The organism is Nocardia otitidiscaviarum NBRC 14405, assembly GCF_000308635.1.
Classification (GTDB): Bacteria; Actinomycetota; Actinomycetes; order Mycobacteriales; family Mycobacteriaceae; genus Nocardia; species Nocardia otitidiscaviarum.
Genome location: NZ_BAGD01000068.1, coordinates 1 through 56,802, shown reverse-complemented (window position 1 = coordinate 56,802; position 56,802 = coordinate 1). Strand labels below are relative to the sequence as shown.

At 68.5% G+C, this 56,802-nt stretch carries 58 protein-coding genes, 2 pseudogenes and 1 riboswitch (1 of these 61 only partly in view); of the genes and pseudogenes, 38 read left to right on the top strand and 22 right to left on the bottom strand.

Annotated elements, in window-relative coordinates:
* Together ON31_RS13595 and ON31_RS13590 are read right to left on the bottom strand one after the other, a co-directional pair.
* Positions 1-1,022, bottom strand: the 5' portion of a protein-coding gene (locus tag ON31_RS13595) for a phthiocerol/phthiodiolone dimycocerosyl transferase family protein (RefSeq protein WP_039813632.1). Its footprint begins 298 nt before the window's first position; 1,022 of the gene's 1,320 nt are visible here — the first part of the coding sequence; its start codon is at positions 1,020-1,022; the stop codon falls past the left edge of the window.
* 187 nt (positions 1,023-1,209) lie between these two features.
* On the bottom strand, positions 1,210-1,896 hold the full coding sequence (locus tag ON31_RS13590) for a MerR family transcriptional regulator (protein WP_039813629.1): 687 nt from the start codon (positions 1,894-1,896) through the stop codon (positions 1,210-1,212).
* Between the two features lie 93 nt (positions 1,897-1,989).
* On the opposite strand from ON31_RS13590, the gene ON31_RS13585 reads away from it, so the two are divergent.
* Entirely contained in the window at positions 1,990-3,723 is a 1,734-nt protein-coding gene (locus ON31_RS13585) for a GMC oxidoreductase (RefSeq protein WP_039813627.1), read from the top strand.
* An 81-nt stretch (positions 3,724-3,804) separates the two neighbouring features.
* Here ON31_RS13585 and ON31_RS13580 read toward each other — a convergent pair whose 3' ends face one another.
* Positions 3,805-4,248, bottom strand: coding sequence for an HAD family hydrolase (locus ON31_RS13580; RefSeq protein WP_081592426.1), 444 nt, complete (start codon positions 4,246-4,248; stop codon positions 3,805-3,807).
* Between the two features lie 252 nt (positions 4,249-4,500).
* Between ON31_RS13580 and ON31_RS13575 the strand changes: the two genes are divergently transcribed.
* From ON31_RS13575 to ON31_RS13555, 5 genes are all read left to right on the top strand, one after another.
* The gene (locus ON31_RS13575) at positions 4,501-5,028 is read left to right on the top strand and encodes a DUF2599 domain-containing protein (RefSeq protein ID WP_039813625.1); all 528 of its coding nucleotides are present in this window, start codon (positions 4,501-4,503) and stop codon (positions 5,026-5,028) included.
* Positions 5,029-5,158: 130 nt separating this feature from the next.
* Positions 5,159-6,463 carry an aminotransferase class V-fold PLP-dependent enzyme gene (locus ON31_RS13570; RefSeq protein WP_255222089.1) on the top strand — a complete coding sequence of 435 codons (1,305 nt, stop codon included), beginning with the start codon at positions 5,159-5,161 and terminating at the stop codon, positions 6,461-6,463.
* Positions 6,460-7,722 (top strand): heavy-metal-associated domain-containing protein, encoded by a 1,263-nt coding sequence (locus ON31_RS13565; RefSeq protein ID WP_039813623.1) that lies wholly within the window; start codon positions 6,460-6,462, stop codon positions 7,720-7,722. The genes ON31_RS13570 and ON31_RS13565 overlap by 4 nt, the downstream gene beginning before the upstream one ends.
* Positions 7,719-9,167 (top strand): type III PLP-dependent enzyme domain-containing protein, encoded by a 1,449-nt coding sequence (locus ON31_RS13560; RefSeq protein ID WP_039813620.1) that lies wholly within the window; start codon positions 7,719-7,721, stop codon positions 9,165-9,167. Before ON31_RS13565 ends, ON31_RS13560 begins: the two co-directional genes overlap by 4 nt.
* Positions 9,167-10,498 (top strand): pyridoxal-phosphate dependent enzyme, encoded by a 1,332-nt coding sequence (locus tag ON31_RS13555; protein WP_039813617.1) that lies wholly within the window; start codon positions 9,167-9,169, stop codon positions 10,496-10,498. Before ON31_RS13560 ends, ON31_RS13555 begins: the two co-directional genes overlap by 1 nt.
* Before the next feature lie 210 nt (positions 10,499-10,708).
* On the opposite strand, the gene ON31_RS13550 is transcribed toward ON31_RS13555, so the two are convergent.
* Positions 10,709-10,906, bottom strand: coding sequence for a hypothetical protein (locus ON31_RS13550; RefSeq protein WP_115061662.1), 198 nt, complete (start codon positions 10,904-10,906; stop codon positions 10,709-10,711).
* Positions 10,903-11,817 (bottom strand): hypothetical protein, encoded by a 915-nt coding sequence (locus ON31_RS36640; RefSeq protein WP_147287210.1) that lies wholly within the window; start codon positions 11,815-11,817, stop codon positions 10,903-10,905. The genes ON31_RS13550 and ON31_RS36640 overlap by 4 nt, the downstream gene beginning before the upstream one ends.
* A gap of 530 nt (positions 11,818-12,347) precedes the next feature.
* Here ON31_RS36640 and ON31_RS13545 point away from each other — a divergent pair.
* The 9 genes from ON31_RS13545 to ON31_RS13505 all read left to right on the top strand — a co-directional run bounded on the left by ON31_RS13545 (position 12,348) and on the right by ON31_RS13505 (position 21,136).
* On the top strand, positions 12,348-14,219 hold the full coding sequence (locus ON31_RS13545; protein ID WP_039813611.1) for a Na+/H+ antiporter: 1,872 nt from the start codon (positions 12,348-12,350) through the stop codon (positions 14,217-14,219).
* 142 nt (positions 14,220-14,361) lie between these two features.
* Positions 14,362-14,988, top strand: a complete 627-nt coding sequence (locus ON31_RS13540) for a TetR/AcrR family transcriptional regulator (RefSeq protein WP_039813608.1) — start codon at positions 14,362-14,364, stop codon at positions 14,986-14,988.
* A 41-nt stretch (positions 14,989-15,029) separates the two neighbouring features.
* Positions 15,030-15,437 (top strand): YybH family protein, encoded by a 408-nt coding sequence (locus ON31_RS13535; RefSeq protein ID WP_051037199.1) that lies wholly within the window; start codon positions 15,030-15,032, stop codon positions 15,435-15,437.
* 353 nt (positions 15,438-15,790) lie between these two features.
* Entirely contained in the window at positions 15,791-16,756 is a 966-nt protein-coding gene (locus ON31_RS13530; protein ID WP_039813604.1) for a hypothetical protein, read from the top strand.
* Positions 16,757-17,029: 273 nt separating this feature from the next.
* Positions 17,030-17,198, top strand: a riboswitch (M-box (ykoK) riboswitch).
* 143 nt (positions 17,199-17,341) lie between these two features.
* A complete protein-coding gene (locus ON31_RS13525) occupies positions 17,342-18,046 on the top strand; it encodes an MgtC/SapB family protein (protein ID WP_039813602.1) in 705 nt (234 codons plus the stop codon).
* On the top strand, positions 18,043-18,381 hold the full coding sequence (locus tag ON31_RS13520; protein ID WP_039813599.1) for a hypothetical protein: 339 nt from the start codon (positions 18,043-18,045) through the stop codon (positions 18,379-18,381). The genes ON31_RS13525 and ON31_RS13520 overlap by 4 nt, the downstream gene beginning before the upstream one ends.
* Positions 18,382-18,452: 71 nt before the next feature.
* The gene (locus tag ON31_RS13515; protein ID WP_029928527.1) at positions 18,453-18,854 is read left to right on the top strand and encodes a cold-shock protein; all 402 of its coding nucleotides are present in this window, start codon (positions 18,453-18,455) and stop codon (positions 18,852-18,854) included.
* A 123-nt stretch (positions 18,855-18,977) separates the two neighbouring features.
* Positions 18,978-20,078: an ATP-dependent DNA ligase gene (locus ON31_RS13510; RefSeq protein WP_186000832.1), complete on the top strand. Its 1,101-nt coding sequence runs from the start codon at positions 18,978-18,980 to the stop codon at positions 20,076-20,078.
* On the top strand, positions 20,075-21,136 hold the full coding sequence (locus ON31_RS13505) for a DNA polymerase domain-containing protein (RefSeq protein ID WP_039813596.1): 1,062 nt from the start codon (positions 20,075-20,077) through the stop codon (positions 21,134-21,136). The genes ON31_RS13510 and ON31_RS13505 overlap by 4 nt, the downstream gene beginning before the upstream one ends.
* 5 nt (positions 21,137-21,141) lie before the next feature.
* On the opposite strand, the gene ON31_RS13500 is transcribed toward ON31_RS13505, so the two are convergent.
* Entirely contained in the window at positions 21,142-21,510 is a 369-nt protein-coding gene (locus ON31_RS13500; RefSeq protein WP_039813595.1) for a DUF4345 family protein, read from the bottom strand.
* Positions 21,511-21,556: 46 nt separating this feature from the next.
* Here ON31_RS13500 and ON31_RS13495 point away from each other — a divergent pair, with 46 nt between their 5' ends.
* Entirely contained in the window at positions 21,557-22,327 is a 771-nt protein-coding gene (locus tag ON31_RS13495) for an AraC family transcriptional regulator (RefSeq protein WP_081592425.1), read from the top strand.
* A gap of 8 nt (positions 22,328-22,335) precedes the next feature.
* Here ON31_RS13495 and ON31_RS13490 read toward each other — a convergent pair whose 3' ends face one another.
* The gene (locus tag ON31_RS13490; protein ID WP_147286958.1) at positions 22,336-23,238 is read right to left on the bottom strand and encodes a hypothetical protein; all 903 of its coding nucleotides are present in this window, start codon (positions 23,236-23,238) and stop codon (positions 22,336-22,338) included.
* Positions 23,239-23,418: 180 nt separating this feature from the next.
* On the opposite strand from ON31_RS13490, the gene ON31_RS13485 reads away from it, so the two are divergent.
* Positions 23,419-25,176 (top strand): penicillin-binding transpeptidase domain-containing protein, encoded by a 1,758-nt coding sequence (locus ON31_RS13485; RefSeq protein WP_370450301.1) that lies wholly within the window; start codon positions 23,419-23,421, stop codon positions 25,174-25,176.
* A gap of 177 nt (positions 25,177-25,353) precedes the next feature.
* Here the strand turns inward: ON31_RS13485 and ON31_RS13480 are convergent, their stop codons facing one another.
* Positions 25,354-25,794 carry a DUF4267 domain-containing protein gene (locus ON31_RS13480; RefSeq protein ID WP_039813590.1) on the bottom strand — a complete coding sequence of 147 codons (441 nt, stop codon included), beginning with the start codon at positions 25,792-25,794 and terminating at the stop codon, positions 25,354-25,356.
* 23 nt (positions 25,795-25,817) lie between these two features.
* Positions 25,818-26,459, bottom strand: coding sequence for a hemerythrin domain-containing protein (locus ON31_RS13475; protein ID WP_039813588.1), 642 nt, complete (start codon positions 26,457-26,459; stop codon positions 25,818-25,820).
* A 117-nt stretch (positions 26,460-26,576) separates the two neighbouring features.
* Here ON31_RS13475 and ON31_RS13470 point away from each other — a divergent pair, with 117 nt between their 5' ends.
* Together ON31_RS13470 and ON31_RS13465 are read left to right on the top strand one after the other, a co-directional pair.
* A complete protein-coding gene (locus ON31_RS13470) occupies positions 26,577-29,873 on the top strand; it encodes an ATP-binding protein (protein ID WP_039813586.1) in 3,297 nt (1,098 codons plus the stop codon).
* Between the two features lie 201 nt (positions 29,874-30,074).
* Positions 30,075-30,749: a methyltransferase domain-containing protein gene (locus ON31_RS13465; protein WP_255222088.1), complete on the top strand. Its 675-nt coding sequence runs from the start codon at positions 30,075-30,077 to the stop codon at positions 30,747-30,749.
* Positions 30,750-30,891: 142 nt separating this feature from the next.
* Here the strand turns inward: ON31_RS13465 and ON31_RS13460 are convergent, their stop codons facing one another.
* The 3 genes from ON31_RS13460 to ON31_RS13450 form a co-directional block, all read right to left on the bottom strand.
* Positions 30,892-31,533 carry a TetR/AcrR family transcriptional regulator gene (locus tag ON31_RS13460; protein WP_039813584.1) on the bottom strand — a complete coding sequence of 214 codons (642 nt, stop codon included), beginning with the start codon at positions 31,531-31,533 and terminating at the stop codon, positions 30,892-30,894.
* Positions 31,534-31,630: 97 nt separating this feature from the next.
* Entirely contained in the window at positions 31,631-32,776 is a 1,146-nt protein-coding gene (locus tag ON31_RS13455; RefSeq protein WP_029928549.1) for an acyl-CoA dehydrogenase family protein, read from the bottom strand.
* Positions 32,777-32,882: 106 nt separating this feature from the next.
* A complete protein-coding gene (locus ON31_RS13450; RefSeq protein WP_039813582.1) occupies positions 32,883-33,581 on the bottom strand; it encodes a TetR/AcrR family transcriptional regulator in 699 nt (232 codons plus the stop codon).
* 244 nt (positions 33,582-33,825) lie between these two features.
* On the opposite strand from ON31_RS13450, the gene ON31_RS13445 reads away from it, so the two are divergent.
* Together ON31_RS13445 and ON31_RS13440 are read left to right on the top strand one after the other, a co-directional pair.
* Positions 33,826-34,041 carry a hypothetical protein gene (locus ON31_RS13445; RefSeq protein ID WP_039813580.1) on the top strand — a complete coding sequence of 72 codons (216 nt, stop codon included), beginning with the start codon at positions 33,826-33,828 and terminating at the stop codon, positions 34,039-34,041.
* Positions 34,038-35,570, top strand: coding sequence for a hypothetical protein (locus ON31_RS13440; RefSeq protein ID WP_039813579.1), 1,533 nt, complete (start codon positions 34,038-34,040; stop codon positions 35,568-35,570). The genes ON31_RS13445 and ON31_RS13440 overlap by 4 nt, the downstream gene beginning before the upstream one ends.
* Before the next feature lie 3 nt (positions 35,571-35,573).
* Here the strand turns inward: ON31_RS13440 and ON31_RS13435 are convergent, their stop codons facing one another.
* Positions 35,574-35,864, bottom strand: coding sequence for a putative quinol monooxygenase (locus ON31_RS13435; RefSeq protein ID WP_039813577.1), 291 nt, complete (start codon positions 35,862-35,864; stop codon positions 35,574-35,576).
* 72 nt (positions 35,865-35,936) lie between these two features.
* Positions 35,937-36,344, bottom strand: a complete 408-nt coding sequence (locus ON31_RS13430) for a DUF3224 domain-containing protein (RefSeq protein ID WP_039813678.1) — start codon at positions 36,342-36,344, stop codon at positions 35,937-35,939.
* Positions 36,345-36,464: 120 nt separating this feature from the next.
* Here ON31_RS13430 and ON31_RS13425 point away from each other — a divergent pair, with 120 nt between their 5' ends.
* From ON31_RS13425 to ON31_RS13420, 3 genes are all read left to right on the top strand, one after another.
* Positions 36,465-37,010 (top strand): hypothetical protein, encoded by a 546-nt coding sequence (locus ON31_RS13425; protein ID WP_039813574.1) that lies wholly within the window; start codon positions 36,465-36,467, stop codon positions 37,008-37,010.
* 224 nt (positions 37,011-37,234) lie between these two features.
* Positions 37,235-37,381 carry an Imm8 family immunity protein gene (locus ON31_RS38550; RefSeq protein WP_115061397.1) on the top strand — a complete coding sequence of 49 codons (147 nt, stop codon included), beginning with the start codon at positions 37,235-37,237 and terminating at the stop codon, positions 37,379-37,381.
* Between the two features lie 6 nt (positions 37,382-37,387).
* Positions 37,388-37,819, top strand: coding sequence for a maleylpyruvate isomerase family mycothiol-dependent enzyme (locus tag ON31_RS13420; protein WP_306306416.1), 432 nt, complete (start codon positions 37,388-37,390; stop codon positions 37,817-37,819).
* On the opposite strand, the gene ON31_RS13415 is transcribed toward ON31_RS13420, so the two are convergent.
* The gene (locus tag ON31_RS13415) at positions 37,792-38,568 is read right to left on the bottom strand and encodes an MmyB family transcriptional regulator (protein ID WP_039813571.1); all 777 of its coding nucleotides are present in this window, start codon (positions 38,566-38,568) and stop codon (positions 37,792-37,794) included. The genes ON31_RS13420 and ON31_RS13415 overlap by 28 nt on opposite strands.
* Before the next feature lie 143 nt (positions 38,569-38,711).
* Between ON31_RS13415 and ON31_RS35580 the strand changes: the two are divergent.
* Both ON31_RS35580 and ON31_RS13405 read left to right on the top strand, forming a co-directional pair.
* Positions 38,712-39,035: pseudogene (locus ON31_RS35580) on the top strand (nuclear transport factor 2 family protein); the annotation flags it as partial.
* Positions 39,036-39,165: 130 nt separating this feature from the next.
* Complete coding sequence (locus ON31_RS13405) at positions 39,166-40,623, top strand: SDR family NAD(P)-dependent oxidoreductase (protein ID WP_029928566.1); 1,458 nt, start codon at positions 39,166-39,168, stop codon at positions 40,621-40,623.
* 357 nt (positions 40,624-40,980) lie between these two features.
* Here ON31_RS13405 and ON31_RS13400 read toward each other — a convergent pair whose 3' ends face one another.
* Positions 40,981-41,937: a quinone oxidoreductase family protein gene (locus ON31_RS13400; RefSeq protein WP_039813568.1), complete on the bottom strand. Its 957-nt coding sequence runs from the start codon at positions 41,935-41,937 to the stop codon at positions 40,981-40,983.
* A gap of 85 nt (positions 41,938-42,022) precedes the next feature.
* Between ON31_RS13400 and ON31_RS13395 the strand changes: the two genes are divergently transcribed.
* Entirely contained in the window at positions 42,023-42,691 is a 669-nt protein-coding gene (locus ON31_RS13395) for a TetR/AcrR family transcriptional regulator (RefSeq protein WP_039813566.1), read from the top strand.
* Here the strand turns inward: ON31_RS13395 and ON31_RS13390 are convergent.
* Complete coding sequence (locus ON31_RS13390; protein ID WP_143981096.1) at positions 42,688-42,930, bottom strand: hypothetical protein; 243 nt, start codon at positions 42,928-42,930, stop codon at positions 42,688-42,690. The genes ON31_RS13395 and ON31_RS13390 overlap by 4 nt on opposite strands.
* Positions 42,931-43,364: 434 nt before the next feature.
* Between ON31_RS13390 and ON31_RS13380 the strand changes: the two genes are divergently transcribed.
* The 3 genes from ON31_RS13380 to ON31_RS13370 are packed head-to-tail and all read left to right on the top strand — an operon-like array spanning position 43,365 to position 45,392.
* Complete coding sequence (locus ON31_RS13380; protein WP_039813560.1) at positions 43,365-44,255, top strand: helix-turn-helix domain-containing protein; 891 nt, start codon at positions 43,365-43,367, stop codon at positions 44,253-44,255.
* Entirely contained in the window at positions 44,252-44,443 is a 192-nt protein-coding gene (locus tag ON31_RS13375; RefSeq protein WP_039813557.1) for a DUF397 domain-containing protein, read from the top strand. The genes ON31_RS13380 and ON31_RS13375 overlap by 4 nt, the downstream gene beginning before the upstream one ends.
* Positions 44,444-44,450: 7 nt before the next feature.
* The gene (locus ON31_RS13370; protein WP_081592423.1) at positions 44,451-45,392 is read left to right on the top strand and encodes a YdcF family protein; all 942 of its coding nucleotides are present in this window, start codon (positions 44,451-44,453) and stop codon (positions 45,390-45,392) included.
* A 91-nt stretch (positions 45,393-45,483) separates the two neighbouring features.
* Here ON31_RS13370 and ON31_RS13365 read toward each other — a convergent pair whose 3' ends face one another.
* Positions 45,484-46,242: a thioesterase II family protein gene (locus ON31_RS13365; protein WP_255222087.1), complete on the bottom strand. Its 759-nt coding sequence runs from the start codon at positions 46,240-46,242 to the stop codon at positions 45,484-45,486.
* Between the two features lie 36 nt (positions 46,243-46,278).
* Between ON31_RS13365 and ON31_RS13360 the strand changes: the two genes are divergently transcribed.
* Positions 46,279-47,652, top strand: coding sequence for a CoA transferase (locus ON31_RS13360; protein WP_039813551.1), 1,374 nt, complete (start codon positions 46,279-46,281; stop codon positions 47,650-47,652).
* Between the two features lie 313 nt (positions 47,653-47,965).
* Positions 47,966-49,492 carry an MFS transporter gene (locus ON31_RS13355; protein ID WP_039813548.1) on the top strand — a complete coding sequence of 509 codons (1,527 nt, stop codon included), beginning with the start codon at positions 47,966-47,968 and terminating at the stop codon, positions 49,490-49,492.
* A 4-nt stretch (positions 49,493-49,496) separates the two neighbouring features.
* Here ON31_RS13355 and ON31_RS13350 read toward each other — a convergent pair whose 3' ends face one another.
* The gene (locus ON31_RS13350; RefSeq protein ID WP_039813545.1) at positions 49,497-50,069 is read right to left on the bottom strand and encodes a TetR family transcriptional regulator; all 573 of its coding nucleotides are present in this window, start codon (positions 50,067-50,069) and stop codon (positions 49,497-49,499) included.
* Between the two features lie 102 nt (positions 50,070-50,171).
* Here ON31_RS13350 and ON31_RS13345 point away from each other — a divergent pair, with 102 nt between their 5' ends.
* From ON31_RS13345 to ON31_RS13320, 6 genes are all read left to right on the top strand, one after another.
* A complete protein-coding gene (locus ON31_RS13345; RefSeq protein ID WP_039813542.1) occupies positions 50,172-51,380 on the top strand; it encodes an FAD-dependent monooxygenase in 1,209 nt (402 codons plus the stop codon).
* Positions 51,381-51,417: 37 nt separating this feature from the next.
* Positions 51,418-52,452 carry a nucleoside hydrolase gene (locus ON31_RS13340; protein ID WP_039813670.1) on the top strand — a complete coding sequence of 345 codons (1,035 nt, stop codon included), beginning with the start codon at positions 51,418-51,420 and terminating at the stop codon, positions 52,450-52,452.
* A complete protein-coding gene (locus ON31_RS13335) occupies positions 52,449-53,318 on the top strand; it encodes an amidohydrolase family protein (protein ID WP_039813538.1) in 870 nt (289 codons plus the stop codon). The genes ON31_RS13340 and ON31_RS13335 overlap by 4 nt, the downstream gene beginning before the upstream one ends.
* Positions 53,319-53,423: 105 nt before the next feature.
* Positions 53,424-54,131 carry an SRPBCC family protein gene (locus ON31_RS13330; protein WP_174385105.1) on the top strand — a complete coding sequence of 236 codons (708 nt, stop codon included), beginning with the start codon at positions 53,424-53,426 and terminating at the stop codon, positions 54,129-54,131.
* Positions 54,128-55,123 (top strand): Acg family FMN-binding oxidoreductase, encoded by a 996-nt coding sequence (locus tag ON31_RS13325; RefSeq protein WP_051037195.1) that lies wholly within the window; start codon positions 54,128-54,130, stop codon positions 55,121-55,123. The genes ON31_RS13330 and ON31_RS13325 overlap by 4 nt, the downstream gene beginning before the upstream one ends.
* Positions 55,124-55,266: 143 nt before the next feature.
* Positions 55,267-55,740 carry a pyridoxamine 5'-phosphate oxidase family protein gene (locus ON31_RS13320; protein ID WP_051037194.1) on the top strand — a complete coding sequence of 158 codons (474 nt, stop codon included), beginning with the start codon at positions 55,267-55,269 and terminating at the stop codon, positions 55,738-55,740.
* Positions 55,741-55,770: 30 nt separating this feature from the next.
* Here the strand turns inward: ON31_RS13320 and ON31_RS37275 are convergent, their stop codons facing one another.
* The 3 genes and pseudogenes from ON31_RS37275 to ON31_RS35575 all read right to left on the bottom strand — a co-directional run.
* A complete protein-coding gene (locus tag ON31_RS37275; RefSeq protein WP_158453155.1) occupies positions 55,771-55,947 on the bottom strand; it encodes a hypothetical protein in 177 nt (58 codons plus the stop codon).
* Positions 55,938-56,599 (bottom strand): annotated as a pseudogene (locus ON31_RS13315) (phosphoketolase); the annotation flags it as partial. The gene ON31_RS37275 and the pseudogene ON31_RS13315, both read right to left, overlap by 10 nt.
* Positions 56,583-56,802, bottom strand: a 220-nt coding sequence (locus ON31_RS35575) for a zinc ribbon domain-containing protein (protein ID WP_157533664.1), incomplete at its 5' end; no start/stop codon positions are given. The gene ON31_RS35575 and the pseudogene ON31_RS13315, both read right to left, overlap by 17 nt.

Here is a 56,802-nt window from a genome sequence, read left to right as displayed (position 1 = left end):
CCGCGGGACAGCGCACGCAGAATCAGGGCCGGGAACCGGGCCTCGACGCCGCCCCGCACGCCGACCTCGACAATCCGCGCCAATTCGATCGGATCGGCGTCAGCACTCGCGAAGACGGGTGTGGGAACCCCGCTCACACAGTTCAGAATGGTCGACCCCGACAGCGGCGGCGACAGTTGGTCCCGCACATCGACACAGTGCGTGGCGAGCATCATGGCCGGACCCGAGTCGACATCGAGCTCGGTACGCAGGGCCGTCAGGGCGGCACCGGCGAGCAGGCTGTTGACCGAAACCCCGTGTGCGCGGGCGGTGGTGACGATCGCCTCGGAGTCATCCGCGCTCAAATCCAACGATCGCAGCGTGAACCGTCCGCGCGGGTCACCGATGCCGTCGCCGTCGATGGGCAGATGAACCGGTGCGGACGTGGCGGGGTCGGTGGCCGCGGCGATGGCGGCCAGCTGCGTCATGAAGGCATCGAGCTCGGCGTCGGAGACCGTGCGCGCCAACTGGGCGTCGACCCCGTCGGGCAGCTCGCGGTCCACATCCGACAACGGCAGCGGCTGCCCCGCGAGATGGGCGCTGTACCGCTCCCACATCTCGTGCACCAGCGGAAACATCGAGCGTCCATCGCAGACACCATGATGCGCCGCCAACACGATGCGGCTGAGCTCGCCGTCCCGCAGCAGATATCCCTTGAAAAGCCCTTCCCCCCAGTCATGTTTGCTGTTGATGAGCGACTGGTACTCGTCGTCTCCGCCCGCCCGGATCTCCAGCGGTGGCTGATAGTCCTCCCGCAGAACGAACCCCAGCCCGCCATCGGCGGCACGGACGACAACCGCACGCAGTACGGCATGCCCCGCGGCGAGTTCGGCCAGCACCCGACGCAGAATCTCGACGTCGATCTCCCCGCGCACCGTAGTCCCGATGTACAGGGCCACTTCGGCTTTCGGCACGCTGCCCAGTTGGGCCTCGCGGTCGAAATGAGCCAGCTCGAAGGGCGTCAGGGGGCGTGGTGTGGTCATGCGTGAACCGTGCTTCCGTACAGAGAACTTGCCGCACCGAACATACACACAGCTCCCGCGTCACGGCATTCCGAGCCGCTGCGTCAGGGCGTCGCGTTTTGCATGTGGCCGTGCGGATTTGGCGCCGACCGTCCTCGACCGAACGATCATGGGTGACGACGCGGCTCGTCTGGTGGCACGCGAGCAGTCAGCGCTCCGCGTCCGCGTCGAGTTCCCTGACCGCACGCTCGATCTCGTCGGCGAGGGTCGCCCCGCCGACCTCCCACGCCGCCGCCCGGAAGCGGTCGCGGAAGCGCATCAGGTCGGTGCCGAGGCCCTCGCCGCCGTAGCTGGTGGCGGCCGCGTCGCGGAAGGTGCGCGCCATCTCGTCGGCCAGGTCGGCGATATGTGCGCGGATGAGTTTGCGCAGTGCGCCGCTGAGGGTGATGTCGGTGCCGATGTCGTAGAGGATCAGCGCGCCCTTGAGCATGGGCAGATCCGGCACCCGCCAGCCGTCCGCGCGCCGTTCCAGATAGTTGGCGGCGATCAGGTCGTCGAGGATCTCGGTGCGGCGGTCGCCGAGTAGATCCGACAGCGCCTCGTCGGAGATGTCCACGACCTGATCGGCGGAGACCGAGTGGCGCGGGTCGAACAGGGTCCGCCAGTCCGCCGCCACGGTATCGGTGGCGAGAACCTCGCGAATGGCGTCGAGGCGCAGGCCGCGCGCCCGCATGGCGGCGATGTCGCGCAGCCGTTCCAGGTGGTCGTCGCCGTAGACGACCTCTTTCCCGGCCCGGCCGGGTTTCGGCAGCAGGCCGAGCGAGTGGTAGTAGCGGATGGTGCGCGCCGGGATACCGCTCAGATCGGCGAGTTGAGTACGGCTGAAGCGAGGCACCGGCCCAGCATAGAGTCAGGACGACCTTCGTTGACAGTGGTAACTGTCCGCGTTAGCGTAACGCGCGTCACCGCCGACACCGAGGAGTTCCGCATGTCCCAGCGCGAAACCGATTTCGACGTGCTCATCGTCGGATCCGGATTCGGCGGCAGCGTCACCGCGCTGCGCCTGGTCGAGAAGGGATACCGGGTCGGCATCCTGGAGGCCGGGCAACGCTACGCCGACGACGAACTGCCCGACACCAGTTGGGATCTCCGGAAATTCCTGTGGGCACCGGCCCTGGGCTGCTACGGCATCCAGCGCATCCATCCGCTGCGCAATGTGCTGATCCTCGCGGGCGCGGGCGTGGGCGGCGGATCGCTCAACTACGCCAATACGCTGTACGTACCGCCGGAGCCGTTCTTCACCGACGCCCAGTGGCGCGATATCACCGACTGGCGCGACGAACTCATGCCCTACTACGAGCAGGCGCGCAAGATGCTCGGCGTGGTGCAGAACCCGCACCTGACCCCCGCCGACGAGGTGTTCAAGCAGGTCGCCGACGATATGGGCGTGGGCGACACCTTCGTCCAGACCCCGGTGGGCGTCTTCTTCGGCGAGCCGGGCACAACCGTCGCCGACCCGTTCTTCGGCGGCGTCGGCCCCGACCGCACCGGCTGCATCGAATGCGGCGAGTGCATGACCGGCTGCCGCCACAACGCCAAGAACACCCTGGTCAAGAACTACCTGTACCTCGCGGAGCGGGCCGGGGCACAGATCGTCCCGATGACCACGGTCAAGGCGCTGCGCCCGCTGCCGGACGGCACCTGGGACGTCGACACCACCCGCACGGGCGCGCTGCTGCGCAAGCAGCCCAAGACCTACACCGCCGCCAACGTCGTGCTGGCGGCGGGCACGCGCGGCACCCAGAAGCTGCTGTTCGCCATGCGCGACAAGGGTGTGCTGCCGGGCCTGTCCGATCGGCTGGGCGTGCTCACCCGCACCAACTCCGAGTCCATCGTCGGCGCGGCCACCCGGAAAGTGAATCCCGACCGCGACTTCACCCGCGGCGTCGCCATCACCTCATCCATCCATCCCACGCCCGACACCCATATCGAACCGGTGCGCTACGGCAAGGGCTCCAATGCCATGGGCCTGCTGCAGACCCTCATGGTGGACGGCGGCGGCCGGGTGCCGCGCTGGCTGCGCTTCCTGTGGACGGTGCTGTTGCATCCGCTGATGCTGGTGCAGTTCCTGAGCGTGAAGAACTGGAGCGAGCGCACCATCATCTCGCTGGTGATGCAGCACCTCGACAATTCCATCACCACCTACACCAAGCGCGGCCTGTTCGGCCGCAAGCTGACTTCGAAACAGGGCCATGGGGAACCCAATCCGACCTGGATCCCGGTCGGCAACGAGGTGACGCGACGGGTGGCCGACAAGATCGGCGGCGTGGCGGGCGGCTCCTGGGGCGAGGTGTTCAACATCCCGCTCACCGCGCACTTCCTGGGCGGTGCGGCCATCGGCGCGGATCCCGACCACGGCGTCATCGACCCCTACCACCGGGTGTACGGCTATCCGACGCTGAGCGTGGTGGACGGTGCGGCGGTGTCGGCGAACCTGGGCGTGAACCCGTCGCTCACCATCACCGCGCAGGCCGAACGCGCGGCGGCCATGTGGCCCAACAAGGGCGAGGCCGATACCCGCCCGGAGCAGGGGCGGGGTTACCGGCGCATCGCACCCGTGGCACCGAAGCAGCCGGTGGTCCCGGCGTCGGCTCCGGCGGCGCTGGTACTGCCGATCGTGGAGATCCGCGGCGGCGGGCAGTCCGAGTCGACGCCCGCCTGAATCGACCACGGTGCGAGCGTGCACGGTGTGCACGCTCGCACCGGATGCCGTTCGGCGGCTGACCGCCCCGCCGCTGCCGGATCAGCTGCCGAAGACGTGCGCGAAACCCATCGGGGAGGTGGGCGGCGGCGCGGTGCCGGCCGGGGCGCGGAACTCCTGCAGAGCCGACAGCACGTCCACATGCCGCGCCGCGTAGCAGCGGACCTGCGGCAGGGCGTGGGCGACCTCGCTGCGTTCGAGCGGTTCGGCGTCGATATAGCCGATATTGTCCAGGTGCAGTCCGAGGGTCTGAGCGATACGGCCGATGGCGGCGGACTTGCGGCCCCACCCCACCTCGATGACCGCGAAGCGGTCGTGCAGTCCGTGGCGGCGCAGCTCCGCGTCGGTCCACGACCATTCACCGCGGCTGGCGACCGCGTGCAGGATGCCACGCTCCCCCAGTATGCGCAGGGCCCGTACCGCGTCGGGGCGCAGCGCTCCACTGGTGGAATCGCTCACCACCCCGTCCCACAGGGTCTTGTCCACTTCCCAGACAAGACATTTCACAGTCGGTGACATCTCCTGCCTTCACACGTCGAGCAATCATCCGGATACCTCGATGCGGGACGCCGCGCTCGTGGCGAAGGGCACCCTGCGCGTGACATCGTATGGTCCGTCTGGGCCAGAGCACCAGTGGAACCGAATCGGGGCGGGGTGCGTTGACGCAAAAGTGATGGTGGATTCATCGCTGGTAGCGTCGGTTTCCGCAGCGGAACAGTGTAGGAAGTGGGGGAGCCCATGCGGCACCGCACGAAATTCTCGGGGGTAGTGCTCGCGGGTGCGACGGCGCTCGCCCTCTCGGGCTGCGGTGCGTCCCAGGAATCCGCGCCGGTGGTGATCGGTTCGCTGGAACCGGCAGCACATTCCGAGCCGCCCGCCCCGCCGGTCCAGGCGCTGGCCGCACCCACGCCCGCCGATATCGCGGCTCCGACCACGCTGCCGCCCGATGTGTACGCCGGGATGCCGCTCATCGACCGCACCGAATGGACCGACGCCGTCGACGGCCGTCGGCTGCTCGTCTATCCGACCGACGCGGGCCGCGCCGACCGGTTCCCGACCGCCGCCGACCGGGCCTGGCGGGAGATCCTCACCCTGTCCCCCGACGCCGACACACCCGGCATGTGGGACCAGTTCCGGTGTCACTGGGAGTGGGCGCGACTGGTGAACCCCGACAAGCCGAGCTGGAACCTGGAGCCGTGGCGACCGGCCGTCGGCTACCAGGAGACCGTGAACGCGCTGTGCAATCCGGGCGGCCCGGAGCGCTGAACAGCGCCGCGGCGGCCATAACGAGACGGTCGCGGCGAAAGCGGTTGCCCGCGAGAACCTTCGAGTCCAACCTGAAAGTTGCGTATCGTGGGTGTCGTCGAAGCGCATACTCCTCGGAGGGAGCGGCACGGTGCGGTCATCAGCGACTCCGTCCGCCGGGCCGAACCTCGCCCGGGAGACCGCGCTGGCGGGTGCGCGGGAGCTGTTCCCCGCCCTCGACGATACCGCCGTCTACCTCGACAGTGCCTCCACCACGCAGAAACCGCGACCGGTCATCGAGGCCGTCGACCGGTATCACTCCCGGCAGACCGCCAACGCCGGGCGCGGCACCTACCCGTGGGCCACGACGCTCACCAGGGAGTTGGAGCGGGTGCGTGCACGGATGGCCGGATTCCTGGGCGCCCAACCCGACGAGGTGGTGTTCACCGGCGGGGCGACGGCCGGACTCAACGCGGTGGCGCTGTCCTGGGCGTTGACCAACCTGCGCGACGGTGACGAGATCCTGTACAGCCCGCGCGATCACGGTTCGAATGTCTATCCGTGGCACCATCTTCGGCAGCTGCTGCGCGCCTTCGGGCGGGAGATCCGGCTGGTGCCCTATCGGGTGACCGCGCTCGGGGAGGCCGATATCGACCATCTCGCCGCCGCGATCACCCCGCGCACCCGGCTCATCACGGTCGCGCATCTGCATCACGTCTTCGGGGCGCTGACCACGCTCGAGGAACTGCGGGGGCGAATCGATCCGGGCATCGCGCTGTGCTTCGACTGCAGCCAGAGCGGCGGGCATCTGCCGGTCGACGTCACCGAGCTGGACGCCGACTTCGCGGTGTTCTCCGCCCACAAGATGTTCGGCACACCGGGTACCGGGGTGCTGTACTGCCGACGCCGCCGCCATCCGGAACTCACCCCGTTCCTGCCGGGCGGCAATTCCGCTGTCGCGCTGGACCTTCCGCCCTCGCACGGCAACGCTCAACCGCACGGTGACGCGATGCTGCGCGCGGGGGCCATGCCGCGGCTGCTGGAGGGCGGCACCCAGAATATTCCGGGCATCCTCGCCCTCGGCGCGGCCCTGGACGTGCTCGACGGATTCGGGCTCGACGCCATCGCCGCCCACAACCGGGCGCTCACCCAGCGCCTGATCGCGGGCCTGCGCACCATTCCCGATCTGGAGTTCCTCCCCGGCCCCGCCCACGCCCCGTGCGAAACCGGTTACGGCACAGTGTCGTTCACGCTGCCCGGCATCTCCGCCACCGATCTGGGATTCGTGTTGAGCGAGTACGGTTTCCTGGTCCGCACCGGCGCGCACTGCGTCCCCGCCGACACCGTCGGGCGGGACGAGGATTCGGTACGCGTCAGCGCGCACGTCTACACCACCGTCGATGACATCGACCGCTTCACCGAGCGCGTCGCCACCATAGCCACGGAGGTCCGATGACGATGAACGGGCACGACCCCCGCTACGACCGCCGCGCGGCCTCCCGCGTGCTGGCGACACTGGCCCGCCCCGGACTGTTCGCGACGGCCGAGTTGCCGCCGCGGCTGCGGCTCGAATACACCTGCGCGCCGATGCGTTCCGAGCCCGGCTCGCATCTGACGCTGTCACAGCGATTGTATCTGGGGCGGTTCATGAAGCCGTGCCGTCCCGATCAGGTCACCTCGGCGACGCATCGTATCGCGTGGACCGACAGCGACGGAATCCCCAACACCGGGCACTACCACTCCGGAGGGCTGGGGCCGATCGTGCCCATCGCCATGCGCGAGACCGTGCTGACGCTGTGGCACGCCCTGGCCGCCGACGAGGCTCTGGCGCAACGGATCTCACTGCTGTCGGAGCGGGACCGTGCGGTGCTCGACGGCACCACCACCGATCACGACCCCATCGACATCTTCCGGGTCGGCATCGAGGCCACCGGGCGGGCGCTGGCGCAGCATGCGCTGCTGGCACGGTGGACGCCCTATCGGACCCCGGTGGAGTTCGCGGTCGGCATGCGTGATTCCGGCATCTACGGGGCGGTCGCTACCCGGTGGTACTGGGAGCAGCAGGCGTCGACCTATCGGCGCGGCATGATCGCGGTGACGCTGGCCGCGCAACCCGACGGCACCGTGCGCTACTCCGCCGACACGGTGGCCACGCTGCGCGCCATGAAGGACGCCACCATCGCCGACGCCCACCGGATCATGCGCCGCGCCACCGCGGTCGAGGGGTTGAGCGTGGCGGCCGCCATCGAGAAGTATCACGACGAACTCGACCTCATCTCGCGCCAGTACGCGCTGCTGCCGCCCGGCACCCGCCCGGCCTGCCTGGCCGCCATGCCGCATCAGATCGAGGGCGAGCATTACAGCATCCTGCCGACGGTCGTGGACCGGTTCACCGAACTGTTCTGCGCCATCGCCTCGCGGCTCACCATCGCGGAGACGACCTCGGATGCCGAGACCGGCGATGCGGAGCTGTCCGCCGAGGACCGGGTGTTCTGGGTGCCGGATATGAACTGCCAGCACTGTGTGCGCACCATCACCGGCACACTGGAATCGATGGGCATCGCGGTGCACGACATCGACCTGGTGTCCAAGCGGGTGCTCGCCGACTTCCGTAGCCCACGCAATCGGCACCGGGCCTTCGAGGCCCTGCGCGACAGCGGCTACAACCCCACCGTCGAGACACCGGCACCGGCCACGACGGAAACGGCCGTATGACGGTTTCCACACCGCCGACCCTGCCGCCCAAGATCCATCCGCTGGTCCGCGCGTTCCTCGACGCGCCCGGGGCGGTGGCCGACGCGTTGGCGCGGTTCGGTTCGCCCGCGCATCTGGTGTTCCCGCAGGTGTTCGCCGAGAACCTCGGGCACTTCCGGGACGTTCTCGACGAGCAAGGAACCGGGTATCGAATCTGCTACGCGCACAAGGTGAATCAGTCACGGGCCTTCGTCCGCACCGCCGAACGGGCGGGCATCGGCATCGACGTCGCCTCGGCGGCCGAGCTGGCGAGCGCGGTGGATGCGGGATTCGCGACGGATCGCATCGAGGTGACCGGGCCGAAAGGGGAAGCGTTCCTGCGTGCTCTGGTTGGCACCGGGGTGACGGTCAACGCCGACAATCTGTGGGAGGTGCGGCGGCTGGCGGAGCTGGCGGACGCCCCGGTGCCGCTGCTGCTGCGCCTGTCCGGCTTCCCGGCGACGCCGGTCAGCCGGTTCGGAGTGCCGCTGTGGCAGGCCGAGGAGGCGCTCGCGCTGCTGGCGGCGCATCGGGACCGGATCACGTTCCGCGGCTTCGCCTTTCATATCGACTCCGGGGAACCCGCCGAACGGCTGCGGGCGGTGGAGGCCTGCCTCGCACTCACCGAACGCGCCTACGCATGCGGCCTCGTGCCGACGGTGTTGAATATCGGCGGCGGCTTCCGGCAGGTGTTCACCTCCGACGCCGACGCCTTCGACCGCTACGTGGTGGCGCTGCGGGCCGGTCTGCTCGGCCGTGGTGAGGCGTTGACCTGGGGCGGCAACACCTTCGGCTTCCATCTCGACGGCGGTGCCGTGCACGGTACGCCGGTGTTCCACAAATACGCCAATACCGTGCCCGCGACCCGGATGCTCACCGATCTGCTCGGCGCGGAACTCGAACAGCACGGTGGACGGGCGATGGCGCGACTGGCGGCGGAGAATCTGCTCGACATCTGGTTGGAGCCGGGCAAGGCGCTGGTCGATCATGCCGGAATCACCGCCGCCCGGGTGGAGTTCGTCAAGGATGTGGCCGCGGACACGACCCTGGTGAATCTCGATGTCAGCCGGGACACCGTCACACCCGCCGATCAGGAGGTGATGGTGGATCCGGTGCTGCTGCCCGGCGGCGACGTGCCGGACACCGACCACGGCGACGCACCGGTCGGGGTGTTCCTGGCCGGACGGCTGTGCCTGGAGCGCGATCTCATCACCAATCACAAGGTGTGGCTGCCGCGGCGGCCGCGGCCGGGCGATGTGATCGTCTTCCCCAATACCGGGGCTTATCACATGGATCTCTCGGCGGCGAACGCGTCCATGCATCCGAGGCCGCCGAAACTCGCTGTCGCACAGCGGGGTGACGGCTTCCGGGTGTGCCGGGACGAGGAGTACGAGCCCGTGGCGGCCGCCGGATCGAGGGAGGCGTGATGCGCTACGACCACATCACCGAACTCATCGGCGATACGCCGCTGCTGCGGCTCGACCCCGCCGTACACGGGCTCGAACATGTCGAGCTGTACGCGAAACTCGAATCCTGCAACCCGTTCGGGTCGGTGAAGGACCGGGTGGCGTGGGGCATGATCCGCGACGAACTCGACGAGATCGTGGCACGCGGGCAGAGTCTCATCGAGGCGTCCAGCGGCAATACCGCGAAGGCGTTGCGAATTCTCGGGGCCGTGCACGGGGTGGGGCTGCGGGCGGTCACCAATCGGATCAAGGTCGACGAGGTGCGGGAGCTGCTGCGGCTGTTCGGCACCGAGATCGAGGAGCTACCCGGACTGTCGGAGTGCCCCGATCCGACCGCACCCAATGACGTGTACTCGGTGATCGAGGCGACGATGGCGAAAGCCCCTGGCGCGTACCATCATCCGTCGCAGTACACGAGTGAGAAGAATATCGAGGCGCACTATCAGGGCACCGGGCGTGAGATCCACGACGATCTCACCCGTGACGGCATCACGAGGGTGGACTATCTGATCGGCGGGCTCGGCACCACCGGCTCCACCCGGGGCGCGGCCAGCTATCTGCGCAAACACAATCCGGAACTGCGCACCATCGCGGTGGTCTCCGAACGCGGCGATTTCATCCCCGGTATCCGCTCCGAGACCGAGATGTGGGATGTGGGCCTGTTCCAGCCCGAATTCTACGACCGCATCGTGCCCGTCGACTCCGCCCGCGCCATCATCGGAACCCTCGCCCTGGCCACCGAGTACGGCGTCCTGGCCGGACCCACCAGCGGTGCCGCCTACACGGCGGCCCTGGACGCACTGCGCGACTCCCCCGCCGACTCACGTCCCACCGTGGCCGTCTTCATCGTCTGCGACCGCCTCGAACCGTACCTGTCCTACATCCGCAAACGCCGCCCCGACCTGTTCGGCGCACCCGCCCGCCACCGCACCCCGCCCACCCCGGAGGAACTCGCCGCCACCCCCACCCTCACCCCCGACGAACTGGAAGAACTGGACCGCACCGCCCGCCCCACCCTGGTCGACACCCGCGGTGCCATGGCCTACCGCATCGCCCACGTCCCCGGCGCCATCAATATCCGCGACGACCAACTCGACGACATGCTCACCCACACCGTCCCCTTCCCCCGCTCCCGCCCCCTGGTCTTCCTCTGCCCGATCGGCGAGGTCTCCCGCCACTACGCCGCCCTCGCCCGTCGCGCCGGCTACGACGCCAGCAGCCTGGCGGGCGGCGTCACTGCCTGGCGGGACAGCGGCAAACCGATGGAATCGGCACCCAGACTCGAGACCTGACCGAGATCACGCCGCGAGATCGGACGACACGGCCCGCCAATGTTCGTACTCATGGCCGAGTACGAGGCCGCCCTGATCGCCGAGCGCACCGTTGCCGGATTTGGTTGAAAAGATCAATACGTGTAGTCGACTTCGAAAATCGCCGACGGTGAATGCAGGCGAAGGACAGCCGCCAGCAACGACTCGGCCTCCGGAAACTGCTTTGGGTGGCTACGGCAACTCTCGCGCCCTGCGTTTCCATTCCTCTATCAGGGTACGGTTTCGGATCTCGAATTCTCTACGGTCGCTATCCGGCCACGTGTCCATATCCATGTCCAGCGCGCGAGATGTCACGAAAGACATGAACTCGTCGGCCATAGCCTTGCTGCGTGCGCGGATGAACTCTTCCTCTTCGGGCGTCACATTCACAGGACCCTCACTCCGTACCATGCTGTATTTTTCATCAATGTCTTGCCGAGTTCACGATCATCACCGGTCAAACTCGCGAGTTCGTTCGGTGACGGATACTCGATCACTCGACCTTCGAATCTACGCAACATGTCGTCGAGTTGCACCCGGTCAGCGGGCGAACAATTGTTGTATATGTTTCGAATCTTGTCCGTGATCGAGGAAACGGACTCTTTCAGTAGATCTGGATTCGTATCGAAGTCGTATCCTGCACGCGCCCAAACGTACCCTCCGTCGTCTGTTGCAAAAACCGTGATCCGATCCACGCCGGATCTCCGGTAGTAGCCCTCCATCGCGGAGTTGAAGGCGGTGGCGAACCCCTGACCGGTGGCATCCTCGTCAAGATCCATCACACGATTATCGACAACGATGCGACCCTTGTCATCCTGATAGATTTTCCGCTCGAGTATACCAACAATCCCGTTGTCAGGGTCCCGGATCGAGGCGTGGTAGTTGAAACCTACTGCATCGTCCAAATATTTTGCCTGAGCGATGTGTACATCGTAGGGGCCGTATCGTCGATTCAGTCCGGAGAGTGAAGCCAGAAGTTTCTTGCCATCGGCAGGCGACCCGCGGATGAATTCACCCAGCGGCGGCATGGATGACAGGTCGGGGATGTAAAGATTCCTGCCCGAAGTATGCGGTTGCATGAACGATGCCACCGACGGCGGCTCCGATCCTCCCTCAGCTCCACCATTTATCGATTTCCTGATCCGGTCGGCGCCCTGTGCATCCTGCACATCTGCTCCATCGAGCAGATTGCGGAGCTTCCCCGTCTTGTCGTCAGTGAAGGTTTTACTGTGCTCAGCGAACTCGACGAAGCTATGAACGATCCGGCCTGAGCTATCGCGTATCAATCGAGAAATCCACACAGATAGAACCTCCGCGACACCTTCCGACTCTGGATTGGACTCCGGATCCCTGCCAACGATTCTGCATCAGAACCAACCCTGATAAGGATCGTATTGATCCGGAGGACGCCCCCTCGCGGAGTCCTGCCGGAGTCCGGGAGGACGGGCGTGACGTGGGACAAGGCCGCCAAGGAGGTGCTCACCCCTGGCGTGGCGGAGAGGTGATCGGAAGAGTCTCGAAACCGCTGGTCATTCGGCGAGTGATCCGATGCGCGGCCGTGTCAGGCCGGGCTGGCGGGGAACACAGCGCGGGAGGCGAGATCCAGGCGGTGATGGTGGCGGTCGTCCGGGTCGACTGGGTGCCCTTCGGCGGCGTCGGTGATGTCCAGCGCGGTGGAGTGGATCGCGCAGGTGGGGACGCGGCAACGGCGGTGACGCGGGTGCGGTGTCCGCTCCTCGTGTGCGCGTGCGACCGAACGTCGTCGGCCCCGCCATCACCGCAGGCAACGGCGCTGCACGGAAGGAGCTGACGCGGCTGGCAGGATATTCGCGTGGAGCTGGCATTCGGACTGGTCGGGTTGATTGCGGCGGCGGTGGCGCTGGCCGCGTTCGCGCGGCGGATCGGGGTGGCCGAGCCGCTGGTGTTGACGGTGGCCGGGGTGGTGGCGTCGTATCTGCCGTTCGTTCCCGAGGTGGGGTTGGATCCGGAGCTGGTGTTGCTCGGGTTGCTGCCACCGCTGCTGTACACGACCGCGATCAGCACCTCGCTCATCGACTTTCGGCCCAAGAAGGTGTCGATCACGCTGCTGTCGGTGGGGTTGGTGCTGTTCACCACCTTCGCGGTGGCGGTGGTGGTGATGGTGCTGCTGCCGGTGCCATTCGCCGCGGCGGTGGCCATCGGGGCGGTGGTGGCGCCGCCGGACGCGGTCGCGGCCATCGCCATCGCGCGACGGGTGGGGATGCCGCGGCGTCTCGTCACCCTGCTCGAGGGTGAGTCGCTGTTCAACGACGCCACGGCGCTGGTGACGCTGCGCACGGCCATCGCGGCCATGGCGGGGGCGGTGAGCCTGTGGGAGGCGGGGGCCGACTTCCTGCTGGCCGCGGTCGGGGGTGCGGTGATCGGTCTGGTCGCGGCGGCGGTGCTGGCCTTTCTGCGGCGACGCATCACCGATCCGGTGCTCGATACCAGTCTGTCGCTGCTGGCGCCGTTCGCGGCGTACCTGCCCGCCGAGGCGGTGCACTCCTCCGGGGTGATCGCCGTGGTGACCTGCGGTCTGATTCTCGGCCACGGTGCGCCGGTGTGGCAGAGCGCGGCCTCGCGGATCGCCGAGCGCACCAACTGGCGCACCATCCAGTTCATTCTGGAGAGCGGGGTGTTCCTGCTGATCGGTTTGCAGGTGCGCCATATCGTGGAGGACGCCTGGAACAGCGGGCTCGCACACGGCACCCTGCTCATCGCGTGCGCCGGGGTGCTGGCGACGGTGATGCTCGCCCGGCCGGTCTGGGTCTTCCCCGCCACCTACGTCGCCTGGTGGATGGAGGGCAGACGGCGCGGCAAACCGAGGCCGCAGCCGACCGGCGCGGCCGTGGTGTCGTGGGCGGGGATGCGCGGCGTGGTGACACTGGCGGCCGCCATGCTGTTGCCCGCCGACACCCCGGAACTGGCGACACTGCGCCTGCTCGCGCTGGTGGTGGTGGTGGGCGGAACGCTGCTGCTGCAAGGGGTTTCGCTGCCCTGGGTGGTGCGCGCGCTACGACTGCGCGGACCCAGCCGCGCCGAGGACCGGCTCCAGGAGGCGGCGCTGCTGCAACAGGCCACCTCGGCCGGGCTCACGGCGCTCGACGCGCACGTCACCGACGCCACACCGCCGCAGATCGTCGAGGGGCTGCGCGGGCAGGCCGTCCAGCGGGCGCAGGCCGCGTGGGAACTGTTGGGCCGCTCCGAATCCGACCGCATCACCCCCGGCGGGGAGTATCGGCGGCTGCGGCTGGCCATGCTGGCGGCCGAACGCGACGTGGTGCTACGGGTGCGCGATACCGGCACCCTCGATCACGAGGTGCTCCAGCATGTGATGGCACTGCTGGATATGGAGGAGTCCACGCTGGCCCGCGTCACCGAGGCCGAGGACGACGGTCCGGAGACCATGGTGGCCGGGGTGGGCGGCGGCGACTGCGAGCACCTGCGCGACGCCCCGCAGACCGCCCGGCCCGACACTCCCGACAGCTGTGCCGAATGCGTCGCCGAGGGCTTGGTGTGGGTGCATCTGCGCATGTGCCTGGCCTGCGGGCATATCGCCTGCTGCGAGTCCTCGCCAGGCAATCACGCCACCAGGCATTTCGAAGCCACCGGGCATCCGGTGATCCGCAGCGTGGAGCCGGGTGAGAGCTGGCGCTGGTGCTACGTGGACGAACTGCTGGGATAGCCGCTCGACAGCCAGGCGCGGCGGTCCCGGTCGGACGGAGGCGACACCCGGGCGGCGTCGGCGCGGTGGGTCCCGCGGGCGCGACCGCCCCCGCGCACCGGGCGTGCGCGGTCCGTCCCGGCCGGGCACTACGCTGTTCCCGGTGCAGACAGGTCAGCAGCCCTCCGACGCCGAGCCCCGCCTCTGGGGTGGCACGACCCTCACCGAACGCCGTGAGGCGCGGCGTGCCGCGCTCCTGGACGCCGCGCTCGATCTGATCGGCGAATCCGGAGCGGGCGCGGTCACCATGCGCGCCGTATGCCGCAAGGCCAATCTCACCGACCGCTATTTCTACGAATCGTTCAGCAGCCGAGACGAACTGCTCGACGTGCTGTACCGCCAGATCGCCGACGAGTTCCTCGAGCCGATGACCGCCTACGCGGTGGCCGACGATCCGGCCCGCGACCGTGCCCTGTCGGAGGTACTGGTGGACAAGGTGCTCCAAGATCCGCGCAAGTCCCGGCTGTTCCTCGTCGAGCCGTACTCGAGCACCGGGCTGGGCGCGACCACCATCTCGGTGATGCCCGCGTTCACCCGGCTCATCCAGGACCATCTGTTCAGCCATATCGAGGATCCGGTTCGCCGGCGGCTGGCCGCGGTGACCATGGCCAGCGGCAACGCGGGCATGTTCTCGGCGTGGTTGAACGGCACGCTGCGCGCCAGCCGCGAGCAGATCGTCGACCATCTGGTGGCGACCATCTGGGCCTACCGGCGCATGTACCGCGACTAGATCCGGCCCGAGCAGCGCGCCGAGGGCGTAGCGTCGCGGACATGGACCGCGCGGCAGTGCAGCAGTGGATCGAGGGCTACGAACTGGCTTGGCGCACAGCGGGAACCGCCGCCGTGCGCGAATTGTTCGCGGACGCGGCCGAGTACTACGTGTCCCCGTGGGCGACGCCGATCACCGGCCACGCGGCGATCGCCGCCTTCTGGGAAGCGGGGCGTGACGGTCCCGACGAACCCTTCACCATGACCGCCGAGGTGATCGCGGTGGACGACGACACCGCCGTGGCGCGCGTCGGCGTCGAGTACCTGCGCGACACCCCGGCCTCGTGGCGGGACCTGTGGGTCCTGCGCTTCGACCCCACCGGTCGGTGCGTTCACTTCGAAGAGTGGCCGTTCGCCCCGGATCAGCCGGACGGACAAGATCATCCGGCAGCCCCCTCGACGCCGAAATGATCATGACGAATTGTGCGAATTCGGGCATTTCGGATGCCACCCGATACCGCTGGTAGCGCGTGTTTCCCCCGCGCCACGCCCACAACCGCTATGACCTCGCGCGCCAATCCCACCCCGGCCCATTGTGCCCAGCCGCTATTCCTGGAAGCGTCTCGGATCACGCGACCAGGAGGCGAGACTCCGCCGCCTCCTAGTCGCGCCCAAACATTTCGGCCCGTATCTCCGAGGCTACCCACATCGACCACATGGCATCTCGTGCTGCCCGCCGCCCTCATCACCGCGTTGCCGTCGGGCCACCGGGTGGATGATGCCGACGGCCACGGAGGTGACGCTGTCGGGTATGGCGGCCGACGATGAGACAGCGGGCCGGTGAGCGACCCGCTGAACTGTTGCGGCGCATGCGGGACGCCATGGCCGACCTGCTCGCTCGCCGGACCGGTGGACAGTTGAGCGGCACGCTGGGTGAACTGGCCGCCCAGGTCACGGCCGCACGCCGCAGCTACGGCGGTGCCGACAGGGACGGATACCAGCGGGTCGCGTCCGCGCAACACCCGGGCGATACGCACCGCAGCGGGACGTCTTCCGGACCACCCGGCATGCGGATACCGATCACCGACCTGTCACATATGCCGCCCGTCGGCGGCCTCTACGACAGTGCCCGGCGTGGCGAGCTCGGCGACCATGATCTGACCCGGGAACTGCGCGGACTCCAGCGGCGGTACGGCCCGTATCACGTGGTGAACATCAACGCCTGGTACGAGCGATCCTGGACTCTCGACGACGGCAGTACGAGCCCGGCGAAAGTGACCTTCGTCGGCGAGATCCGCGACGATGCCGGGAGCGATGCCGGTTCGCTCCTCTACAGCGTCTTCCGCGACGACGACGGGAATCTGGTTGTCGCCAACGAACTCACCGAACTTCAGAAGGGTTTCACCGGCCAAGGGTTCTCCACGGCGTTCTCGGCGTCGACCGAGGACTACTTCCGGCGATCGGGTGTCGACAGATTGCAGGTGACCGCCTCCATGACCGACGGCGGTGTCGCTTGGGCCAAAGCCGGATACGACTGGGACCTCACCCCCGCTAACCTGGATGAGTCCGTCAGGAACATGCGACTTCGTATCGACCGATTCCTTACCGGCGACCTCGGCCCGCTGACTCAGCGTGATGCGGCACTGCTGCGGGACATGCGCGCACGATTCGAGGGACGAGTCGTGGAGTTTCCCTCGCCTCAGGAACTGGTCATGCTCGCTGGAGACAACCCGAAACTCGGCGAGAAGCTGATGAGAGGATCATATTGGCACGGGATGAAGAAGCTGTGACTCCGACACCGAGAGAAGGAATTCATCCGGGCCCGCAGCAAAGCCACCTCCGCCCACTTCCTGCGCTTCGTCACCGAACGCGGTCTCGATACCGATCCCGACACCTGGCGGACCTCGGACCGGCGGGAGTTCGACCGGCAAGCTCATCGACTCGTCGAGGAATGGAAGGACCGCGCGCGACAGGTTCGGAGAACCGTGATCAGCCACCCTCGGTGTTGCGCCGCGCACATCCGGTGGCGAAACCGGGATGCCGGGTGTTTACTCGCTGGGGCGAGGTGCCGTCGTTCGCTGAGGCTCCTTCGCGGATACAGGCTGGCGATCGTAAAGGTCGAGAGACGCCACCGATCAGGACAGGTCTCCCCGAATCAAGGGGTGATCCCGACCAGCTCCCGTCGGACGGGTTACGCCGCGAAGTGCCAAAGGTCTTACGAGGAAGGAGGTGGTGGGCGTGCCCGGTGGAAGTGATCGATCTCGGAGTCGATATCAGGTGGCCACACGGTGTTTCGGCGACCCACCCGCGCTCGTTCGGAGGATTCCGCTCTCCCGGTAGCGCGCGGTGCGCCGACCTTTTCTCGGGAGTGCGTCATGACCATGGTGGACATGCTCATTCGGCTGCTGGCCGGGGTGAGCCTGGGTGCGGTGATCGGGTTCGAGCGGCAGTATCGGGCGCGCATGGCCGGGCTGCGGACGAACGCGCTGGTCGCCGCGGGCGCGACCCTGTTCGTGCTGCTGTCGGCCCATGGCTTCAGCGGCGGTACCGCCGACCCGACCCGCGTTGCGGCACAGATCGTTTCGGGTATCGGATTCCTCGGCGCGGGCGTCATCCTGCGCGACGGGTTCACCGTGCGCGGCCTCAACACCGCCGCCACGCTGTGGTGTTCGGCCGCGATCGGCGCGCTGGCCGGTGCGGGCATGCTGCCCACGGCGCTGGCGGGCACGGTCGTGGTGGTCGTGGTCAATACCGCGCTGCGGGCCGCGGGTCGTCGGGTGGACCGCCGTCCGGAGGCGGGAGACGAACAGCACACCCGGTACTCGTTCATCGCCTGCACCGACGACGCCCACGAGGCGCACACCCGCGCGCTGCTGGTGCAGTCGCTGACCCGCACCGATTTTCAGCTGGTGTCGGTCGCCAGCTCCGATATCGGTTCCGGCAAGGTGGAGGTGCGCGCCGAGCTGGTCTCCGATCGCCGCGACGACCGGCAGATGGAGTCCGCGGTCAGCCGTCTGAGCCTGGAACCACATGTGACCAGCGTCGGCTGGCGCACCCTGGACCAGCTCGGTGCGCCATGATCGGCGCGTCCGCGGCATCCGGCGCGGCGGGTGTGCGCCGCGCCGGACCGGGCGAGGCCGGCACCGATTTCGGAAGTGTCGGCGGTCCGGCGACGCACCGCCGAATGCGGTATCGCCACGGATGGGAAGGCTGGTTCCGGGGCATCGCGTCGACGGCGGACCCACCTCGACACGCAATCCGCTCGCGCACGGCGCAACCGGACGTCATCGCCTGCCAAGTCACGCGAAACCCACTGCGCCCCAAACAGACCGAGCACCATTCGAGCATTCGCCGCCCGGCGCGCGAAATGCGCGGCGGCAGCACCGTTCAGCCGCGCGCGGCAATCGAAAATTAATCCCTTTCATCCGACATCGGGCAGTTCGCGGGTTACAGTGACCCGCAGAGGGACGCGGCGACGAGGAGCAGGTGTTGGTGTCCATCGGGAAATTGGTGTCGTTCGACAGTTCACGGGGGTTCGGATTCATTCGGCCCGAAGACGGTGGCCCGGACGTTTTCGTCCATGTCAACGACATCGGCCTGGACGAGGACGAACTGCGCCAGGGGCGGGTGTTCGAATTCGATGTGACCGAAGGTGACCGGGGGCCGAAGGCGATCAACCTGGCGCTGGTCGGGGGGACGGGGCCGGTGCGGCACAAGAACAAGGAACGCGGCGAGCGGACGGCCGGACAGCTCAGCGCCGAGGAGCACCGGCGGCTCATCACCGAACTGCTGCTCGACGCCAGCCCGGCCCTGACCGCCGGGGAGATACTGACCATCCGCGAGCGCCTCACCGCCTTCGCCGATCAGCACGGGTGGATCGACGGCTGAGGGCATGCCGGTCTCGAAAAACTGACCGGTACGGCCTTACGATCTTGGGGAGCCGCCGTATCCGACCGATGAGTTTCGATCGGGCGCGGCGTCTACCTGGGTAGGTAACCCCGAGGAGGTCGCGTGGATCTGCCCGTCATGCCGCCGGTCAAACCGATGCTGGCGAAATCGGTGTCCGCCATTCCGGAGGAGCCCGGACTGCTGTTCGAGCCCAAATGGGACGGTTTCCGCTGCATCGTCTTCCGCGACGGACCCGAGATCGAACTCGGCTCCCGCAACGACCGCCCGCTCACCCGGTACTTCCCCGAACTGGTGGAACTGCTGGCTGCGGCGCTGCCCGAGAAATGTGTGGTCGACGGCGAGATCGTGGTGGTCACCGAACACGGCCTGGATTTCGACACCCTGCAGCAGCGGCTGCATCCGGCGGCGTCGCGGGTGAACAAGCTGGCGGTGGAGACCCCCGCCAGTTTCGTGGGCTTCGACCTGCTGGCGCTCGGGGACCGAGATCTCACCGAGGAACCGTTCGAACAGCGGCGGCGACTGCTGGAGACGGTGCTCGACGGCGGCTTCTCCCGCACCCACCTCACCCCCATCAGCGACGATCCGCAGCAGGCGCGCGACTGGTTCACCCGGTTCGAGGGCGCGGGCTTCGACGGGGTCATGGTCAAGGCCAAGGATCTGCCGTACCTGCAGGACAAGCGGGTCATGCTGAAGGTCAAGCACGAACGCACCGCCGACTGCGTGATCGCCGGATTCCGCTGGCACAAGGACGGCGAAGGCGTCGGCTCGCTGCTACTGGGCCTGTTCGACGACGACGGCCACCTGCACCATGTCGGCGTGGCCAGCAGTTTCACCGCCGCCCGCCGCAAGGAACTGGTGACCGAACTGGAGCCGCTGCGCACGAACGCCCTGGAGAACCACCCGTGGCGGGAGTGGGCCGACGCGGCCGCACAGGCCAAGGCCGAGGGCAAGATGCCGGGCGGGGTCAGCCGCTGGACCGGCGGCAAGGACCTGTCCTGGGAGCCGCTGCGCCCGGAACTGGTCGGCGAGGTGCGCTACGAGCACGTCATGTCCGGGCGGCTGCGCCACGGCGGGCGGCTGGTGCGCTTCCGCACCGACCGCACCCCCGAATCCTGTACCTACGCCCAGCTCGACGAGGTCGCACCCGCCGAACTGGCCGATATCTTCACCGAGGCGAAAGCCGGCGAGGGAGCACGGTCGTGAGCGGTTCCGTCGAGATCGAGGCGAACGGGCACACCGTCACCATCTCCAATCCGGACAAGATCTACTTCAGCAAACGCGGCGACACCAAACTCGACCTGGTGCGCTACTACCAGGCCGTCGCCGACCCGATCATGAACACCATCAAGGACCGGCCGGTACTGTTGGAGCGGTATCCGGACGGGGCGAGCGGCAAATCCTGGTTCCAGAAGCGGGTGCCCGCCTCGGTGCCGGACTGGTTGCGGACCACCGTCGTGTCCACCCCCAACGGCACCACCAGCGACGCCCTGGTGGCCGCCGACCTCGCGCACATCCTGTGGGCGGTCAATCTGGGCTGCCTGGGCTTCCACGTGTGGCCCACCCACGCGGCCGCGGAGGAGACCGGCACCGCGCCGCCGGTCTTCGACGCCGACGGCAACGAACTGCCGCCCACCGGCATCACCGACGAACTGCGCATCGACCTCGATCCCTCCCCCGGTATCGGTTTCGACGACCTGCGCGCGGCCGCGCTGGCCACCCGCGACCTGTGCGAGGAACTCGGCATCGACGTGCGCGTCAAGACCTCCGGCTCGCGCGGCCTGCACCTGTACGCCCTGCTGGAACCGCGCTGGGACGGCTACCAGGTGCGCGCCGCCGCCGTCGCCCTGGCCCGGGAACTCGAACGCCGCCACCCCGACCGCATCACCGCCCAGTGGTGGAAGGAGCAGCGCGGCAGCCGCGTCTTCGTCGACTTCAACCAGAACGCCCCGCACAAAACGGTTTTCGGCGCCTGGTGCGTGCGCCCCAAGGTCGGCGCCCAGGTCTCCACGCCCATCTCCTGGTCCGACCTGGACACCGTCGTCCCCGACGATCTCACCATCGCCACCGTCCCCGACCGCGTCGCCCGCCACGGCGACCCCTGGGCCGACCGCACCCCCCAATCCCTCGCCCCGCTGCTCGAGATGTCCGAGCGCGATATGGCCGACGGCCTCATGGACGCACCCTGGCCCCCGGTGTATCCGAAGATGCCCAACGAACCCCCGCGGGTGCAGCCGAGCAAGGCTCGCCGGAACAGCGAGTAGCCGCCTCACGGGAGAATGGCGAAAAGCACTGCGGCAGCGATCGTTTCGATCCAGAAGAACAGCCAGACCGGATAGAACGGCACCGGCTGGTCCACCAGGCGGGAGATGAGCCGACCCGCCGCCATGCCGGCCAGGGCCGCGGCGGTGGTGGCGATGACACCATCGCGCAAGCCGCCGGGACCGAAGGCCGCGAGAGCCAGCATGATCGCCACGGCGAGACCGAAACCGCCGTAGACGGCCCGGATCTCGGAACGGCCGTCGGGAGTGTCGACGCGGGTGCCGAAGGGACGGGCGATGGCGGCGGGAGCCACCAGCGCGTAACCGCCCATGGCGAGAAACGCGGCGGCGATGACCAGAACGACGACTGTGCGCACGGGCGGGACCCTTTCGCGTGGAATGTCACATGCGATGATCACGGGCATGGACAGGGCCGCACTTCCGGAAACGTGCTGTCCGGGCGAAGTGGCGACGATCTGGATCCGGTCCGGGTACGCCGCGTATCTGGGGCCGTCGCTGCGATTGGATCCGCATTCGGGGTCGGTGCACTGCGTCGCGGTCGGGATCGACGCGCCGTTCACGGTGCGGGTCGCCGCCGACCAGCGCACGGTGCGCAGCGCGTTCATTCCGGCCCGCACGCGGCACCAGGTGGTGGTGGATTCGGGGCGGATGCTGTTCTGCTACCTCGAACCGACGCTCCTGAGCGGCGTCGAACGGTGCACGACCGAGACACTGGGCGCGATCGGGCTCACCCACCGTCACGAATCGGCGCTCATCGACCAGATGCGGCAGGCGAATCCGCTCGACCCCGCCGCGCTGCTGCGCCGCATCGCCGACACGGACACACCGGCTATCACCGACGCCCGCATCCGCGCTACGGTTCGGACGATCCGCGCCGATCCGGCCGGAACGCTCGGCGCGACCGCCCTCGCCACCGACGTCGGCCTGTCCACCTCACGGTTCCTGCACCTGTTCTCCGCCCAGACCGGCACCAGCCTGCGCCGCTACCGGCTGTGGTCACGCATGATGCGGGTCGCGGCCGCCGTCGAACAGGGACACGACCTCACCACCGCGGCCAGTGACGCCGGATTCGCGTCGCCGAGTCATTTCAGCGATAGCTTCCACACCATGTTCGGTCTCACCGCGACGACACTGCTGGCCAACGGGACCCGCCTGATCGTCGGGCCAACGTAGCGACGGACCTATCGCTCGACCGCAAGTGCGGTGCGATTCAGGATAATCCATTCCTGACGGACGCCCGCCTCTTCGGTGCCGCCGACAGAAAACGCATCGTAGCCTTTGATGGCGGCGAACTTCCCGCGGTCATACACCTGCCAATACCGTGATTCCAGTTCCTCTTCTCTTTCCGACGCGTCGTGCGGCCGTTCCCCCCTCCGAAGCTCCTCCATCTTCTCGCTGATCGACCGCAATTCCGCTTGCTGCTCGTGGTACAGGTCGAGGTAGTCCACCACCTTCGCGTCGGGCTTCAGCGCCATCCTCAACAACGTTTCCGACCGGTGGTCCGCATATCGCAGCGCCATTCCCACGTCCGGCGTCGCATAAGTACCCTCCCCGTATTGTCCGGTGCCGGGAAAGTACGAGCCCGATTTGAACTCCGCGACGAAACGCGGGTCCGATACGCCGCGGAACAACTCGACACCTCCCGCCGCGACGATCTGGTCCAACTCCTCGCGGGACACCAGGGTGGGCGGGCCGTCGAACCCCTGGCGTCGGTTCACCTCACCCAACGCACGCCCGCCGTGGTTGGTGCCGTATCCCGCGCGATCGAGCGCGCGATAGTCGAGATCGTCGATGAGGTCGCGGCCCCGGGTAATGCTCCCGGGTATCGAATATCCGGGCGCGGATTCGCTGTGGTCCGATGGCCCCGGCGATGCCGTGGACGGCTCGTACTCCGTTTTCACGGTCGCCGCGACCATCGGTCCGATTTCGCGGTCTTCGTGCACGATCGCGTCGACCGCGTCGTGTGGTCCATCGCCACCGACTTGTCGAGAGGTGTCCGAAAAGGCCTCACCGGCCTCGCGGAGCTTCAACACACGATCGCGTATTCCCTTGCACAAATCGATCAAGGCGCTGCTGATGAACACGTGAAACCCCGCCCGAAGTGCATACTCCGCAGTCTAGCGGGCTCCCGCCACTGAGAATGTCTCCGTCGAAAGCATTCCCACCGGCATTCCATCCCACCGCCCGCCCCACCGTCCGCGGGACGGCGAATTCCGGACGCGGCCTGCCCGGTTCGACCGGCGTCGGCGGGTAGGGTCGGCTCAGTGCTGACCAGGACACGACTATTCGCGCTGTTCGCCGTCCCCACCCTGACGCTGACCGGATGCGGGCTCTTCGACGACGACACCACCGAACGGATGACCTCCGTCGCGACCAGCTTCGCCGACGCGCTCACCAATGACGATCCGAGCGCGGCGGCCGCCGTCACCACCGACCCGACGCAGGCCGCGGCCGCCCTCGGCGCGCTCTACGACGGGCTCGGCACCGATGCGCGGTTCGAGGTGCGCGGGGTCGACACCGACGCCGGGACGTTCACGCTCGCCGCGACCTGGAAACTCGGTGCGAACGAGTGGAGTTACACCACCACCGGCAAGGCCGCCGATACCGGTGACGGGTTCAAGGTCGCCTGGGATCCGGCCGCCGTCGCACCGGGACTGGACACCGGACCGCTGAGCTACAGCCCGGTCTATCCGGATCCCGCACGGGTGCTCGACAGCACCGGCGGTGAGCTGATGGCACAGCAGGTGGTGACCCTGGTGAATCTCTCGCCCGGAGTGGACACCGTCGCGGTGGCGAATCTGCTGTCCCCCATCGCCCCCGGCATCACCGCGACGTCGCTGCAATCGGAAATCGCTGCGGCACAAGGTAACCCGGTCACGGCGATCACTCTGCGGGAATCCGACCTCGCCCCGATCCGGGATGCGCTGACGGCCCTGCCGAATGTCACCCTGGCACCCCAGACCCGCCTGCTCACCACCGACCGGGACCTGGCCTCCCCCACCCTGTCGGGGCTGTCGGAGCTGTGGCAGCAGCAGGCCGACGCCGCGGCGGGCTGGGCGGTGCGCGCCCGCACCCCGCAGGGCACCGAGCGGGTCGCGGGCCAGGACCCCCAGCCCACCACCGATATCCGCACCACCCTCGACCTCGGTCTGCAACGCGCGGCGGAAGCGGCGCTCACGCCCATCACGCAACCGGCCGCCATCGTGGCCTTGCAGCCCTCGACCGGGAATGTCGTTGCCGTGGCACAGAATTCGGCCGCCGACGCAGAAGGACCCATCGCGCTGACCGGCCTGTACCCGCCCGGCTCGACCTTCAAAACGGTGACGGTGTCCGCGGCGCTGCAGGCCGGGTCGGTGACCCCCGACAGTATTGTCGCCTGTCCGGGTTCGGCGAATATCGAGGGCCGCCGCATCCCCAACGACAACAACTTCGACCTCGGCGAGGTCCCGCTGCACACCGCCTTCGCCCGCTCCTGCAACACCACCATGGGCCGACTGGCCGTCGATCTGCCCCCGGATGCCCTCACCACCGCCGCCGCTCAACTGGGTCTGGGCATCGACTACGTCACCCCCGGCCTGACCACCGTCACCGGTTCGGTCCCCACCGCCGACACCCCCGCGCTGCGCGTCGAGGAGGGCATCGGTCAAGGCAAGGTCACCGCCTCCCCGTTCGGCATGGCGTTGGTCGCCGCCGCCCTCGCGCACGGTTCCGTCCCCGCCCCCACCCTGGTCGCGGGACAGCCCGGCACCCCCGACCGCACCCCGCCCGCACTCCCGGCCGGTATCGCCGACCAGGTGAGAACCATGATGCGCGAAACGATCACCGACGGCACCGCCACCCAACTGCGCGACATCCCCGGCCTGCTCGGCAAGACCGGCACCGCCGAATTCATCGACGACACCCACGCCCACGGCTGGTTCGTCGGCATCGACGGCGACCTCGCCTTCGCGGTCTTCGTCTACGACGCCAACAGTTCCGGCCCGGCCGTCGACGCGGCCGGCCGGATGCTGCGGCAGCGCTGAGGATTCGGCGGACCGCACGCAGCACCGCCCGCTGTCCGCCACCTATGGCGGCAACGGACAGCGGGGCGGATCTCGCAGCGACGCAGGCTCACTCCCACGACCGGAGCGGCCGCGAACCGCCGGGGTTCGCGGCCGCCGAGTGCCCGGTGGCGGTGCGGCTACCGGGCACGGCGAGCATCAGTGGGCGACGCCGGCCGTCCGGGGTGTGTCACCGGTGGCGGTGGGCAGCGCGGCTCGCGGGCGTTCGGTCAGCAGCAGTACTGCGGTGAGCACCACGAGCCCCATCGCCGAGCCGTGCACGGCCAATGCCGTTGCCGCGGTGCCGCCGTGCGTGACGACCGCCAGCGCGTCGCCGAACGGTATCGCGGCGTTGATCAGCACCACCCAGCCGAGCAGCCGACGGTGGCCGAGGGCGAGCAGCAGGAACGTGACGGCGGCGACCGCGATGTCACGCGCGCCCTTGACGACGAAGTAGCCGTCGGCGTTGCCGGTCGGCCACGGCTCGATACCGAAACCTTGTGGGGCGCCGACGGGATCGAGCAGGAAATTCAGCCCGAAGTACAACGGTGCGGCCGCGCAGAGCACGGCCATCAGGGTGGTCCAGCGATATCTCGTCATGATCGTTTCCTCGGTTTCTCGGATCAGGCCGCGCGGACGCGGCGGATGTGACGGGCGTAGCGGGGACGGCCTACGGTGTGCCAGATGGCGCGCACCGGTGCGGGAAGACCACCGAGCAGCTTGGCTCTCTCGCTGCGGTCGGCCTCCTCCAGGACGAGACCGAACAGCGTGAGCAGGGTGAGCTTGGGCGTATTGGCCACCAGGTGATCGCCCAGCGACGCCCATTCCCGTTCGGTGATGTGGTCGGCCGCCAGCGGAAGCAGCGTCGTCTCCTCGTCGTCGAGATGGTCGAGCAACACCGCCCGGTGATCGACGAGTACCGCCACGACCGTGTCGCGTTCGTCGGCTCCGGCCCCGGCCTCCCACGCCGGGACCGCGATGTCGAGCGCGGCCAAGGTGGCTTCCACCCGCTCGTGCTGCGCCTGCATGCGCAGCACGACGTCCGCTTCCAGATCGACCCGGGCCAGCAGCGGTGGCCACAACAGCTCGTCCTCGCCCTCGTGGTGGTTCTTCAGCCCCAGCCGGTAGTCGCGGAAATGGTCGGCGATCACCTTGGCGCGCACCGTATCTCCCGGGGCGACCGCCGCGACCAGTTCCGTCAGCAGCCGTGACTCGCGCCGGAAGGCGCGGTGCACGATCTTCATGTCCTGAGTGTCGACGCTCATCTGTTCCTGTCCTTCGACCGTTGTGTTCGACGGGTTCGAGACTGCGCCCGGCGGTTTGGAAGGCACTAGCAGCCGACTTGGAAACCGTGACCCGGCCACGCGTACGATGAGCCCGTCATGGTCTTGATCCGGGTATTGGGTTCGTTCGCGGCCGAGACCGACGGCGAATCCCTTCCCCTCGGCGGGCCGCGGCAGCGCGGCGTACTGGCCCTGCTGGTGGCCGCGCGCGGTCAGGTCGTACCGGTCGACCGGATGGTCGAGGACCTGTGGCGCGGCGAACCGCCCGCGCGCGCTCTCGCGTCGTTGCAGGCCTACATCTCCAACCTGCGCCGCCTGCTCGAACCCGGCCGCGCGCCGCGGGCACCGGCTCGCTCGCTGGTGAGCGCATCGCCCGGCTACGCATTGCGGCTGCCGCGAAAAGCGGTGGACGCGTGGCGATTCGAGGAACTGCTCGACCAGGCCCGCGCGCTCACCGACCCCCGTGACATTCGGGGCCACCTGGACGAGGCGTTGGCGCTGTGGCGGGGGCCGGCGTTCGCCGAGGTCGCCGACGAGCCGTGGGCCGTCGCCGAAATCGCTCGGCTCGACGAGCTGCGCCTGATCGCCCGCGAACTGCACATCGCGGCGGGACTGCGGCTCGCTCGTCCCGCGACGGTGGTTCCCGACACCGAACGCCTTACGCGCGACCATCCGCTGCGCGAGGAGGGCTGGCGCCTGCACGCCCTCGCCCTGTGGAGCAGCGGCCGCCAAGCCGACGCCCTGGCCGCACTGCGCCGCGCCCGCACCCTCCTCGCCGACGAACTGGGCCTCGACCCCGGACCGGACCTGGTGGCGCTGGAAGAAGCGATCCTCACCCAACGCACCGACGTGCTGCGCCGGGCCGTCTCCCCACCCGCCGCCGACGCGGCCCGACTCCCGGTGGCCACGCCAGCACCGCCCTCCGGTGACGACCCGGAGGCGACCACGTTCGTGGGCCGCGACGCCGAGCTTTCGGCGTTGCTGGCGGCCGCCGATGCGGCCACTACCGGCGGGGTGCGCGTCGCATTCGTCACCGGGGAAGCCGGACTCGGCAAATCGACCCTGCTCGAGCATCTCGCCGCGCGGCTGGTACGCCACGGGTGGCTGGTGGCCGCCGGACGCTGCCCCGACGTGGACAGCGCACCGCCCGCGTGGGCGTGGGTGGAGGTGCTGCGGTCGGTGGCCGGAAGCGTCGCGCCGGGAGCGTTCGCCGCCGACCTCGCGCCGCTGCTCCGCGATTCCGCGGCGGTGGTCGGTGACGTGGCGGTGGCCGGTGACGCCGCCGCCGGACGATTCCGGCTGCGGCAGGCCGTGTGGTCCTGGTTCTCGGCGTGCGCCGCCGACCGTCCGGTCGCCGTCGTCCTGGACGACCTGCACTGGGCCGACGCCGCCACCCTGGAACTGCTCGGCGGAATCGTCGACGCGCGGGGTCCGATCCTGGTCGTCGCGGCGTACCGCGCGGACGAAAGCGAGCGGCTCACCGCAACGCTGGCATCCCTCGCCCGCACCGCACCCCTGCGGCTGGACCTGCCCGGACTCGATCGCGCCGCCGTCGCCGAACTGGTACGCGCCGAGTGCCGCGCCGACGACGCGACCGTCACCGGCATCGCCGAACGCACCGGCGGCAATCCGTTCTATGTGCGCGAGACCGCGCGGCTGCTGAATGGTGAGGGCGCGCTCATGGCGCTGTCCGAGGTCCCCGAGGGTGTCCGGGATGTGCTGCGACGCCGGTTCACGCGGCTGCCCGAGAGCGGTGTGTCCGTCCTGCGACTGGCGGCGGTGGCGGGCCGGGAAAGCTCGGTGGACGTGCTCGTGCGCGCCGCCGACACCGACGAGGACGGCGTCCTGGACGCACTCGACGCGGGCGTCATCGCCGGATTGCTCGACGAACCCGCGCCCGGGCGCGTCCGTTTCGTGCACGCGCTGGTCAGGGACACCTTGCTGACTGATGTGAGCCGACTGCGGACCACCAGGATGCACGCCCGGATCGCTGCGGCCCTGGCGGGCAGCGGCGACATCGCGGCCCTGGCCCATCACCACGCGCGCGCGGGATCGCCGCAGGCCGTCGGCTACTGCGTGCGGGCCGCCGAACTGGCCGAGGCCCGGTATGCCCACGATGTCGCCGCCGGACTCCTCACCGACGCCGTCGCCAACGCCACCCACCCGGACGAGCACGTCGACCTGCTCGGCAGGCTGCTACGCGCGCAGGTCAGGGCCGGGGCCTTCGCCGCGGCCCGGGATACCCGGCAGCAGGCCGTGGAGTACGCCGAATCGCTCGGGCGCGACGATCTGATGATCGCCGCGTTCACGGCCTGGACCGAGCCCACCCCCTGGCAGTCCCGTCCCTACGGCACGGTCGACCGTCCGATCGTCGACCGGCTCGATCGCCTGCTCGCGCGCGCCGATCTCGCCCCCGAGGTGCGGGCACACCTGCTCATCGCGTACTCCCACGAGCTGGTGGGCGAGGCCGATCCGACGGTCATGGCGGCCGCGCGGGAAGCCCTGGACCTCGCCACCACTCCCCGGCTACGCGCCGCGGCGCTGCTGGTGCTGGCGCGTGACTCCGGGCGGCAGGAGTACTCCCGTGCGCTGGTGGAGATCAGTGTCGAGCACGATCTGCCGGTCTACCGCGTGACCGGGCTGCTCGACCAGGCCGCGAGCGCCGCCGCGGCCAACGACCCGGCGACCATGCGCCGCCTGACCGAGGAGGCCTTGGCTCTCGCCCGCGCCTACCGGATGCCGGAAGCGATCGGTGTGGCCGAGGTCGCGCTGGCGACACTGGTGCTCATCGAGGGCCGGTCCGCCGATGCCGAACGCCGCTACGCCGAGGCCAACGAACGCATGGAACGCGCCGGATCGGTGCACGCCACCGGCTTCCTTCGCCTCGCGCTGGCGGTGATCCGGCTCAACGACGGCACGCTCGGCGACCATCTGGACGAGGTGCGCGCGCTACACGCGGCGTACGGCCCGATGGCCGCCGACCTGCTCGTGCTCGCCCTGCACGCCGCCGGCCGCACCGATGAGGCCCGCCTCCTCCGCACATCACGGCATCCGATCCGGCCCGACTTCTTCTACACCTTCCTGACGAGTCTGCGGGCGATGGCGGCGGTCGCCCTGAACGACCGCGACGCCGCCGCGCGGATCTACGCGGACCTGCTGCCCCACCGAGACGGCCCTCCGGCTGGTGCGGCGAGCCTGTCACTGGCCGTCCGCCCGGTCGCCCACACGCTCGGTGAACTCGCTCTCCTGCTCGGCCACACCGACGAGGCCGCCGCCCACTTCACCCGGGCCGCCGTCATCGCCGACCGCTGGAACGCCCCGCACTGGTCGACCGCCGCCCGAAGCCACGCCGAGGGTGCTCACGGCGGCCCCGATTCGCGGCCGCGGCAGCGCTGAAAGCGCGACCACCGTTCGGCCCCTCGGGTCCGTTTCCAGTTCGACGCCAAGCGCCTTCCGATCTCCAGCCCAAATCTCCCGGACCACTCTCGTTCTGTCGCAACCCCTTTGGCGGTCGGCTGTCGACTCGTGTGCGTGCTCGCCGCCGGGAAACAGGTGGACTCGGTGGCGTCCCGCCTGATAGTCACTGGATCCATGCTGGTGACCTCACGCTCCGCGGCCGAGTACCGCGCCATGTTCGATCTGTCGGACGCGGACCTGAACCGGTGGGTGCTCGACTGCTGCGCGGGCGGAGCGAGTTTCGCCGCCGAGACCGGACAGCGGGTGGTGGCCGCCGATCCGGTGTACGCGGTCGGGGTGAATGAGATCGAGTCGCGCGTGTCGGCGGGGCTGCGCGAGGGTGACGACATGATCGACGCGCACGCGGAATGCTTCGAATGGGGGTGGTACGGCGATATCGAGAGCCGTCGGTCGATGCGTCACGTGGCGGGAGCGCGCTTCCTCGCGGACCTGCGCGCACGACCCGGACGCTACGTCGCGGCGGCGCTGCCCCAACTCCCGTTCACCACCGCCGCTTTCGACCTGGTGCTCTGCTCACATCTGCTGTTCACCTGGGCCGACCGGTTGGGCGAGGACTGGCACCGGCGCGCCCTCGACGAACTGCTGCGGGTCACCCGCGGTGAGGTGCGGGTGTATCCGCTGGTGGTGCAGGCGACCGGGGAGCCGGTCGCCTTCCTCGACCGGCTGCGCGCGGAGCTGCACTCCCGCGGCCACCGCACCGAGTTGCGGGAGGTGACCTACCGGTTCCAGCGCGGCGCGCACCACATGCTGCGAACCCAGGTGGCGCACCGGCCGAATCGCGCACGACGCCGCTGATACGAATCCCGCCGCCCACCGGCGCGACAACCTGGCCCGCGCCCGCCCGCCGCTTCCACGGTCGGGCGTGAACGTCGGTTCACCGCCAGCCCACCAGGTCCGCCGCCCGCTGAGCGATGGCCTTGCCGAGTTCGGTCCGGATTCAGTTGTCGCCGTGCACGTTCGGGAACGTCTCGGTGATGAGGGTGCGCAGCATGTCGGCGAGCAGGTTGTGCACCTGCTCGCGGGTCAGGCTGCCGCGCACGATCCATTCGCGGCCCGCGGCCTTCACCAGACCGCCGTAGCAGCGCACCAGGGCGCGCAGCTCGTCGCTGTGCAGCGATTCCTCGAGCCCCATCATCCGCACCACCCGATCGGCGGCGGCGGTGTCGGCCTCGTCGAGGATGCGCTGCACTTCCGGATCGTCGCCGATGCCCTCGTGGCCGGTGACCTTCACCCAGGTGTGGCCGTGCTCGCCGATGGTGTCGAGCAGCCACGCCACGCTGGCGTCCACGCGGTCGCGCATGGTGCCGGTGGGCACGGTCATGGCCTCGGGGCGCGGCAGGGTGACCATGCGGCGCACCACCGCCAGGTACAGGTCACGCTTGTTCCCGAAATAGTGATTGATCAGGCCGCGCGCCACTCCGGCGCGCTGCGCCAGTTCGGCGGTGGAGACCGCCGCATAGGGCCGTTCCCCGAACATGTCGATGGCGCAGGCGAGGATCTGGGCGCGGCGTTCGTCGGGCTCGAGGCGACGGCGACGCGACGGCGCGTCGGCCCCCTCGGCCGCGGTGGCGTCGAGCACCGTCGCCTCGACCGCAGACGCAGTGCCGGTGTCGCTGCCGGGTGTGGGCCGCGACTCGGTGTCGGTGTCGCTGCCGGGCGTCGGCCGCGACTCGGTGTCAGAGTGAGCGGGCAATGAGATCCTTCATCACCTCATTGGCGCCCGCCAGGATCCGCAGCACTCGGGCGCCGGTGTAGAGCTGGGAGATCGGGTATTCGGTCATGTATCCGTAGCCGCCGAACAGTTGCAGACAGCGGTCTACCACGATACCCAGTTGGTCGGTCAGCCAGTACTTCGACATGGCAGCAGTGGGAATATCGAGTTCGCCCGCCACGTGTTTGACCAGGCAGTCGTCCAGGAAGACCCGGCTCACGGTGGCGATGGTCGCGCATTCGGCGAGTTCGAACCTGGTGTTCTGCATGGCGAACAGCGGTTTGCCGAACGCTTCGCGGCCCTTGGTGTAGTCGACGGTCAGTTCCACCGCCTTCTCCATCATCGCCACCGCCATGATGGCAGTGACCAGTCGCTCCTGCGCCAGCATCTGCATCATCTGGTAGAAGCCCTGGCCCTCGGCCGAACCCAGCAGATTCGAGGCGGGCACCCGCAGGCCGTCGAAGAACAGCTCCGCGGTGTCCTGGCCCTTGCCGCCGATCTTGGACAGGATGCGGCCGCGCTTGAATCCGGGTGTCTCGTCGTTCACCTCGGCGAAGATGAGCGAGACGCCCGCCGCGCCCTGGGTGGGGTCGGTCTTGGCGGCGATGATGATGCCGTCGCACAGCCAGCCGTTGGAGATGAAGATCTTCGACCCGGTGATGACGTACTCGTCGCCCTCGCGCACGGCGCGGGTCTTGATGTTCTGCAGATCCGATCCGGTGCCCGGTTCGGTCATGCCGATGGACAGCACCATCTCACCGCTGGCCGCCTTGGGCAGTACCCGCCGCTTGAGCTCCTCGGTGCCGAATTCGTGCACGTAGGGCGCGATGATGGAGGAGTGCACCGGCATGCCCATAGCACCGTCGCCGGAGTGGCACTGCGCCTCGATGATGGCCGCCTCGTGCGCGAAGGTGCCGCCACCGCCGCCGTACTCGGCGGGGATGGCCGCGCACAGCAGCCCCAGTTCTCCGGCGCGCCGGTACAACTCGCGATCGGGATGTCCCTGCTCGACGAATTTCTCCTCGTGCGGGATCACTTCCTTCTCGAAGAAGGTGGTCGCCAGTCCTCGTACCGCCTCGACTTCGTCGTCGCTCCATGCGGGCCGTGCCATCGTCGCGTTCCTCTGCTCTCGCGCGCCGCCTGTCCGGCGCGTCGAGACAAGAGTGCAGGGTTATTGGCGAAGTGTCAACAACCCGGGATTCCCGCGGGTGGCGACCTCACGACTCCCCGCCGCGCGACTGGTTCACCTCCGCCAGCGTGGCGAAGATCGGCACGTCCGGATCGGCGCGAATACCCTGCCGTCGCAGGAATCCGTCGATCAGATCCCACACCAGTTGCGTTGTGCGCTCGATGAATTCGGCCGTGTCCTCGGCGGATGGGGTAGCGGAGTCGGCCAGCCACAGATCGCTGACCGACACCACGATGCCGATCAGCGCCCGGGACAGATACTCGATACCGGTGGTGTCCAGCGGGATCGCCTCGGCGACCGTGATCGCCATCTTGGTGAGCTTGCGCGCGGCATTGCGGCCCAGATCCACCTGGAGCACCGCCCCGTCGGCCTGCTGCAGCATGGGGGCCTGGCCGAGATAGCGGAACACATTGGGGTGCTCCAGGATTCCGTTGGCGTATTCGGTGAACACCCGCCGCAGCGCCGCCCGCGGCGGTTGCAGCACGAGGGTCATATCGGTGCCCGCCGAGGCGAACGCCAGCCGCGTGGTGCGGTCGGCGATCTCGGCGTACAGATCGGCCTTGTCCGCGAACTGGCGGTACAGCCGCGGCTTGGTGATCCGGGCCTCGCGGGCGATGTCGTCCATGCTGGGGCGGGGGCCGTCACGATCGATCACACGGATCGCGGCGTCCACGATCTCGTCACGGGTGATCGAGCGCGGGGCCGATCCGGAACTGGTGCGCGCCACGGTGAGAACTGTACATGTACCACCGGTACGGCCGTGCGTCACGGCCACCGTCCCCGTTTTGCCCGCTCGTAACCGGGCATACCCGTGACAGAGGCCACACCCTGGGTGTCGCAGACGGGATTGATTTCACCACTACCGTACTGCCAGTATCGAAAGGCGTACCGGCGGTACGGCCCGGGGCGCGAGGGGTCGCACCCGGCCCCACCGCCGAAACGCTCCGCGACACCGAACCGGAAAGAAACCGATGTCCGACGCAGCACGCCAACTCGGCGACACCCTCCGAGCACCGCTCCCCGCCGCCTTCGAACGGCTCACCGACAGCGAACTCACCGAACTCGACCGGCTCCTCCACGACGCCCTGCGCCGCCACGCCGCCAACCTCGACGCCGCCATCGACACCTCCCTCGACTACGTGCCGCGCCTCATGCGCCCCGCCGTCAAGAAAGCACTCGGACTGTGAGCCACCACCTCGTCGCCGTCGCCGAAACCACCAAACTCGCCCGCGTCCTCGGCCTCACCGACCCCACCGAACTCGACTTCCTCGTCGACCTGCCGCCCGAAGCCCTCCGCGAATTCCGCGAACGCGTCACCGACCTGCTCTTCGACCGCGACGCCAAACGCCTGCACCGCGTTGCCGCCGCCAGCAAACTCGTCCCCGCCACCATCAGCGGCAGAATCGCCGAACGCGCCTTCGGACCCGTCCTGTGCGCCGCCACCGCCTCCACCGTCGACCCGCACCGCGCCGTCGACATCGCCAGAACGCTGCCGCCGCGCTTCCTCGCCGAATGCGCCGTCCAACTCGACCCGCGCCGCACCGGCGACATCATCGCCGCCGTACCACCCGCCATGGTCGCCACCGTCGCCCGCGAACTCCTCACCCGCGGCGACCACATCACCATGGGACGGTTCGTGCACGTCGTCCCCGAACCCGCGCTGCGCGCCGCCGCGCCCATCATGAGCGACGCCGACCTGCTGCGCATCGCCTTCCTGCTCGAGGACAAAACCGCCATCGACGATGTGCTGCACGTGGTCGCCGACCGCGTCCCCGGCGTCATCCGCGCCGCCGCCGAACAGGACATGTGGGCCGAAGGCATCGACCTGCTCGACTCCATCGCACCCCAGCACCGCGCCTGGATCGGCGATATCGCCGCCGGCCTCGGCGGCGACGTCCTCGACGCCCTCATCACCGCCGTCCACCGACTCGACGCCTGGGCCACCCTGCTGCCCATCACCAGCGCGATGAGCCACGACAGCCTGCGCCTGTTCGCCGAACGCGACGCCGTCCACGACCAAGCCGTACTCACCGCCATCATGGACACCGCACTCGACCACGGACACTGGCGCAACCTACTCCCCCTCGCACCACACCTGCCCGCGCCGCAACTCGCCTTCATCGCCGCCCGCGTCGCCGCCGAATCCGACGAACGGCTCACCGAACTCATCCGCGACGCCGACGCCGCCGGACTCTGGGACGCCATGATCCCCCTCGCCCTCGCCATGACCGACGAACACCGCCGCCGCATGGCCGCCCTCCCGGTGATGCACGAACCCCACCTGTTGCGCGCCGTCATCAGCAGCACCGCCGACCACGAACTCTGGTCACAGGCACTGCCACTGGTCGACGCGCTCCCCGAACACGCCACCCCCACCCTCGCCGCCTGCATCGGCGACCTCACCCGCGACCAGATGCTCGCCGGGCTGCTCGCCGCCGCCCGCAGCGACAACATCCACACCCTCGTCGACATCGCCCTCGCCCAAGACGAGACCGGCCGCGCCCGCGTACTCGACATCATCGACGGCATGGACGACCTCGAGGACTTCCTCGCCGCCCTCACCCCCGACACCCCGAACGTGGTGTGGGACGCCCTCGTTCAGGTCCGCGACGAAATCCCCGCCACGCTGCTGCGCCTGCTCGCCGAACGCGCCCGCGAACTCGGCCACCACCACACCGCCGCGGCCCTCGACATCGTCCCCGCCACCCCCGACTGACCGCTACCCCGACAACGCACGCACATCGGCGACGTCGTACTCCGCCACCGCCGCCGACAGCATGGCCGCCCCCGGCTCGAACTCGGGACCGCTACACCGGAACGCCTCCACCGCCTCCCGCGACTCCCACCGCTCGAACACATTCACCCGGCCGGGGTCGGTCAAATCGGCGCAGATCGCGAAATCCAGGCACCCCGCCGCCGCCCGCGCCTGCTCGACCACCGACACGCACGCATCCAGATACGCATCCCGATCCCGCGCCTCGACGATGATCCGGCCCGCCACGATAACCATGGGTCACTCCTTCTTCAGAGGGTTCGCAATAGCGACGACGTGGACCCGCCGAACTCATCGCACCCCGAGCGGTCAGCCCACCTCGTAGTCGAACCAGATCCGATGCGTTCCGTCCGCGTCCACGGCGAGACCGCCACCCCCACTGATGCCCGCCAACTCACCCGTGCCACTGCCCGGCACGATCGTGAAGAACTCCCCGCTCCGATCGGCCCCGGTCGTCGACGCCGAATGCAGGAAATTGAACGTCCCCACCCGCCCGTTCACACTGCCCTCGAAAGACTCCATCGCCACATACGTGCCCACCCCGGACTCCTCATCGAACGCCGACGTGAACAACGTGGCCGCCCGCCCACCGACCTCACCATCGAACACCTTCTCCATCCGCGCGACACCCACCCCCAACGCCGTCCGAATCGCCGGATCGGGAACCACATCGGTAGGGGTGAAGGACTTGACCTCGAAAGTTCCGGTAGCTCGCATGACCAGATCCTCACACACCCCGCGCCCGCTTCTCTTGTAAGAAAGCGACACCGGATGACGACACGCCCTGTACTCGGTGAGCTTGCTGACCGGCAGCGAGCCACCGTCGATAATCGTGCGGTGTCCTATTACGGCATCCCCGGATACCGGCCACGCTGGCTCGTAGGACTCGCCGACATCACGTCCGCGCACAGCCAACGGCTGAGCAGGCTCGTCGGGAGACCTTTGTCCAAATCCTGGCTGGTCTGGGACCAATCGGACGACGAGTGGTTCGCCGACTGCCCGGTGGTGCTGGACTTCGACGGTGAACAGGTCGAGATCACTCACCAGAAGTTCGACGAGCTGTCGATCACCTGGAACAGCATCGCCCCCCATCAGCAGCGCCCCTGGTCGTACCCCGAAGACAACGATCCCGAGATTCACGCCTTCCACCTGTCATGGCGATCCGACGCCATCACCGCGTTGACCGCACTCGAAGGCCAGCCGCTACGTGCCGTCGACCTGCTCGAATGGACAAGCCAGCGAGTCGATTTCGCCACCGGCATGATCGCTGTCAGCTTCACGTTCACGAGTGACCGGCTGACCATCAGCAATGGCCTCGACGAGAATCGCCTCGAACTCGGCGCTCCACCGGTCGGCTACCTTCATTACCCTCTCCGTGACTGACAATCAGCCACGCCGGTCGATCCAATCGACGCCATCGGCAGCAGTACCGGCTCATGGACACAATGGGACACAGATTTGGGACCGCTGCCCGAAGTCGACGAGCACGACGGGAAGCGGCCAGTCCGAGTGTGGTGCATTATCAGGGGCGCTCTGACTCGATCACCAGCGGGAGCGACGAGGAGGCTCGGACGTGAAAGCGGAGTTGAAGGCCATCAACAGCCCAGATGCTGATCTTCAAAGACCTGGACGCGGTAACCCAGTACTTACGGGGATACATAGCCGGACTTGATGAACCGTCGTGGCCCGAGCTCGCTGCCAAACTCGGTCGAATCGGCATGTGGGAGTTCGAAGACTATCGCGATCGCGGCTGAACCGGCATCGCACCCTCATCCGGTACCCGATGCATTCCGCCGGGTATCGCCCTCTCCGCACGCCCCAGCCTCGCGACACTCGCGGTCAACCTCATCCGCGCCCGCGGCAACCTCGACCGGCTCATGGACCTACTCGTCCACGGGCAAGACATCGCCATTCCCCTCGGCATCACCCGCGACATGCCGCTCACGGCCACCCGCATCGCCGTCGAACGCATCTGGAACACCAACGCCCCATTCCACGCCCGCCGCCGATTCGCCGGATACCGACTCGCCGCCACCGACGACGACTGGACCAGCGGCCACGGCCCCCTCATCACAGGTCCCCTCGCCGCCCTCCTGCTCCTCATCACCGGCCGCGAAGCCGCACTCCCACACCTCACCGGAGCGGGACTCGACCGGCTCCGTACTCAACGGCCCGACAGCTCCCTCAGATAGGTCTCCGTACGCGCATCAGCCGGAAAATACGCCTCGACCGCGATCTCGGCGAGCGTGATGTCAAAGGCCGTACCGAATACGGTGAGCGTGCTGAACAAACACAACTCGACACCCCCGTGAGTCAGGCGAATCGGCAACGCGATCTCACCCACCTCGTCCCCGGCGGCAACCGGGACACCGTACGACAGCAGCTCCTCGTGCAGACCGGCGAGCTCACGATCACCGGTCGCACGGACCTGCCGGGCGAGCCTGGGCAGCAACACCCCACGCACCTGATCGAGATTGCGCAACCGCGCCGCGAAACCTCGCGGATGCAGGCCAAGCCGCATCATATTGACCGGTTCCGCGAGCAACGCCGGATCGACCCCGTCGAAGAAGACCCGCACACTCTCGTTGGCCCGCAACAGATTCCACCGAGAATCCACCGCCAACGCCGGAAACGGCTCATGCGCCCGCAACACCCGCCACACCGCCTCCCGAGCACTGGCCAACGCCGGATCGTTCCACTCGCGACGGCGGTAGCGCGGCGCGTGCCCGGCCGCGACAAGCAACCGATTGCGCTCCCGCAGCGGCACATCCAGAAACTCGGCCAAGCGCAGCACCATCTCCCGACTGGGCACGGTCCGACCCGTCTCGACGAAACTGATATGCCGAGCCGACGTATCGGCCGACAACGCCAGATCGAGCTGGCTCAACCGACGCAGCCGCCGCCACTCCCGCAACTGCTCACCGACCGGTCGATCATGCATCGCCCCAGTATCGGTACCGACCCGGAGCGACCGCCATTACATGCCGGGTAATCGACACACGCACCCGTCCACGACCACGCTGACCCTATGACTTCCACCACTCGGGCAGACGCCAACAAAGCACTCGTGCACGCGGATTCGCCGAATTCGCCGCCGGAAACCACGCGGTACTCGACGAACTCCTGCACGACGACTTCATCGAGCACAGCCCCGGAAACCCCTCCGGAAAGACCGAATTCATCGCCCACATCACCAGCGCGCCCGTAGCATCGGCGACGCTCGAACTCGCCCGCGTGATAGCCGATGACGAATACGTCGTCGTGCACTACCGGATGACACCGCAGGACGACGACACCGAGTACGCCGTCGCCGACATCTGGCGCATCGCCGACGGCAAGATCATCGAACACTGGGACGTCGTGCAAGACGTACCCGACGCCGCCGCAACCCCGCACGGCATGTTCTGAACCGCCGCGACCACATCACGCCGTGGCCGTCCGCGCAAGTGGCCCGGCCACCACCATGGCCGGGCCACGAGGCTGCTCTGCGACAATGGAGCGTCAACCGACCCCGCACGAAGGAACACCCAGCCTCCCGATGGCCGCGCACACCACCCCGGACAACGCCGACACCACGGCCATCGACCCCGACGAACTGGCGATCTGCCTGCGGGTGCTCGAACGGGCGGGGCAGCTCGAGAAGGATCACCCCGACTCCATCGCCGTGCAGCGGGCCGTCGGGCACATGTTCAAGAAACTCAAGCAGCGGCGGCGCATCGAAGCCCGCGAGGCCGTGGCCAATGCCGACCGTGAGGTCATGGCCGCGACCGCCACCGCGTCGCCGAATCGGATCGACGACGAGACCGCCGGGATCCCCATCAGCTCCAACGCGCCCGGAGCCTCCGCCGGCACCCTGCTCAAACCGCGGCCCTGCTACATCTGCAAGCAGCGCTACACCCGCGTGGACGCCTTCTACCACCAGCTCTGCCCCGACTGCGCCGTCAAGAGCCATGCCAAACGCGATGCCCGCACCGACCTCACCGGCAAGCGCGCCCTGCTGACCGGCGGCCGCGCCAAGATCGGCATGTACATCGCGTTGCGGCTGCTGCGCGACGGGGCGCACACCACCATCACCACGCGATTTCCCAATGACGCCATCCGCCGCTTCAGCGCCCAGCCCGACAGCGCCGACTGGCTGCACCGGCTGCGCATCGTCGGCATCGACCTGCGTGACCCCGCGCAGGTCGTGGCGCTCGCCGACGATGTGGCGGCGCAGGGGCCGCTCGACATCATCATCAACAACGCCGCCCAGACCGTGCGGCGGTCCGCCGGTTCCTACAGCGCGCTCGTCGAAGCCGAGAACGGGCCGTTGCCCGCGGGACAGCTGCCCGAGAAGATCACCTTCGGCAAGACCATGCAGGCGCACCCGACGGCGCTCACCGCGTCGCTGACGCCCGATCTCACCGCCGCGGATATCACCGAACTCGCACTCGTCGCGGGTTCGGCCACCCCGGAACGCATTTCGCGCGGCGTCGCCATCGACGCCGGGGGGCTGGTGCCCGATCTCGCCCACACCAACAGCTGGGTGCAGACCGTGGCGGAGGTCGACGCCACCGAACTGCTCGAGGTGCAGCTGTGCAACTCGGTGGCCCCGTTCATCCTCATCTCGCGCCTGCGCCCGGCCCTGGCCGCCTCCCCCGCGCGCCGCAAGTACGTCGTGAACGTCTCCGCCATGGAGGGCGTCTTCAACCGGGGCTACAAGGGTCCGGGTCACCCGCACACCAATATGGCCAAGGCCGCGCTCAATATGCTCACCCGCACCAGCGCTCGCGAGATGTTCGAGGCCGACCGCATCCTCATGACCGCCGTGGACACCGGCTGGATCACCGACGAGCGGCCGCACTACACGAAGATCCGCCTCGCCGAGGAAGGATTCCACGCTCCCCTCGACCTGGTCGACGGCGCGGCGCGCGTCTACGACCCGATCGTCCAGGGTGAGGCGGGCACCGACCTCTTCGGCGTGTTTCTCAAGGACTACGAACCCTCCAACTGGTAGCAGCTTTTCCCCTCTTGGCTTCTTTTTGGGTCCGGAGGGTTTCGTCGGTTGTCTCGTCTGGTTGGGACCTTTCATAGTTAGATGCGCATATTGCCGTATAGGTATCGCTTGCTGCACACCCTGTCCGTGAGCCACCTGACCGGTCGGCCGAGTTTCGCAATACCCCTTGCCGATCCGGCCAGGTCGATCCAGGGTTCGCGGGGCTCCCCTCCCCCCTACTGCGCCGCGAGACGGCCGACTCGTTGTTGCGGCAAGACGCAGTAGGGATGGAGCTAGCGGGCACCGCTCCCCCTCACCGTCGGATATGACGCGCCATTTTCCATTCATGGAGACGCATATCCGCATGTTGGTATGGCACTACAGCATGATGACGGTCCGCTCGCCGGGTGCGTCGTGGTGGACCCATGCCTTTTCGACCTCTGCCAGCGGGACCGGGCGCGGGCGCACGAGCAGACCACCGGCGGCGATCGCTTCGGCGACCTCGCACAGCACCTGATGCAATGCTTCGTGAGAGACCGCGCCGAAGCCGCTGCCGAGGATGCGGAATGCGTTGGAGCGCAGCGCATGGCCCGACAGGGTGATCTCCGGACCGCCCATGCCGCCGATCTGCACCCAGTCCAACAGCCGGGTGTGCTGGGTGCGGGCATCGAGTACCGCCCGCATGGCGAGTTGGGTCGGCGGACCCCACAGGTAGTCCAGGACCACATCGACCTCGGCCGCCGCCGCGGCCAGCGCAGCCGCGGTCCGATCCTCATCCTCGGTGAGCGCGACGACTTCGTCGGCGTGGGCCTGCAATTCCTCCAGGCGGGCACGATTGCGTCCGGCCGCCACCACCCTGTCCGCGCCGAGATGGCGGGCGACCTGCACCGCCATCGATCCGGCATTGCCCGTGGCCCCCAGCACCAGGACCGACTTGCCGGGCTCGAAGGGCACCCGCGTGCGCAGCGCGCCCCACGACGACATGGCCGGATTCATCGTCGCGGCGACGACTGCGGGGTCCGCGTCGGCGGGCACGGGGATCGCGGTGGCCGGGTCGATGAGAAGGCGCTGCGCGAGGCTGCCCGCGCCCATCGGCATCACATAAGCCAGGCTCCCGTCCGCCCGGCGTACCACGGCGTCGGCACCGGCGAGGGCCGGCAAGGTGGTCGGACTGGTGTAGTGCTTGCCCGCGGCAATGCCTTTCGTGGCCGGGTGCAGGCCGACCGCGAGGACGTCCACGACCTCACGACCGGGCTCGGGCTGCGGCTCGGGAATCGACCGATAGCGCGGTGGTTCATCGAACGATTCCACGAGTGCGGCATTGATCGTCGACATGAGTGCTCCCCTTCTCGAAGCCAGCGTTAGATACGGATCAGTTTCTTATGTTCCCTACGATAGAACGGCAAGATAAGATACTCAAGTGGATCTAAAGGCGAGTAGTGTCACAGCGGACGACAGCCGCGCCGGGAATCCCGCGCCGAACGGCCGGGCGGGCGCCACGCGTCGGCGCGGGGCCCGCCTGGAAGAAGCCATTCTCGCGGCCGCCTGGTCGGTGCTGACCGAAAGCGGTTACGCCGGATTCACCTATGACGCGGTCGCGGCCCGGGCGGGCACCAGTAAACCGGTGCTCTACCGACGCTGGCCGCAGCGTGAGGAACTGCTGCTGGCCGCCCTCGCCGCGCACTGGCCGCGTATCGAGATACCCGATACCGGAAGCCTGCGCGAGGATGCGATCGGTTTCCTGCGAGCCGTCAACTCCGACCGCGCGCGCACGATCGTGTTGATGAACGCGCTCCTGGCGGACTACTTCCTGGCCACCGGAACCAACTTCGGCGAACTGCGCGCCGCCCTGCGTCCCGACCAGCGGCCCCCGTTCGAGCGCATCCTCGCACGCGCCGTCGAGCGTGGCGATCTCCCCGATAGGCACTGGCCGCCACGCATCGTGAACCTGCCGTTCGACCTGCTCCGCCACGACCTGCTGATGACGCTCCAGCCGGTGCCCGACGCTGCGATCACCGAGATCGTGGACGCGGTGTGGCTCCCGCTCCTACACCGCCCGCCGACCGGCGACGAGCGGAACATTCGCTAATCGGCGGACAGCTCGGTTGCGGCGAAGCGGCCGACCGGGTCGGGCTCGGTGGACAGGGCGTCGTCGAGCAAGGTCGTGAACTCGGCGACTTCGACTCCGAAAGCCGCTATCAGGGCGCGGAACGCGCGGGCCTTGTGGTCGCAGTCGGCGAAACGACAGCTCTGATGCGCTTGGAGAGCGTGGCGGGCGAGGTGGTACTCGCCCCATGCGGGGCAGGGTGCACGGTCGGGGTCGTTCACGGCCCTCACCTGAGCCCGAAGCGTCCGTCGCCGAACGCGATCCGCGCCGGGAGACGATGCCGAGCACGCCCTGCGCGATGCAGTCCGTGAGTCGTCGAGCGGGGAACCTCCACCGCCCCCTCCCCTCGGATGTACGGGAGCACGAAAGGGGGCCGCTCCCGGCCCTCCCGAAGATCGTCGCGAATGCCCCACATCGCCCAAACGAATACGGCGATGCCCATCAGCATCAGCCCCACAGTCCATACGTTCCACGACATTCGACCCACTCCCCTTCCGTTACGGGTTCCGCCCCGAGCTACCGGCGGCAGCACTTCACCAAGTAGACAGCAGATCTCGACATCGAAAGCCCAAAAAGTGGGCCGCCCAAGAAATATGATGGAAGTCCAGATTGGACCGTCTCAGAATGGAACTACCCAGGTAGCGAGGCTTACGAAATGTCAGCGGTCTCCAGGCGAGCATTCGGCAAGTTTCTGCGGGAGATCCGCTTGGGCGCAGGTAAGAGTGCACTGGCCGCAGGCCTACACATCGAGACCTCGAAGCAGACGCTGCTGCGCATGGAGGACGGGATCTCGACGAAGATCGCGACACCGCAACTCGAGCGGCTATTGGACTTCTATGGCGTGCCAGCCGAGGTCCGAGCGGAAGCGCTCGTCTTGTGGACCGAGGTTCGGGAACAGGCGAAAACAGCGAAGTTGCAGGGAAATTCCAAGGGATTCTGGCAGGCTTACGCCGATCAGTTCGCCTCGCACTTCCCGCACTACCTGCGTTTGGAGTCGGCGGCGAACCATGTGATCACGCATCAACTCGTCCTCGTGCCGGGCCTGCTGCAAACACCCGACTACCGGCGGGCGATCGTGCGCATCGACGGACCGAGCCTGTCCAATGTCGATGTCGAACGGCGCGTGGAACTGACAGTTCGCAGGCAGGCCAAGCTGCACAGCACCGACTTCCGCATCGAGGCGTTGATCTCGGAAGCCGCCCTACGGCACCCGATCGGTGGTGCACATGTCATGGCGGATCAACTCAGGTGGTTGGCGACGGCCTTCGACCGTCCGAATGTCAGCATCCACGTCGTACCGTTCGGACCATCGCACCGCGGCCTGACGATCGGGTCGTTCACTCTGCTGGACTTCCCGAAAATCGAAGGCGGACTTGTCGAACCGCCGGTGGTCTATCTGGAAGGTGCCATCGGCGCGCTCTACCACGAGCGCACCGACGTGGTCGAACAGTATCGAGAAGCCGTCACCAACCTGCTGACGGTAGCGTTGAGCGAAGACGACACCAGGGACATGGTGCTGCACATGGCAGAGGAGTACGCGGCGTGATCAACAATCCACCCGTCGGCCAGTGGTTCAAGTCCAGCCGATCCGAGCACGCCAGCGCTTGTGTCGAGATCAAGTTCGAACACGGCGGGGTTGCGGTGCGCGATTCGAAGAATCCCGGTGGGCCCGTGCTGAACTTCGACGGAGTGGCGTGGGACCGGTTCGTGGACAGCGGGATTTGGGAGCGCTGACACGAGGATGACCGGGCCGGTTGGCCGAGCGGCTGCTGCCGCCCGCGAGATCGCCGAGCGGACGGCGCGAGCGCTGACCTCCGGCGCATCGGGCATCAGCCGATCCCCGCATGACCTGGCAGCTGGGAGCCGGGAGGCCGCCGGAATGCTGGTTCACGCCGACCACCGCGGCGCTATTCCGGTTGATACGTCCGGGCGCGCCCTGATTCGCGATGATGAGGTCATCGGGGGACGCAACGACGACGTGCACACGGCATGGTGGCAGGAACTGCGGGCTCGGGGCGTCGACACCGACCGGACGGTGTCGGATCTGAGCACCGTATGGGACTACCTACGGCACGACCCCAAGTGGGCGTTCGACCCCGAGCGGAGCTACGGCGGCATCATCTTTTTCGGCAGCCGCGACATCGGCGGATCGTCGGTGATCGCGAACCTGGTCCGCGACCGTGGCCTCGGCGATGTGCCCGTCGTCTTCTCCGGATATCGGGGCGAGGCAGCCAAGTTCCGGCTGGCGGCGGAAAAGCTGAACCTCAACCCGAACCAGATCATCGAGGAACCACTCGCCCAGAACACCGGCCAGAACGCGGTCTACTCGGTCCGGATGCTCGAGCAGCACGGCCGCGACATCAGTTCGGTGATCGGAGTGTGCACTCCCTTTCACGCCCGACGCGTGTGGGGCACGCTCAGGAAACAGTGCCCGGACGTCGAGCACGTCGCCATACCCGCCGCCGACGTCTCGCTCGAGAACTACATGAAATACGGCAACCGCCCCGACGCCACCACGGCCCCGCACCCGAAGTCGATCGTCGCCATCACCATGGGCGAGATCAAACGCCTGGACGAGTACCCCGATGAAGGCCACATCATCCGAGAGGACATCCCGGACACCGTGCGTGACGCCTACAACAGGCTCAGCGAGACATTCCGCCCCGCCGAACGCCGGTTCTGACGTCTCGGGCGATCGGCGGCCCATTCGCCAGCCGTATCCCGTGCCGAGGCCCGGCCACGTTCGATCCGGGTCCGCCGAGGCGGCGCGAAACTCATCTCAGACGGCTCGTGACGAATTCCGCCAGGGGGCGGAGGTTCTCGGGGAGGTCGAGGTAGAAGTGGCGGCCGGGGAAGGTTGCCGCGGCGAAGTCGGCGGTGGTGTAGGTGGCCCACTGCTGTGCTTGGGCGACCGTGGTGGTGGGGTCGTCGGTGCTGACCAGGGCGCTGATCGGGGTGCGCAGCGGGGTGGTGGGTTGGTGGCGGTAGGTTTCGACGGCCTGGTAGTCGGCGCGGACGGCGGGGAGGACCAGGTCGGCCAGGGAGGGTTCGGTGCGGAGGATGGCGACCGAGGTGGGGTCGTTGGCGAGGCGTTCCAGGTCGGCGATGAGGGCGGAGTCGGGGGCCAGGTGGAGGCGGGCCGATTCCTCGTGGGCGGGGGCCGGGCGGCCGGAGACGAACAGGTGGGCCAGGTCGCGGCCGGCCGCTTCCAGGGCGCGGGCGGTCTCGTAGGCGACGGTCGCGCCCATGCTGTGGCCGAACAGGGCCAGGCGGACGGTGGCGGGCCAGCGCAGCAGGTCGGCGGCGGACTGTTGGGCGAGAGTGGTCAGGGAGGTGACGAGGGGGTCGCTCAGGCGGTCCTGCCTGCCCGGGTACTGCACCGCGTAGACGGCTGTGCCGGTGCCGAATTCCTGTGCCACGGCACGATAGGCGGTGGCCGCTCCCCCACCCGGCGGAAAGCAGACGAGCACTGTAGTCGCCTCGGCGTCGGGCCGTAGCTGTCGTAGCCAAGCGGTACCGGTGAGATTCGCCACCAACGAGGTTCTCCTTCGCGCAGTACTGTCGAACGGGTGGATACGTGTGCAGCGCTGGTCCGCGACTACGAGGCCGGGACAGGCGTCACCGCGTCGAGTATGCCCGCCCCACCCGATCCGGAGTCCAATCTGGCTGCCACCCTGCCCGTCTGGTCGCTGGCGGGCGGTGCGGTGGCGGCCTTCGCGGCGGCGACCGACCGGCGGCGTGAAGCCACCGGGTTCGCCGCCCTGCCGCAGCGGCTCGAACCGGCCCGGGTGGCGGCGTCGTTCTCGAGCGAGAAACTGCTCCGGATCGACGGCGCGGGCGTCGACCAGTTCGCGGAACTGTCCGGTTTCTTCGAGGCCGCGGACGGCTGGGTGCGCACGCACGCCAACTATCCGCATCACCGCGCGCGCCTGCTGACCATGCTGGACCTGCCCGCCGACGCCGACCGCCCCACCGTCGCCGCGCGCATCGCCGCACTGCCCGCCGCCGAGATCGAGTCGCGGGCCGATGAATTCGGGGCCATCGCGGTGCGGGTACGCACCGAACACGAGTGGGCGGACAGCCCGCAGGGCAAAGCAGCGGCGGACGGTCCGCTGGTGGCCGTCGACGTGCGCGCCGACAGCGGTGAGTTCGACACCGTCGGCGCGGCCACGCAGATGCTGCCGCTGCGCGGGGTGCGGGTCCTGGATCTGACCCGGGTGATCGCCGGACCGGTGAGCACCCGGTCGCTGGCGCTGCTGGGCGCGGATGTGCTGCGGGTGGACCCTCCGCTGCTGCCGGAGATCGGATGGCAGTATCTCGACCTCTGCCAGGGCAAGCGCTCCACCCTGCTCGATCTGCGTACCGACCGCGCAGTCTTCGACGAATTGCTGTCCACCGCCGATGTTCTCGTCACCGGCTACCGGCCCGGCGCGCTGGAGGCCGCCGGGGTGGATGCGGCGGGGACCCGGCCGGGCATCGTGCACGCGCGGGTCAGTGCGTGGGGTGAGTCGGGCCCGTGGGGTGCGCGGCGCGGTTTCGACAGCATCGTGCAGGCCGCCTCGGGGATCTCGCTCATCGAAGGCGCGCAGGCGAATCCCGGCGGCGTGCCGGTCGGCGCGCTGCCCGCGCAGGCGTTGGACCACGCCACCGGGTATCTGCTCGCCGCAGGGGTCGTGGACGCGCTCACCGCCCGGGATCGCGACGGAATCGGACGCGATGTGCGGGTCGCGCTGGCGCGCACGGCGTCCTGGTTGCTCGCCGCACCCGGCCGCACCCCGGAGCACGGCCCGGCGACACCACCGAGCGCGGCGTACACGGCCGTCCACGACACGCTGACGACTGCGGTCCCGGCGCTCGCGGACTACCCGGACTATTCCTGGCCCGCCCGCCCGTACGGCGGTGACGCTCCCGCCTGGCAGCCGCGCCCCGACGACGGGGTCTGATCCCCGGCGTACGCTGCGCTATCACGCGATCGGGTGCTCCGAAGGCGGCCGCGGGCAATCCGTCACCCACCGGCACGGCAGCAGACCGGTCGCCCGGTCTTGTTCTGCCGCCCGGCTTTTCACGCCTGCCGGAACGTTGCCCGATCAAGATCGTGCAAGTGCACCTGTTCGTACATCGCAGAAAATCTGAATTCCCTTTCCCCACCAGGCATTTGTGGCGTTAATAAGTGAGATGCTGAAACCGACATCGTGAGTACCGACAGCTGCGCCGGCACGCGTATGGAGGAACGTCATCGTGGACACGCCTGGGCCCTTGCTCACCGCTGCGGAAACCAGCACCGGCAAGGGAGGTAGGCGTGAGTGGGCCGGACTTGCGGTGCTCGCGCTTGCCTGTCTGGTGTACTCCATGGACCTCACCGTCCTGCACCTGGCGGTTCCCCAGATCAGCGCCGAATTGCGGCCCACCAGTACGCAATTGCTCTGGATCATCGACGTCTACGGCTTCTTCGTGGCCGGACTGCTGCTCACCATGGGCACCATCGGCGACCGAGTGGGGCGGCGGCGACTACTCATGGTCGGCGCCGCGGCCTTCGCCGCGGTGTCGATCATCGCCGCTTTCGCCCCCACCGCGCCGGTGCTCATCGCCTGCCGGGCCCTGCTCGGCGTCGCGGGAGCCACCCTCGCACCGTCCACATTGTCGTTGATATTCACCATGTTTCGCGATCCCGCGCAGCGGTCGGTGGCCATCGGGGTCTGGGTGGGGTCCTATTCGGTCGGCGGCGCGATCGGCCCGCTCGCGGGTGGACTCGTACTCGAGCATTTCTGGTGGGGTGCGGTGTTCCTGCTGGCGGTGCCCGTCATGGTGTTGCTGATCGTGCTCGCGCCGCGCATCCTGCCGGAATTCCGCGATCCCGATGCTGGCAAACTGGATCCGATCAGCGCCGTACTGTGTACGGGCGCGGTGCTGCTGGTCGTCTTCGGCATGAAGCAGGCCGCCCAGGATGGTCCGGGCCCGCAGGCCGTCATGCCGCTCCTGGCTGGACTCGGCGTCGGCCTCATCTTCGTGCGCCGCCAACTCTCCTCCCCCGAGCCCATGTTGAACCTGCGCCTGTTCCGGTTGGGGAGCTTCCGCACCGCTCTCACCATCAACCTGCTCGCCATCTTCGTGGCCTTCGGGTACTTCCTGTTCGTGGCGCAGTATTTGCAACTGGTGCTGGAGATGTCACCGCTACGGGCCGGATTGGCCACCATTCCGGCCGGACTCGGATTCATGATCGGATCACAGTTGGGTCCGCGGATCGGGCGGGTGGTGCGGCCGGCGTACATGATCGGCGGCGGCATGGCGATGGCGGCGGTGGGTCTGCTCCTGCTCACTCAGATCAGCGTCACCGGCGGTGTGGTGCTCACCATCATCGCCTCGCTGCTCGTATCCTTCGGGCTGGCACCCGTATTCGGCATCACCACCGAACTGATCGTCGGCACGGCACCGCAGGAGCAGGCTGGCGCGGCCTCCGGACTCGCCGAGACGGGCGCGGAATTCGGTGGGGCGCTCGGCATCTCGATACTCGGTAGTGTCAGCATCGCCCTCTATCGAACCGAGCTGGCCGCCACCCTGCCCTATGGATTGCGCGAGCCCGACATCGCCACCGCGCGTGACACCCTCGGTGCCGCCATAAACCTGGCCAATGCCCTGCCCGGCAGCCTGGGGGCCACGGTCGCCGACGCCGCCAAGCACGCCTTCCTGACCGGTATGCACGTCACCGCCGCCATCGCGGCGGGCGCGGCCCTGGTGCTGTCGGCGCTGGCGCTGTCCCGACTACGGCACATCCCGCCCGGTTGAAGCGCTAGCTCCGTGCCAGAACGGCCACGGCGCGGGCGAGTTCGCCGCTGTCGCAGGCGGCGGCGGTCGGAGCGATCAGCGACAACAGCGCCAGGCCCTGGAACTGGACGAAATAGAATCGGGCGACCGCGCGCGCATCGGCTTCGGACAGGTCGGGATGCAGTTCGCGCAGCGTTTCGGCGAGATCGAGACAGCCGTTCTCCACGGCCTCGGACATAAGTCGCCGCTGTTCGGGGTCACGGGCGACGCGCACGCTGTTCTCGAGGCTCAGCAGCATGATCTCCTGGTTGCGCCGCGCCACCTCCACCAGGGCCGCCCAAGCGGACTCCAGCGCCGCACCCACCGTGCGCCCCTCCCCCGCCTCCCGAATCGCCTGTTCGAAATCGTCACCGACCCCGCCCCCCATGGCCGTCAGCAGCGCCTCGGTGACCAGCTGATCCTTGGAACCGAAGTGGTAGCCGATCGCCGCGAGGCTCACCCCGGCGGCGGCGGCGATATCGCGGGCGGTGACCTTGGCGAGTCCGCGTTCCAGGATGGCCTGCTTGGCCCCGTTCAAGAGGTCTTCGCGGTTTCCCATCACACCACCCTAGCAGCGTCTTAGACGTTTGTTCTAGACAGACGTGCAACACAGGTGTTAGACATCTGTCTAAGACATTCGTTCTTCAGCTTGGAGTCACCCATGAACAGCACCCCGAGCCCGCGCGTCCTCGTCTGCGGCGGCGGTATCGCCGGGAATGCCGTTGCGCTGCAACTGCTGCGCGCGGGAATCCCCACCACGGTGGTCGAACGGGCCACCGCTCCCCGGCCCGGCGGGCAGGCCGTGGACCTGCGCGGCCCGAGCCGCGAGGTGGCCGAGCGCATGGGCCTGATGCCGGGTGTGCGCGAGCATCGGCTACACGAGGAGGGCATGCTGCTGGTCGACCGCCGCGGCGACGAGGTGTATCGAATGCCCGCCGCCATGTTCGACGGGAACGGACCGGTGGCCGATATCGAGATCACACGCGGTGACCTGAACCACGTACTGCTGGCCGAGATCGACTCCACCGGAGGGGAACTCGACTACCGCTACGGCGACCGGGTCGAGCGGTTGGACCAGGACGACACCGGTGTCGCGGTCACCTTCGCGTCCGGTGCCACCGCCCGCTTCGACGTGGTGGTCGGCGCCGACGGCGTACATTCGGCCACCCGGCGGATCGCCTTCGGTCCCGCGCACCGGTACAGCACCTACCTGGGCGGCTACATGTCGTTCTTCACCCTGCCCACACCATCGGGTATCGAGCCGGGGTGGATGAGCATGCACGCGGTGCCGAAGGCGTCGGTGGGACTGCGCCCCGACGCCGATCCCTCGACCTGCAAGGCCATCATCACGCTGCGTACCGACGCCGATCCCGCGCTGCGCCGGGATACGGCCGCCCAGCAGCGACTCATTCGCGACATGCTGTCCGGGGCGGGCTGGCTCGCACCGACCGTCCTGGCGGATATGGCCGACGCCTCGGACTTCTACTTCGACGAACTCGCCCGCGTGGATATGCCGAACCTGTCGGCCGGACGAGTCGCGCTGCTGGGTGACGCCGGATTCTGCGGATCGCCCCTCACCGGGATGGGGACGGCCATGGCGCTGGTCGGGGCCTACATCCTGGCCGGGGAGATCGCGCGCACGCCCGCCGACCCGATCGCCGCGCTGGCCCGCTACGACGCGGCCGTGACACCGTTCCTCGACAGGGCCAAGCAGCTGCCGGGCGGCGGCATCGCCATGATGCTGCCCCGCAGCGAGATCGGATTGAAGGCGGCGCAGACGGTCGGCAAACTCATGACCACCCGGATCATGCGACCCGTCATGACGCGCGTGCTGAACGGCACCGAGGACTACCCGCTGCCCTCGTACTGAGCGGCGTTAGGCTCGAACGGTGCGGCAGAAGATCATCATGGACGTCGATACCGGTATCGACGACTCGCTGGCCCTGCTCTATCTGCTCGCCTCGCCCGAGGCGGAGATCGTCGGGATCGCCGCCACCGCGGGCAATGTGGGTGTCGAGCAGGTGGCGGCCAACAACCTGGCTTGGCTCGAGCTGTGCCGGGCGCCGGAGATCGAGGTGGCGCTGGGTGCGGCGGAACCGCTGGCGATTCCCCTGCGCACCACCGAGGACACCCACGGCCCGCACGGCGTCGGCTACGCCGAACTGCCGGTGTCCGCGCGGGAGTTGTCGCCGCGCTCGGCGGCGCGCATGTGGGTGGAGTTGGTACGCGAGCATCCCGGGGAGATCGTCGGGCTGTGCACGGGGCCACTCACCAATCTCGCGCTCGCCCTGCGGCTGGAGCCGGAGCTGCCCCGCCTGCTGCGCCGGTTGGTGATCATGGGCGGCGCGTTCAACCATCCCGGCAACACCACGCCCACCAACGAATGGAATGTGCACGTCGACCCGGAAGCCGCCAAGGAGGTGTTCGACGCGTTCGCCGCGGCACCGGCGGATCGGCGGCCGCTGGTGTGCGCGCTCGACATCACCGAGACCATCGAGATGCGGCCCAAACACCTGGTGCTGCTGGCGGAGCGGGCGGGCAGCACACCGGTGGAGACGGTGACCGAGAGCGACCCCCCGCACGCCCGGTCGGCGGCGAGCAACCCGATCATCCGGTACTTCACCGACGCGGTGCGGTTCTACTTCGACTTCCACCGCATGCACGACCAGGGGTACCTGGCGCATATGCACGATCCGTTCGCGGCGGCGGTGGCGTTGGACCCACAGCTGGCCGTGACCCGGCCCGCCACCGTGGATGTCGAACTGGTCGGCACTCTCACCCGTGCCACGACGGTCGCCGACTGGGCGGGCATGTGGGGCCGGGAACCCAATGCCGACATCGTGGTCGGCACCGATCCCGAACTGTTCTTCGACCGGCTGGTCACCCGCGTCGGCGATCACGCCCGCACGCTCTATCCGCCGACCGGACAGGAGAACCGGTGACCGACTACCCCACCGAACTCCGCGCCCGCCTGGGTCTTTCGCATCTCGTCGACATCCACACCCATTTCATGCCCGATCAGGTCATGCGCAAGGTGTGGGCCTACTTCGACTCGGCGGGGCCGCTCACTCGCCGCGAATGGCCGATCGTCTACCGGGACGAGGAGCAGGTGCGGCTGAAGACCCTGCGTGGATTCGGTGTTCGCGCCTTCACCTCGCTGGTCTACGCGCACCGTCCCGATATGGCGGCCTGGCTCAACGAATGGACCGCCGACTTCGCCGCCCGCACCCCCGACTGCCTGCACACCGCCACCTTCTACCCCGAACATGGCGTGGACAGCTATGTCGAGACCGCCGTCGACGCCGGAGCCCGCATCTTCAAGATCCACCTCCAGGTCGGCGACTTCCATCCCTGTGATCCGCTGCTCACCCCGGTCTGGGGGCTGCTCCAGGATGCCGCCGTCCCGGTGCTCGTGCACTGCGGATCCAGTCCCGCCCCGGGCGCTTTCACCGGCCCCGAGCCCATGGCCGAACTGCTGCGCCGGTTTCCCCGCCTGACTCTGATCATCGCGCACATGGGCTCCCCCGAATACGTCGAATTCCTGGACCTGGCACAGCGGTACGACAACGTCCTGCTGGACACCACCATGAACTTCACCGACTTCTTCGAGGCCGACAGCCCCTTTCCCGCCGACGCCCTCCCCCGCCTGCGCGACGTCTCGCACCGCATTCTGTTCGGCAGCGACTTTCCCAATATTCCCTACCCCTACGCTCACGCGCTGCACGCCCTCGACCGTCTGAACCTCGGTGACGACTGGCTGCGGGCGGTCTGTCACGACAACGCCGCCCGCCTGTTCGGCCTGCCCTGATACCACCGCCCGGATACCAACGGCCTGCCACGGGGGTCCGTTCGACTCTGGTTCGGGGATGCCCGGAGCCGGACGATCGGGGGGACCGATGGGAGGAGAAGGATCATGAGGGCTATGACGGCGGCGGGCATCGCCGCGGCGACGGCCGCGGCCGCGCTGGCGGCCGGGTCGCGGATACCCATGGTGCGCGACGCGGTGCTGCACTGGGGAGCCACCGCCGCGGAGGTGGAACGCGCCCTGCCGGGCGACGACTTGGCCTCGCGGGCGGATGTGGTGGCCACGAGGGCGATTCGGATCGCCGCGCCACCGGCGGCGGTCTGGCCCTGGCTGGTGCAGATGGGTCCCGGCCGGGGCGGTGCGTACACCTACGACTGGATCGAGAACCTGCTCGGGCTGGATATGCACAGCGCGGACCGGATTCTGCCGGAGTTCCAGGAGATCTCCGTCGGCGAGGTGATCGCCCTGGGCCTGTCGGGGCCGCGAATGCGTGTGGAGGTGGTCGATATCGAGCGGACCCTGGTCTTCGCCTCGAAGGATCGATCGTGGGTGTGGGCCTTCGCCCTCGTCCCCGACGGCGCGGGCACCCGGCTGGTCAGTCGCAATCGCATCTCGCGTCCGGGGTCCACCGCGCTCGGACGGTTCGCGTATCGGCTGGTCATGGAGCCGGGCAGTCTGGTCATGGAGCGGAAGATGCTCCTGGGAATCAAGGAGCGCGCCGAACGGCTGGCCACCGCGGAAGGGACCAACGGCTCTGTCGACGGTGCGCAAAGGCGGTATGCGGTGGCGGACGCGGAGCGAACACTCGATGTATGACCGCTATGGAGCTTCCTCCCGTACTGCCGGATCACCGGACGATCATCGAGGCGATGCGACTGGCTTCCCGCGCGCCCTCGGTGCACAACACGCAACCGTGGCGCTGGGTGTTCGACGGCACGCGGCTGCACCTGTACAGCGATTCGGATCGGCTGCTGCACTGGGCTGATCCGCGCGGACGGCAGTTGGTGATCAGCTGCGGGGCCATGCTGCACCATGTGCGTACCGTCTTCGGCGCGTACGGCTGGCACACCGATACCGTGCGGCTACCCGCCCTCGAGCGCCCGGATCATCTGGCGGAGATCCGATTCCGGCCGTGGGCGGACCCGCCCGCCGGACTGCGCGCCCGTGCTCTGGTCATCGACCGGCGGCGGACCGACCGGCTGCCGATGGCGGCCCCGCGCGGCTGGGATGTGGTGCTGCCGCGGCTGCGCATGCTGGTCTCTCCTCACTATCTCGAACTCGACGAGATCGGCGAGGCGATGCGGGACCGGCTGGCGGCGGCCTCGGAACAGGCGGCCGCGCTGCGCCGCCACGATATCGGGTACGCATCGGAATTGAACTGGTGGGCAGGACATTCCGGTCCGGACGGCATTCCGCCGGCGGCGCTGCTGTCGCAGGCGGAGGCGGGGCGGGTGCGCGTCGGGCGGGCCTTTCCCGCCGGATCCCCGGGGCTGCGCCGCGCCGAGTTCGAGGACCGCGCCCGCCTGGTGGTGCTCAGCTCCCCCGGCGATACGCTGGAGCACTGGCTGCGCACCGGGGAGGCGCTGTCGGCGGTGCTGTTGGAATGCGCCGCCGCCGGACTGGGGACCTGCCCGCTCACCCATCTCACCGAATTGCCGTCCGGCCGTTCCCTGTTGAGCGGGCTGAGCCCGCGGCCGGGACAGCCGCAGCTGGTGATCCGCATCGGCACCGCGCCCGAGGGCGAACCGGAGGTGGCGCCCTCCCCACGCCGACCGCTGGCGGACTTCTTCACCACCGTGCGCGACTGAGGCCACATGGCCGACCGGTCGGTCGTGTTTCGGAGCGGCCTCGCGATCGTGGCGGCGGACGGGTTTGCCGCAGCTCCCAGGGGGAACTCCGCCGTCAGCGAAACGGACCAAGCATCCGGTGCGGGAAGGCGGATCGCCCGACAATGAGCAGCCCCGAGGCCGCGTCCAACCACCGATCGTCCGACAGCCGACAGGGCGCGCCCATCGCGGCGGAGGCCGAACCACTCACCGCACGCCCCCTGTCGGAGGCCGCCTGCCTGCGGCTGCTCGCCGAGGTCAGCTTCGGCCGAATCGTGTACTCCCGCTACGCCTTACCGGCCATCCGCCCGGTCGACCACATCATCGCCGACGGTGCGATCATCACCACCACCGACGCCACAACCGTCCCGCCGTACCGGCAGGTCGTCGCCTACGAGGCCGACACCCTCGACCAGCACACCCAGTGCGGCTGGTGCGTCATCATCACCGGCACCGCGGAATCGGTCACGGACCCCACCGACCTCGCCCGCTACCGCGCGGCCCTGCGCCCACGCCTGCCCGGCAGTCCGCACCACATCCTGCGCATCCACCCCGAGGTCGTCACCGGCATCGAGTACATCGCCCCAGACCGGCACTGACCCCGGTCCAGCCGCCGCGCCGGGACGCTCTCACGCGGGCTGCGGCGCGGTGGTACGCGGCCAGCACCAGTCGGTAATCTCCGGGGGATCGTCGCCCACCCGGTGGATGTGGGCTCGGATGCGGGCGAGTCTGCCGAGCAGTACGTCCCGCAGGGGATCGCGGCGGTCGGTCAGACGAGGGACCTGTTCGATGGCGGCCAATTCCATGCGCCGAGGCCACACTCACAATGCGCGCGGGCCGCTTGATCACTCAGATACTTTGGGGCGGAATGCTTTCCGGCCACCACCACATTCACCGTGCCACGCCCGCGCAAGCAGCGCTCGAACACGCGCGGCAGCAGTTGGCATCCGGCGGCAAATACACCCGGCTCACCTCGGGACGTTTGCTCAGCACATGGTCGATGAAGCCGGGGTCCTGATGGGTCGCGCCATTGTGGTCCTGCCGCCACACATGTGAGGTGATCAGGTAGTCGAGGCTGGGAATCGGCGCGCGCCACGGGATCTCCGACGCCGCGTGCAGCCACTTGGCGTGCTGCACCACCATCGAGTCGACGATGTGCGCGAAGGCCTCGTAGGTGGAGAAGACGCCGTGCCTGCCGGTGAGCAGATAACCTTTCAGCCAGCCCTGGCACAGCTGTTCGGACAACACCTCGAAGACCCGGCCTTCGGGCGCGAGCCCGTCGTCGCTGTCCAACCGCTTGCCGCGCCAGCGTCGCGCGGTCACCTCGAGAATCGCTTCGAGCCCGTTGGAGGTGTGCTCATCGGGCGAGAAGAAACGGTGGCATGGGCCAGCGATTGACGTCCTCTCCCGCCTGAAGGTGGGAGATTCCGGTCTGCTGCGGCTAGGCCGCGCTCCCGGCGGGTTCCTGCTTCACCGCCGGTCGCTCGACCGAAACCGCGACTGACACCAGCTCCACAAGCGTTGAACTGTCCGCCCGTCCGGCGGCCAGAATATTCTTCGCGGCATTCAAGTCCCGGTCGTGGACCGCACCGCATCCGCATGTCCATTCCCGGACGTGCAGCGGTTTCCTCTCCCCGACCACCCCGCACGCCGAACAGGCG

Bases quoted from the DNA above. Each gene is read 5' to 3' on its own strand.
- ON31_RS13585 (WP_039813627.1), top strand. From the start codon at position 1,990: ATGTCCCAGCGCGAAACCGATTTCGACGTGCTCATCGTCGGATCCGGA.
- ON31_RS13575 (WP_039813625.1), top strand. From the start codon at position 4,501: ATGCGGCACCGCACGAAATTCTCGGGGGTAGTGCTCGCGGGTGCGACG.
- ON31_RS13565 (WP_039813623.1), top strand. From the start codon at position 6,460: ATGACGATGAACGGGCACGACCCCCGCTACGACCGCCGCGCGGCCTCC.
- ON31_RS13560 (WP_039813620.1), top strand. From the start codon at position 7,719: ATGACGGTTTCCACACCGCCGACCCTGCCGCCCAAGATCCATCCGCTG.
- ON31_RS13555 (WP_039813617.1), top strand. From the start codon at position 9,167: ATGCGCTACGACCACATCACCGAACTCATCGGCGATACGCCGCTGCTG.
- ON31_RS13535 (WP_051037199.1), top strand. From the start codon at position 15,030: ATGGACCGCGCGGCAGTGCAGCAGTGGATCGAGGGCTACGAACTGGCT.
- ON31_RS13530 (WP_039813604.1), top strand. From the start codon at position 15,791: ATGAGACAGCGGGCCGGTGAGCGACCCGCTGAACTGTTGCGGCGCATG.
- ON31_RS13525 (WP_039813602.1), top strand. From the start codon at position 17,342: ATGACCATGGTGGACATGCTCATTCGGCTGCTGGCCGGGGTGAGCCTG.
- ON31_RS13520 (WP_039813599.1), top strand. From the start codon at position 18,043: ATGATCGGCGCGTCCGCGGCATCCGGCGCGGCGGGTGTGCGCCGCGCC.
- ON31_RS13495 (WP_081592425.1), top strand. From the start codon at position 21,557: ATGGACAGGGCCGCACTTCCGGAAACGTGCTGTCCGGGCGAAGTGGCG.
- ON31_RS13480 (WP_039813590.1), bottom strand. From the start codon at position 25,794: ATGACGAGATATCGCTGGACCACCCTGATGGCCGTGCTCTGCGCGGCC.
- ON31_RS13475 (WP_039813588.1), bottom strand. From the start codon at position 26,459: ATGAGCGTCGACACTCAGGACATGAAGATCGTGCACCGCGCCTTCCGG.
- ON31_RS13470 (WP_039813586.1), top strand. From the start codon at position 26,577: ATGGTCTTGATCCGGGTATTGGGTTCGTTCGCGGCCGAGACCGACGGC.
- ON31_RS13455 (WP_029928549.1), bottom strand. From the start codon at position 32,776: ATGGCACGGCCCGCATGGAGCGACGACGAAGTCGAGGCGGTACGAGGA.
- ON31_RS13445 (WP_039813580.1), top strand. From the start codon at position 33,826: ATGTCCGACGCAGCACGCCAACTCGGCGACACCCTCCGAGCACCGCTC.
- ON31_RS13435 (WP_039813577.1), bottom strand. From the start codon at position 35,864: ATGGTTATCGTGGCGGGCCGGATCATCGTCGAGGCGCGGGATCGGGAT.
- ON31_RS13430 (WP_039813678.1), bottom strand. From the start codon at position 36,344: ATGCGAGCTACCGGAACTTTCGAGGTCAAGTCCTTCACCCCTACCGAT.
- ON31_RS38550 (WP_115061397.1), top strand. From the start codon at position 37,235: ATGCTGATCTTCAAAGACCTGGACGCGGTAACCCAGTACTTACGGGGA.
- ON31_RS13415 (WP_039813571.1), bottom strand. From the start codon at position 38,568: ATGCATGATCGACCGGTCGGTGAGCAGTTGCGGGAGTGGCGGCGGCTG.
- ON31_RS13405 (WP_029928566.1), top strand. From the start codon at position 39,166: ATGGCCGCGCACACCACCCCGGACAACGCCGACACCACGGCCATCGAC.
- ON31_RS13400 (WP_039813568.1), bottom strand. From the start codon at position 41,937: ATGTCGACGATCAATGCCGCACTCGTGGAATCGTTCGATGAACCACCG.
- ON31_RS13380 (WP_039813560.1), top strand. From the start codon at position 43,365: ATGTCAGCGGTCTCCAGGCGAGCATTCGGCAAGTTTCTGCGGGAGATC.
- ON31_RS13370 (WP_081592423.1), top strand. From the start codon at position 44,451: ATGACCGGGCCGGTTGGCCGAGCGGCTGCTGCCGCCCGCGAGATCGCC.
- ON31_RS13350 (WP_039813545.1), bottom strand. From the start codon at position 50,069: ATGGGAAACCGCGAAGACCTCTTGAACGGGGCCAAGCAGGCCATCCTG.
- ON31_RS13345 (WP_039813542.1), top strand. From the start codon at position 50,172: ATGAACAGCACCCCGAGCCCGCGCGTCCTCGTCTGCGGCGGCGGTATC.
- ON31_RS13340 (WP_039813670.1), top strand. From the start codon at position 51,418: ATGGACGTCGATACCGGTATCGACGACTCGCTGGCCCTGCTCTATCTG.
- ON31_RS13330 (WP_174385105.1), top strand. From the start codon at position 53,424: ATGAGGGCTATGACGGCGGCGGGCATCGCCGCGGCGACGGCCGCGGCC.
- ON31_RS13325 (WP_051037195.1), top strand. From the start codon at position 54,128: ATGACCGCTATGGAGCTTCCTCCCGTACTGCCGGATCACCGGACGATC.
- ON31_RS13320 (WP_051037194.1), top strand. From the start codon at position 55,267: ATGAGCAGCCCCGAGGCCGCGTCCAACCACCGATCGTCCGACAGCCGA.
- ON31_RS37275 (WP_158453155.1), bottom strand. From the start codon at position 55,947: ATGGAATTGGCCGCCATCGAACAGGTCCCTCGTCTGACCGACCGCCGC.